Source organism: Natrialba sp. INN-245, from assembly GCF_009807105.1.
In the GTDB taxonomy this organism is placed as follows: Archaea; Halobacteriota; Halobacteria; order Halobacteriales; family Natrialbaceae; genus Natrarchaeobius; species Natrarchaeobius swarupiae.
The window spans coordinates 70,755-126,493 of sequence record NZ_WUBV01000020.1 but is presented as its reverse complement, the minus strand read 5'-3'; the positions used below and the strand labels follow the sequence as shown (position 1 = coordinate 126,493).

Here is a 55,739-nt window from a genome sequence, read left to right as displayed (position 1 = left end):
TCGTCGGCCGCGACCCGGTCGACTGCCTCCTCGACTGTCGAGAGATCCCTGGGGAACCGAACTTTCCCCTCGCCAGTCGAGGGGTCGTTGAGGACGGTCTCGAAGACGCTGATCCGGTGTTCCATCCAGCAATCGCCGAGGACGTCCGCCGCGGTCGCCGCCTCGTCGTAGAGATCCGGCGGGAAGAACGGCGAGTTGACACCCAGTGCGAGCAACGGCCCGGCGACCCGGAGGGCGTAGTTGAAATACAGCGGAAGGTCGATCGCGTGGGGGACCTGGTAGTGTGGCTGAATCGACGTGATGAGGCTCTCGGGCATGACGGTATCGCCCTGGAGAGAGACGTGTGGCGCTTCGACCCGCATCCCCGCCGCGCTCGCTCGCTCCGTGTTCGCCATCGCGTGATAGCGGGCGGAGTCGCTCATATTCGTGGCGATGCGAAACGATCGCTCGCGCCCGTCACGGGAGGGGACGGTTCGATCGACGCTGTCCGTCAGATAGGTCGCGGCGTCCTCGCCCTCGGGCGGAATCGTCCAGAGAGCGTCGCTGACCAGCCGCATCCGTTCGGAGCTGGTCACATCGAGTGCCGTCTGCAATCGCGCTTTCACCTCGGACTCCTGGGCCGCGAGCCCGTGGGCGTTCAGTGGTTGCGGACTGGTCGTCATCTCCGCGTTGTGCAATCCCAGCTCCTTTTCGAACCCGATCAACTCGAGGAGCCGTCGCGGCACTCGCCGGAGGTCACAGCCGTCGTCTTTGACCGCGTAGAACTCGTACTCGAGGCCGACGATCGCCTGCGGGTTGTCGAAGACGCCGTCCTCGAGGGCCTCTTTGATGACGGCGGTGTCTTCCTCGGCCCGTCCCCGGAAGTCCTCGGCGTCGACCGATAACACGTCGGCGACTCTCGCGGCGAGTTCCTCCTCTGGCATACCTCCGAGTGCGAGCCCGATCCCTTTAAAGCCGGCTCTCTCCGACGAAACACTTCCAGCGATCCCGATTCCGCCCAAAGAAATTTGGTTGTGCTGACACAACATTTTCCCATGGCCCCCATACCAACCCTCCAGTCCCTCGCGACCGCGTGTAAGCGATTCGGCCCCGGACGGCTGCCGCGCGCGGACCAGCGAGAGCTCGGCGCTGGCTACGCGGGTGCGGCGGCCGCCGTTTCGATCGCCGTCGTCTACGCGTTGGCCACGACCGTCGTCTACCACCTCGGTGTCACACACGACTTCATTCATCCGTTCTGGAGCGCGAGTGCGCTCGTCGCGGTCCCGTTCATCGTCCCGGCCGCCTTCCTCGTCGCCGCGGCAGTCTGGCGATACCTCCCCGATCGCACTCCGTTCTTCGGGGCCGTCGCCGGAGCGCTTGCGACCGTGTTGACGTACGCGCTCGCGCTCGTCCTCGTCTTTCTTACCCTCCTCGTCGTTATGGCCGTCGGCGGAACCGGAACGGGAATCGAGACGACGACGGAGCGGCTCGAGGTCGCATCGATGCTGACGGTCGTCATCGGCATCTTCGCCGTGATCCTGACCGGCTGGCTGACGATCCCGATCGGCTGTCTCAGCGGAACGATCTACGAACGCGCTCGAGCCGTCCCGGTTCGGTAATCACACCTCGAGGCGTCGGTCGCTTTTCAACCATCCAGGCCGAGCGGGTCTCAGAACCGTTTTACCCCCGCCGGGGATAGCAACGGCCGATGAAGTTCGCGACGTTCGCCGAGCGAGCCGCGGAGATCGACGCCGAATCCGCCGACCTCGAGATCGTCGAGTGCGTCACGGACCTTCTCGTCGACGCCGGCGACGAGATCGAGGTGATCGCCCGCTTCGTCCAGGGTCGCGTGTTCCCGGCCTGGGACTCGACGACGCTCGACGTCGGCCCGTCGGCGTGTTACGAGGCGATCGCTCGCGCCGCAGGAACGAACGTCGACGCCGACGACGTCGAGGATCGGCTCGCGGAGATCGGCGAGATCGGAGAGGTCACGGCCAGCTACGAGTTCGGCGGCCAGCAGGGGCTCAGTGCGTTCACCGGCGGTAGTGGCGGAGACGACCCCACCGTTCGGGAGGTCCACGAGACGCTCGTCTCGCTCGCGGCCGCGGAGGGCTCCGGAAGCCAGGACCGGAAGATCGACCTCCTGTTCGGCCTGTTCAACCGCTGTTCGAGCGAGGAAGCCCGCTATCTCGCACGACTCGTCCTCTCGGAGATGCGCATCGGCGTCGGCGAGGGGGCCGTCAGAGATGCTATCGCCGACGCGTTCGACGTCCCCGACGACCGGGTCGAACGCGCCTTGCAGGTGTCGAACGATTACGGCAGGATCGCTCGCGTCGCCCGCGAGGAGGGCCTCGAGGGGCTCGACGCCGTCGACCTCGAACTCGGCCGTCCCGTCCAGGCGATGCTCGCACAGGCCGGAACCGTGACCGACGCGCTCGAGGAGTGGGAAGAAGCCGCTGTAGAGTGGAAATACGATGGTGCGAGAATTCAATTGCACCACGATCCCGACGGCCTCGAGCACGATCCCGGTGCCATCGACGCGTCGTCCAGCGCCGGATCCGACGACTCGAGTGCCGCCACGCGCGTCTTCTCGCGAAACATGGAGGACGTCACCGCCGCGTTGCCGGAGGTCGTCGAGTTCGCCGAGGAGACTCTCGAGGAACCCGTCATCCTCGACGGGGAGGTCGTCGCCGCCGACGCCGACGGCGAGCCGCTGCCGTTCCAGGAGGTGCTCAAGCGATTCCGGCGCAAACACGACGTCGAGAAGGCCCGCGAGGACGTCGCCGTCCGGCCCGTCTTCTTCGACTGCTTACACACCGACGGCGAAGATCTCCTCAAGGAACCGGTAGTCGACCGCCACGACAGGCTCGAGAGCGTCCTGCGGGCTCGGGTTGGAGACGACGTCGAACCGACGGACGTCGACGGACTCTCCTTGCTCTGGATCACCGACGACGCCGACGAGATCGAGTCGATCGACGCCGACGCACTCGAGGCGGGCCACGAGGGGATCATGCTCAAAGACCCCAAATCGGCGTACACGCCCGGCCGTCGGGGGAAGAACTGGCGAAAGCGAAAGCCGGACGTGGAGACGCTCGACTGCGTCGTCACCGGTGCGGAGTGGGGCGAAGGCCGGCGTGCGACGTTTCTCGGAACGTTCGAACTCTCCGTTCGCGACGGCGACACGCTCGAGACGGTCGGCAAAGTCGCGACCGGCATCACGGACGAGAAACTCGCCGAGTTGACGGAGTTACTCGAGTCACACATCGCCGCCGAGGACGGCCAGGAGGTAACTCTCGAGCCAGCGGTGGTCTTCGAGGTCGGCTACGAGGAGATCCAGACCTCGCCGACGTACTCTTCGGGCTACGCGCTTCGGTTCCCCCGGTTCGTCGGGGTTCGCCACGACAAGAGCCCCGACGACGCCGAGACGCTCGAGCGCCTCGAGTCGCTTCGGTCGTCGTAGCACCTGCTCTCTCGGTGATCGTGATCGACCATCAGTCGCGTTTCTTTTAGTATCTGGCCCCGAGGTTCGGGTGTGGACGCGAATCAGCGAACTCGAGCGAACCCGTTCAACATGGACGAGGAGTGTCGGAACTGCCCCGCGCTCTGTGAGACGCGAACGCAGGTCGTCCACGGCTACGGCGACGTCGGGGCAGACTTCCTGTTCGTCGGTGAACGGCCCTCTGCCGCCGCAGACGACGTCGGCGTTCCGCTCGTGGCGAGTGCAAGCGACGCCACGGACGGTGACAGTGAGGGAAAATCGGACGGGCTTCGACGCATTCTCGAGCGCCTGGCACTCTGTGACGCCACGTCGCCGGCGGATCGACCGAAACTCGAGAACGTCTACCTGACGAATCTCACGCGATGTCGGGATCCCGAGCGGCCGCCGACCGACGAGGAGATCGACAACTGCGAGCCGTATCTGAACGCCGAGATCAGGATGATCAACCCCGAGGTCCTGATCCCCGTCGGCGAGCGTGCGCTCGCCGAAATCGCGACGGAGTACACGACGACGCCGGCCACGGAACTCGCGTTTCCGGACGCCCACGCGACGACGATCCGCGGTCGCGGGTTCGCACTCGTCCCGATGGTCGAGGCGCGAGCGCAGACCGACGAGCAGACCCAGGCGTGGGTCGAACACTTCGCGGCGCTGATGGCCTCGGACTACCGCCAGACGAAGGGACGTCGGGAACGATAGCGGGCGACCGAAAGCGCCTCGGAGTGTTACACTACCAGTACGGTGTGGCCAGTCGACGGGACCCGCCCGTTCCGAGGCCGACCAGGGCGGCGACGACAACGATCACGACCGCGAGCGTCGCGGCCGACGGTACGAGCAGGTCGCCAGCCGACTCGAGGAGGTACCCCGAGACGAGGCCGTAGACCCCCAGGACGACCGTACAGCCGACGACACTGACGCCGAACGCACCGGCGAGCGTTCGTTCGTTCATACGTTCTTCTCGACGCCGATCGGCATACCGATTGTCGTGTCACAAGCGCCGCGTTCAAGGGTCGCGACGCCGGAGTGACGGGCATGATCGTCGTCGTTCCCGTCGACCCACCGTGGGATGGGCTCGCCCTCCCGTCACTCGTCGAGACGACCCCGTTGACCGAATCCGAGGCGTCCCTGCTGTCCGAGGCCGCGACGGCGGACGTCCTGCGGGCCGCCGCGGCGAGCGGTGGGGACGTCCTCGTCAACTACCGAGACGAGGGGACGCTTCCCGACGACGTCGACGTGGGCGAGGAGCCCGAAGATGCGATTCGCGACCTCGCTGCAGACGCCCTCGAGGGACTCGAGGAGGTCCGGTTCGAACGGCAAGTCGGCTCCACGCGTTCGGCGCGGATCGGCAACACCGTCACCCACCTGCTCGAGCGCGAGGAGGTCGGAACGGTGGGCGTACTCGAGCCGACCGCGTCGCTGGTCGGCCGGTCGGACATAGATGGCGCGGCGATGGGGCTCAGACGCCACGACGTGGTCCTCGGGCCGTCGTCGGGCGGACGCGTCTCTTTTGCGGGCTTTACCGATACGATCGACTTCGCCGAGGCGTACGCGACGCCGGCGCTCTCGACGCTGGCACGCCGGACCCGGGCGGCCGGACTGGACCTCGGGTTCGCGCCCGTGATCCCCTCCGTGGCGACGGAGTCCGGGCTGTGTGCGACCGTCGCGACGCTCGAGGCGCACGAGATCGCCGGCAGACCGGGCGGGGAGGCGACGGCGGCCGCGATCGAGGAACTCGGGCTGGCGGTCGGAGAAGACGGTCGACTCGAGCGGCGGTAGACCGATAACCATTTTTGAACGCGTGGGGAAGGTGTGGGTGAGGTGGGGTGGCAGAGCGGCCCAACGCGCCTGCCTTGAGAGCAGGTGGCTGTCAAGCCTCATGGGTTCAAATCCCATCCCCACCGTTGCTGTCGCGAACAATCACGTGAGCGACAGCGAGGCCGATGGGATTTGAACTAGAGAAGTCGCAGCACGCGAACGAAGTGAGCGTGATCGTCTTCACGTCGTTCAAATCCCATCCCCACCGCTTGCAGGACTGAGTAGGGAGTGTGAACAAACGGTCTGGGTGGATCGTAACGCTCACTCGAGTTCCAGATATTCCTCGAGCCACGGTGGTTCGTCGGTGTAACGCCACTCGGCCCACTCCGCCTTCTCGCCGGCGTAGTAGGCGCGGTAGGCTGCCACGGTGTCGTCGGGGTTCCGGTACTCTTCGGGCATCGCCTGCGGTCGGGGCGTCGGCCCCTCGCTCGGAAACGCGATCTCGTCGGGATCGATCCGGTCGATCACGGTCCAACTGGCGTGGTCCTCGGTCTTCTCGTAGCGTTCGACGAACTCCGCGTTGAGCGCCTCGGCGTGGTCGCACAGTTGGAGCCAGTTCGCGCGTGACTCGGTCGCCCAGCGCGTAACTGGATGGTCGACGTGGGTCGACTGGTAGAGAAAGTCGGCCCCGGAGCCGTTCTCACGGGCGGCAGTACAGAGGACTTGCGCGGCCTCGAGCAACAGTTTGTTCACGTGTTGATCGCAGTGATAATGGGCGGCGAGTCGGGGGTCCTCGTCGAGCCAGAAGACGTTCACGGCGAAAGGAAGGGCCGACGAACCGAGAGTCTATCGCTCGAGGCGGGAGTCGTTCGGTATCGGGCGGTTCGGAGGGTTATCGCTCGGCGGCGGTGCCCCGGTAGCCGGCAGTGAACTCGTACGCGACGACCGCGACCAGCAACGCGGCGACGAGGCCCGCGATGATCAGCCGCTCGGTCGCGTCCGCGCCGGAGAATCCGAGCATCGCGATGACGAGTGCGAGGACGGCGGCGATCCGAACGCGTTTACGTCCGGGAACGTCGTCGTCCGTAGCGGCCAGGTACAGTTGCGGGAGGACGATCCCGATTCCGGCCAGGACGACGAACGCCAGCACCGAACTCTCTGCGCCGATGCCCGTCAGGCCGACGATCGTCACGGCGAGCCAGACCAGGAAGAGCGATCCGAGGAGGACGCGGTTTTCGCGGGAAACCATGGACGATCGGGAGTAGGATCCCGTGTTAGGTAATTGTTACGTCTACGAAACCCGTACGCAGTCGAGACGAGTGCCCGAACTCGAATCGGTCCTCGGCGCACGGAAACGGACTCCCACACGCTTAACGCGACGGCAAGCGAACGGCCGATCATGATAACAGGCGAGCGAATGGCCGCCGTCGACGAGAACGCCGCGGCCCTCGGCGTGGCGAGAAAACAGCTGATGGAGTCGAGCGGACACGCGGTCGCCCGGGCAGTCCGGGACGTCGCGGACACGGGTTCGAGCGTGGCGATCGTCGCCGGGCGCGGAAACAACGGCGGGGACGCGTTCGTCGCCGTCAGGTTTCTCGAGGGGTACGAGACGACGACGCTCTTGCTGGGACGGGCCGAAACGATCGGCACCGAGATCGCCCGTGAAAACTGGGACGCCCTCGAGTGCGCCGACTACGACGTCCGCGAGGTGACCGACTCCCAAGCGTTCGACCTCCCCGATGCCGACGTGATCGTCGACGCGATGCTCGGGACGGGTATCAGCGGCGACCTTCGGGAGCCGGCGGCGACGGCGGCGCGGGCGATCAACGACGCCGACGCGACCGTCGTCGCGGTCGACGTTCCCTCCGGGTTCGACGCCGACGGTGGGGACCACGCCGACAACAGGGTCGAAGCCGACCACGTCGTCACTTTTCACGACGTGAAACCCGGACTCGAGGCACTCGATGCCGAGATCACCGTCGCGGACATCGGTATCCCGGACGCCGCCGAACGGTTCGTCGGCCCCGGCGACGTCGACCTCGCCCGCCCGACCGACCGCGAGGGACGACCGTACGTCATCGGAGGCGGCCCCTACACCGGCGCGCCAGCACTCGCCGCCCAGTCCGCGTTACGCGCGGGTGCAGAACTGTCGTTCGTCGCCGCCCCCGACTCTGTCACGGGCGAGATCCAGGGCTACAGCGAGGACCTCATCGTCCAGCCGTACGAGGGCGACGTGCTCACGCCCGATCAGGTCGACGGGCTGGTCGAGACCGCAGAGCGCTACGAGAACGTCGTCGTGCTCGGCCCCGGCCTCGGCACCGCCGACGAAACCCTCGAGGCCGTTTGCCAGTTCCTCGAGTCCTACACCGGCCGCGCGGTCGTCGACGCCGACGCCCTGGCGGTCGTGCCCGACGTCGACACCGACGCGACGCTCGTCTGTACGCCCAACCGGGGCGAACTCGAGCGTATGGGTGGTCCCGACGCCGACTCGCTCGCCGACATCGCTGACGAGATCGAATCCTTTGCGGCCGATCTGGGCCACGTCGTCCTCGTGAAGGGGGCCGACGACGTCATCACGGACGGCAGCCGAACGCGGATCAGTCGCTCCGGAACGCCGGGGATGAAAGTCGGTGGAACCGGCGATACGTTGGCGGGGATCGTCGCCGCGTTGATGGAGCACGCGGAACCGCTCGATGCCGCTGGGGCGGGCGCACACGTCAACGGACTCGCCGGCGAACGGCTCGCAGAAGACGGAGGGTACGGCTATCTCGCCACCGACCTGCTCGAGGAGATTCCCGCCGTGTTGTGGGGTGAGACCGATGTCTGAGGAGCCGTCCTCCGCCGAGGGGTCGAACCCGGACCCGAGAACCGACGCCGCCGAGGGACTTACGCACACGACCGACGAGGGTGACGTCCAGATGGTCGACGTCGGCGACAAGCCGGACAGCGAACGCCGGGCAGTCGCTGTCGGCGAGATTCGACTCCAGCCCGCGACGATCGAGGCGATCCGAGCGGACGAAGTCGGCAAGGGCGACGTGCTCGCAACCGCCCGGATCGGCGCGATTCAGGCTGTCAAACACACCTGGGAGACGATCCCGATGTGCCACCAGATCCCGATCACCAACGTCGACACCGACTTCGACCTCGGCGAGGATCGGATCGAACTCACAGTCGCCGTCGAGACCACCGGAAAGACGGGCTGTGAGATGGAGGCGCTCGAGGGCGTTACCACCGGACTCAACGTGGTCTGGGATATGGTCAAAGCGGTCGAGAAAGACGACGACGGCCAGTATCCCGACACCGGGATCGAGAACGTCCGGGTACGAAGGAAGGAAAAACACCGGAGCTCGGACTGACGGGACGGGATGGAATCACCGGAAGTGATATACCGATGATGCGAACCGACGTGTCGTGAAATGACGATTCACACGGCACTCTGTGAAACCGTCGGTATCGAGCACCCGATCGTCCAGGCACCGATCGGGAGCGCGACGACTCCCGAACTCGCCGCGGCCGTCTCGAACGCCGGGGGACTCGGTCATCTGGCCGTCACGTGGCGCGACATAGCGGAGACGAGTCGACTGATCCGAGAGACTCGCGAGCGGACAGACGAACCGTTCGCGGTGAACCTCGCACTCGACGACCGGACCACGATCGTGGACACCGACGATCACCTCGAGGCGATCCTCGATGCCAGCCCGGACGTCGTTACCTTCTCCTTCGGCGACGCCGCACCCTACGTGGACTGGGTTCACGATGCGGGCGCGCTCGCGTTCCAGACGGTCGGCAGCGCCGCGGCCGCCCGCAAAGCGGTCGACGCCGGCATCGACGTCGTCGTCACGCAGGGACTCGAGGCCGGAGGACACGTCCAGAGCGAGGTGGCGACGACCGCACTCGTCCCTCCCGTCGCGGACGCGGTCGGCGACGACGTGCCGATCGTCGCCGCGGGCGGGATCGCCGATGGACGGGGGATTGCGGCCGCACTCGCGCTCGGCGCGGACGGCGCATGGCTCGGAACCCGGTTCGTCGCGACGACGCAAGCGTCCGTCCACGAGACGTATCGGGAGCGAGTCATCGAAAGCGACGAGACGGACACACGATACACGACGCTGTACGACAAGGGCTGGCCCGGCATGCCTCACCGGATGCTCGAGAACGGAACGCTCGAGCGCTGGGACGCGGCCGGGCAGCCGGAACCCGGCGAGCGCCCCGGCGAGGACGACGTCGTCGCGACGACCGAGTCGGGGAAACCGATCGAACGCTACGACGAGGCGCTGGCCACGCCGGACGTCGACGGAGCCATCGAGGAGATGGCACTGTACGCTGGCCAAAGCGGTGGGGTAGTGGAGGAAACACTCCCAGCCGAGGAGGTACTCGAGGTGCTCGTCACCGAACTCCGTGAGACAGTTTCGGATCTCGAGAGCCGAGTCGTGTCGGACCCGGATGCGTAACGGGCAGGGACGGCGGAGTCATCGACGGGTTACAGGTCCATCCCGCCGTTGACGTCGATCACTTCGCCCGTCACGTATGACGACTCCTCGCTGGCGAGAAATCGGACGACTGCGGCGATATCTTCGACTTCGGCGAGTCGCTCGAGCGGGATGCCGGCGACGATCCGATCGAGGACTTTCTCCGGGACGTTCTCGACCATGTCGGTGCGGGTGAACCCTGGCGCGACGCAGTTCGCGGTCGAACCGCCCTGAGCGAACTCGAGGGCGATGGTTCGCGTGAAGCCGAACATCCCGCTTTTCGCGGCAGCGTAGTTTGCCTGGCCGAAGTTGCCCTGTTTACCGACGACACTCGAGATGTTGATCAGTCGACCTTCGTCTGCGTTCCAGATGTCGTCGTAGAACTCCTGCGTGCAGTTGAACATCCCGCCCAGGTTAACGTCCATCACCCGATCCCACTCCTCGCGAGTCATCTCGGTAAACTGGTCGTCGGCCGTGATCCCGGCGTTGTTCACCAGAACGTCAGCGGAACCGAACGCCTCGTGGCAGATCTCCCGCATGTGCTCGACCTCCTCGCGGACCGCCACGTCAGCCTGTGCGGTGACCGCGTTCCCACCTGCCGTCTCGATCGCGTCGGCGGCCTCGAGTGCGGCCTCCTCCGAGGATCGGTAGTTGACGACGACGTTCGCTCCCTTCGCACCGAGATGCTCGGCGATACCTCGTCCGATACCGCGTGCCGACCCGGTGATGACGCACGTTCGTCCCTCCATAGACATGGATGTGTGAACGTTCACTCTCCGATCGTAAATAACGACCTGTGGAACGAATTACCATTCAGTCAGTCTCGTCGACGGCGACGAGATTCGTGCGTTCGCGGCGAGCAAAAACCGCTCGAGTCTGCCGGGGTAGTTACCGCTCACCAGCCTGATCGATCCAGTCTTCGATACGGCTCGGCGAGATTCCCGTCTCGGTTGCGAGTTCTGCGGGATCGGCGTCGGCGAGCTGGTCGAACGTCTCGATGCCGGCGCTGTGGAGATCCTCCGCGTACGCCTGTCCGACGCCGGTTAGTTCGGTCATGTCGTCGGTTTCGGCCTCGATCGCCGAATCGGATTCGGCGTCGTCGTCGGCCAGTTCCTCGACGACGTCCTCGTCGACGGCCATCTCTCCGGGCTCGGCGGGTTCTTTCTGAACCTCTCCTTCGCCGCGGGCGGCGATCTCCTCGTCCGATCGATCCTCGCCGTGGAGGTCGCTCGTCTCCGCGTCGAGATCGCCGCTCGACTCGAGGGTCGAAGCGTCGTTCTCGAGTTCGTTGGGACCGGTTTCGTCACCGGCGACGTCCGCGTCTTCCGGCTCCGCCGCCCGACTTCCCGAGGCAGGTTGCCCCTCGTTTTCTCCGTTCGAACGCTCCTCGAACCACTCACAGACGTCGGGCCACAGTTCCGCGTGGCTCCGCGAGGAGACCGACATTCCGATGTGGCCCGTCGCGAACTCCATGATCTCGGTGTCCGCCGACGGAATGCTGTCGTTGAACGGCTTCGAAGCCCCCGGCGGAATGAGGTGGTCGTACTCGGCGACGATCTGGAGAACGGGCATCTCGATGTTCGAGATGTCGACGTGCTCGCCGTTCAGGTGGAGTTCGTTCTCGTAGAGTTTGTTCTCCTGATAAATATCGTTGATGAACTGCTCGTATGCCCGTCCCGCGACGTCGATACCCTCGTCGAGCCACCGCTCCATGCGCGCGAAGTTCTCGACGAACTCCTCGTCCTCGACGTTGTCGTAGAAGCGGACGTACTTCGTCACGTTGTTCGCGACGGGGTCCATCAGCGCGAAGCCGACGTCCAGAAACTCGGCCGGGACGTTGTCGAACGTCTCGCTGACCGTCTCGGGGTCGTAGTACTCCTCGGCACCCCACAACTCGAGGACGCCGCCGTCGCCGGCAAAGCAGAGTCCAGCGGCCATCAGCGCGAGATTTTTGACCTTCTCGGGGAACAACGCGGCGTACATCGCGGACATCGTCCCGCCCATGCAGTAGCCGAGGACGTTGATCGCGTCCTGACTGGAGCGCTCGCGGACGACGTCGGCACAGTTGTCGATGTAGCGGGTGACGTAGTCTTCGAGGCCGAGGCTACGGTCGAGTTTCGAGGGCTCGCCCCAGTCGATCAGGTAGACGTCGAACCCCGCCTCGAGTAAGGTCTGGACGACCGACCGATCGGGCTGGAGATCGAGGATGTACGGCTTGTTGATCAGCGCGTAGACGACGAGGATCGGCACGTCGTGTTGCTGTTCGGTCTTCGGCTCGTAGTGGAGCAATCGGAGTTTGTTCTCCTCGTAGACGACCTCACTTGGGGTCGTACCGACCTCGACGTTCTCGATCGTTTCGGTTCGGTCGGGGGCGATTCGGGTCTTCTCGGCCAGGTCGGCCGTCTCCTCCCAGGCCTGCCGTTGGATGTCCAGAACGGTTGCGTAGGGGTTTTTCATTCTTCTAGGTGTTCGAGGACGCGGTCGAGTTTTCGCTCGACGGCGTGCTGGCGTCGCTCGAGTTCGACGAGTCGGTCGCCGACTTCGAGAACGCCGGATTCGGTCGCGAAGCCGAGCATTCGGAGGGTCTCTTCGGAGGCTTCGTCGGCCTGTTGTTGCAGTTCGAGGACGTCACCGACCGTCTCGCCGGTCATTCGGGCGAAGGCCGTCGTCGACATGACGTCCTTGAACGCCTCGTTGGCCGTGTTGAGCCAGACGTCGCGAAACTCCTCGAGTTCGACGTCCTCGCCCTCGAGCTGGTCGTTCATCCGGTCGACCATCTGTTTCGAGGCGCCCATCCACGTCTCGTAGGCTTTGGCGTAGCCCTCGACGCCGTCGGAGATTTCCTCCTCGTCGGACATCTCGCCGACGGTCTCCGACCAGCTCTCGACGAACTGCGCCTGTGCTTCCATGTTGTCCTCGAGTGCATCGAGGAACTGTTCGTTCCACTGTTCGACGAACGCGTTCCAGTTCTGGGCCTGGGGCTGCTCTGAGTCTGACATTGAATACCTGTAGGGGTGTGGGAGTGAAAAAGCTGGGCTGTCTCGACGGTCTACGCGGAGACGTCGAACTCGTCGGCGGCGTCCTCGACGTTCTCGGCGACGGCCGTCACGTTCGCTTCGGCCTGCTCGTGGGCCTCGAGAAAGGTGTCGAAGGAGGTGTCGACGACGTCGGCGTAGGTGGCTGCGAACTCGTCGTAGGCGACTTCGGACTCCTCGAGCGTGTCGATGGCAGCTTCGATCGACTGGGTCTGGGCCTCGGTCGTGGAGTCGACGCTTTCGTCGACGAACTCACGAAGGTCGTCGAAGTCGGCGGCCTCCTCGGGGAACGTCGACTCGAGGGCGTCGAAGTAGGCGTGGGCGGCCCCTTTGGCGAGTTCGGCGTTGGACTCGACGAGCGATCCCGACGTCTCGAGGGCGTCGGCGAACGCGTCGAACGAGGTCCGCTGTGCCTCGAGGGCGTCGTGGGTGAGCGTCTGGGACTGTTCGACGGCGCTGCGCTGTGCGTTGAAGACTGTGGTGAGTGGGTTCTGAGTCATGATTACTCCTCTCGGTTGCGTTTGACGGGAACGACGATCGTCTGAACGATATCGCCCTCTTCGATGTCGAGGGCCTCCCGTTCGGGACCGGGAATACTGATCCGACCGCCGCTCTGGACGCGAGCTTTGAACGTCGCCGTTCCCATGTTCATCGGGCCGAACGCGGAGACGTCGTCGAACGGGTTCGACGATCCGGCCTGCATCAACTGTTTCATCATCTCCGTCTGGGATTCGGCGACCTGCTCGCCCGTCTCCTGCATCTGCTCGGTGAACATCGCCGGCGGAAACCAGAGCGATCGGTCGGAATCGTCCGTCATCGAGTAGATCCACGCCCCCTATCGTAATAAGCCTTTCCACAAAATACCATCTAATACCATCTAATGCCATGTCGTGTCCCAGGAGGACGAGGTAACGGAACCGAATCCGCCAGGTTACCCGGTAAAATCCGCTTACGGCGGAACGATTCCGCCACTGTCGGATGGGAATGCTGGGAGATAGACCGGCCAAAGAGTGATATGTCTCGCTCCCGAAACACCGGGAGATGTCACACCAGGACACTGGGGGGAACAACTTTGCCGCCATGACGAACGCGTGGACGACGATGACCCAGAATTTTCTTCAGGGTGCAACCGCCGCCAACCGGGCAGCGGTCTCCGCGATGTTTCCCGTCGACTCCCGTACCGCGTCGAACGGCGATTCAGTCCCCGCCTCGATTCCGTCAATCGACCACTCGGAGCTCGAGTGGTCGTTCGATCGGACCGTCGACGACCCGGCCGACATCGACGTCGGCGACACCGTCACGTTCGAGAAGAGGCTCTCGGAAGAGGACGTTCGAGCGTTCGCCCGGATCAGCGGCGACACGAACCGTCTCCATCTAGACGACGAGTTCGCCAGTCAGACTCGGTTCGGCGAGCGCATCGCTCACGGCACGCTCGTTTCCGGGCTCATCAGCGCCGCCCTCGCCCGGCTTCCCGGCCTCACGATCTACCTCTCACAGGACCTCGAGTTCAGCGCCCCCGTCGGTATCGACGACCGCGTCTCCGCACGCGTCGAGATCGTCGAGTCCCTCGGGAACGCACAGTACCGTCTCGAGACCACGGTTCGAAACGAAGACGACGACGAACAGGTGATCGACGGCGAAGCCGTCGTCCTGATCGACGACCACCCGGAGTGACCGGGTCACGTCGAGCGTTTTTCCGTCCGGGTAGGGATCCAATGGATCGGCTGGAAACAACGAGAGGCCGGTCTGACCGCCGAACCGAGCTATCTCCGGCGACTCGAGCCGACAGTATCTAAACACCTCCTCTCGAAACGGGTCTACATGACGCTGTTCGGGACCGCAGGAATCCGTGGGCCGGTCGAGCAGATCACTCCGTCGCTCGCACTCGCCGTCGGACGGGCCGCCGGCGAACCCGGCGAAACATTTGTCCTCGGGCGCGACGGTCGCGAAACCGGTCCCGCGCTCGCCGCCGCAATGGAGGCTGGACTCGAGAGCGCTGGCGCGGACGTCGTCCGTCTCGGTCAACTTCCGACGCCCGCGCTGGCGTTTGCCTCCCGCGGCCGGCGCGGCGCGATGATCACCGCGAGTCACAACCCGCCGACGGACAACGGGATCAAACTGTTCGTCGACGGCGAGGAGTACGACCGCGAGGCCGAACGGGCGATCGAAACGGCAGTCGACGCGGACGACCTGGCGGCGTGGGACGAGTGGGGTCGTTCGACGGAGCTCGCGGTGCTCGGGAAGTATCGTGATGCAGTCGCCGCCTTCGTCCGCGATCAGTTCGACGCCGCGGAGAGGTCTGGACCGTTGCTCGCGGGTCTCTCCGTCGCCGTCGACTGCGGCAACGGGGTCGGCGCGCTCGCGACGCCACAGGTCCTCGAACGGCTGGGAGCCGACGTCGTCGCGGTGAACGCGACCGTCGACGGCCACTTCCCCGCCCGAGAGAGCAAACCCACGCCGGAGACGCTCGCGGAGTTCTCGACGTTCCTCGAGGCCGGATCGTTCGACCTCGGCCTCGCCCACGACGGCGACGCAGACCGGCTCGTCGTGCTCGGCCCCGATGGCGAGGTGATTCACGAAGACACCGTACTCGCCGTCGTCGCCGCCCACTACACGGGCGAACACGACGCGGTGGATCCCGTCGTCGTCACGACTCCGAACGCCTCCGCACGGATCGACGAACGGGTCCGCGTCGAGGGCGGGCGGGTCGAACGGGTCCGACTCGGCGCACTTCACGAGGGAATCGCACGCGAACGGGCCGCCAGCGGGGAAGAGACGGCGGTCGTCTTCGCCGCCGAGCCGTGGAAGCACGTCCACACGGCCTTCGGCGGCTGGATCGACGGCGTCGCGAGTGCCGCGACCGTCGCCGCGCTCGTCGTCGACGCCGGCAGCACCGACGCGCTCAGAGAACCGGTCACCGAGCGCCCCTACCGGAAGGTGAGCGTCGACTGCCCGGACGACCGCAAATCCGAGACGATGGACGTCCTCGAGACCGACCTTCCGGAGGCGTTCCCCGACGCGAGCGTCGACACGGAGTACGGCGTCCGCCTCGAGTTTTCGGACGCGTCGTGGATCCTCGTTCGACCGAGCGGCACGGAGCCGTACGTCCGTATGTACGCGGAAAGCGACGACGTCGACCGACTGATCGACGACGCGAGCGCGGTTGTCGAGTCGGCCGTCGACGCCGCCGATCCGTAACCCCCACTCGAGTCGCCGTCGTTTGCCGAATTTGAGTCGGCGTCCGGTCCCACTGGGCGGTGCTTTCTTGCACTTCCCCGTCGCATCAGAGATCATGACCGACCCGAACGACGATCTGCTCGAGGCCGCCCGCGAGATCCAGTCGGCCGCACACGTCCCCTACTCCGAGTACCGCGTGGGTGCCGCCATAGAGACCGAAAGCGGCGAGGTCTTCGTCGGCTGTAACATAGAGAACGCCAACTTCAGCAACAGCCTCCACGCCGAGGAGGTCGCGATCGCCGAGGCGGTCAAAAACGGCCACCGCGAGTTCGTCCGGATCGCCGTCAGCTCGGGCAGACGCGACGGCGTCACCCCCTGTGGCATGTGCCGCCAGACGCTCTCGGAGTTCTGCAAACCCGATCTCGAGGTGATCTGTGACGAAGGCGAAAGCGAGGAACCAAGCGTCTACACCCTCGGCGAACTGCTCCCCGATACGATTTCCCAGGAGACACTCGAGTAGACGGATACCCTCTCGCCTACGGGTGTCACAGAAGCCTTCCACCCGTATCGATCACACCGACTTCTCCGGTGAATCTCCCGACGAGCAGGTCTGTGTAGTGGTCGATATACTCGCAGGTGTTGATGAGACGAAGATGTGTTTCCTCGCAGGTGTTGATGAGACGAAGATGTGTTTCCTCGCAGGTGTTGATGAGACGAAGATGTGTTTCCTCGCAGGCGTTGATGAGACGAAGATGTGTTCTGCGATTGTGGCGACGGGGAGTGGCCACGTCCTCCCCAGCCGATTCACTCCCTCCGGTCGCTCATCCCTCGCGCAGTATCGTCGAGCGGTCTCGTCGTTACTCGACCGCTCGACAGCGCGCGCCACCGCAAGCCAGAGCGGTACAGTGGACTGGTGCTCTCTTCGCTGTACTGACCGTTCGTCGGCTAGTCGCGGAGAGGATGCGAGAATCGTTCTACGACGCCCTTTTTCGCCTCGCTACTGCCGAAATGGCGCGCTGGGGCGGGGTGAGCGGACAGCGAACCGCGCCGTAACTCGCGAGGGATGAGCGAGCGATCGTCGATCGCGAGCGAATCGGCTGGGGAGGACGTGGCTACTCAGCGTTGCCGGTTTCAAGGGGAAGAACCGTTCAACTTGCAGGGATTTCTCGCTGCGGCAGTTCAACTCGCACGGACTGCTGTCTATCGGTTCCGGACCAACCAGAAACACGCGTGCCGTCGCTCGGCGGCCGGTCCATGAGTACACCGGACGACATCCACGTCAGTCCCGAAAACGCCCCTCGAGCACTTCCCGAAGAATCGTCCGGTGACAGCGTTTCTTCTCCGTGTTCTCGTAGCAGACGAGCGCGATCGACTCGCCGTCTTCGAGTCGCTTCTGGATATCCGCAAGTGCCGCCTCGGCCTCACTCGAGCCCTCGAGGTGTACCCGATACGCTTCGCCGAACCCGACCTGGTCCCAGGCGGCGTTGTGTGCTTCCTCCTCGCAGATGCCGCGCATCTTCAACTCGTCTTCGGCCTCGCGAACCGACTCGAGGAGATCGGCGGGCGGGCCGAGTTCGGGCCGGTTCTCGTCGACGGCGGCGTGAAACCACGACGTCGGCTTCCGGACGACGCCCACGAGCGTCGCGTCCGGCGGAACGTCGGCCAGGTCGTACTGGAGGGCGGCAACGTACGTGTCGGTGAGGTCCCCCCGGTCGGCATCCGGTCCCCGGCCGGTCCGGTCCGAATCCGGACCCCCATCCTCCCGGTTCATACCCAACCCACAACCGCCCCGCATTTATATACGGCGTCGCTGCGAATCCCGTCTACCACATGCCAGCCGACAGTGAAGATCCCCACACGGACGTACAGTACCACCTCGAGGTCGGACCCGACGACGTCGCCGAGACCGTCCTCTTGCCCGGCAATCCGGAACGTCTCGAGAAGATCGTCCCCCACTGGGACGACCACGAGGTCGTCGCCCACCACCGCGAGTACCGCACGGCGACGGGTACGGTCGAGGGAACGCCCATCTCGGTCACCTCGACGGGGATCGGCAGCCCCTCCGCGGCGATCGCAGTGGAGGAACTCGCACGCGTGGGCTGTGAGACGTTCATCCGCGTCGGTTCCTGTGGGGCGCTCCAGCCCGAGATGTCGATCGGCGACCTCGTGATCACGACCGGCGCAGTGCGCCAGGAGGGGACGAGCGACGAGTACGTCCGCGAGGACTACCCCGCGGTCGCGGATTACGAGGTCGTCTCGGCGCTGGTCGCCGCCGCCGAACGCCTCGGCTACGACTACCACACCGGCATCACGATGAGCGCCGACTCCTTCTACGCCGGTCAGGGACGAGAGGGGTACGACGGCTACCGGGCCGCCGGCTCCGAGGATCTCGTCGACCAACTCGTCGAGGCCAACGTCAAAAACATCGAGATGGAAGCAAGCGCGATCTGTACGCTCGCGAACCTCTACGGCCTCCGGGCCGGAGCCGTCTGTACGGTCTACGCCGACCGCGACGGTGGCGAGTTCGCGACGAAAGGCGAGTCCCGCGCCGCCGAAACTGCCTCGCTCGCGACACACCTGCTCGCACGAATGGACAAGATCAAACGCGAGGCCGGCATCGACCGCTGGCACGCCGGACTCTCGCTCGAGGAGTGACTCGAATCCGACAGTTCTGTACCCTTGTCAGTCCCGAACCCGAACGATCTTGTCGTCGAGCACCCGCCGATTGAGCACGATGTACTCCTCGGAGTCGTCCTCGAATTTCGTCACGAACAGGTCGATCTCCTGGACGATCCCGGATCGGTCGTCGACCTCGATCCGATCGCCGATCCCGTAGGGCTGGTTGAGCAGGAGGTAGATCCCCGCCGCCCCCGAGATGAGAAAGTCCTTGAACGTGATCGCACCGACGACGACGATCCCCGCGACGTAGACGACGAGCAAGATCAGCAGCGGGAAGACGTAGACGCCGATCTGACCCAACGCGACGAGAAACGCCACGTACAGGACCGAGTACTTGACGAGCTTCGGAATCATCGACACCTCCGGAATCTTCACGCCCCGGAGGTACTCGCTGACCATCAACTCGGATTTGTCGGCGACGATGAAGCCGAGGATGAGCACGAGAATCGCGATGAACGCCTGCGGGATGAACCCGATGACCTGGTTCCAGAACGCGTCGGTATCGAGCAACTGGGCGATGTGGATCGCCGTCAACACCGCGATCCCGTAGATGAACCACGAACTCAACCGGGCGACGATCTCGACCGTCGACGTCCCGATCGACTGGGCAGTCCGCTCGAACGGCGTTCCCTCGACGGTTTCGGGAACCCCCGAGGCCGTCAACAGCTCCTTGTTGAGCCGCCCGACGAGGTAGCCGACGACGAGTCCAAGCGCCAGTACCGCCGCTGCGATCACCGCCGGTTCCTCGATCAGCGTCTGCCAGTCCATCTCAGTACGCCTCCGGATCGACCTCGAGGATGAGTTCGCCGGCTTTGAACGCCCGGACGAGCCCATCGCTCTCCGAGAGGACGACCGCGATGGAGTTCGTATCCCGCGTGATCGCGCCGCCGGCCATGTGACGCGCGCCGAGGCCTTTCGGGATGTCGACGCCCTCCGCGGATGGCTCGAGGTAGCGATAGGCCGAGACGAGTTTGCCCGCATCGGAGATGACGAACGCCCCATCGAGACGCGAGAACTCCTTTAACATCACGTTAACGATCGGATCGCCGACGTGAACGTGGGACTTTTCGAAGGGGTTGTACGACAGCGGCCGTGACTTGTTCATCACCTTCCCCGCGTCGCCGACGATAAACAGCGCGCCGACCGGTTTCCCCTTCTGTCCTTTCTTTCCGAGTTCGATCGCGAGTTCGACGACCGCCTTGATCACCTCCGGCTCCGCGCGGGATTTGGCGAACAGGTCGTAGATACCCGTCCGGTCGTCGGCACTCGCGCGGACGCGGGAGACGGTATCGATCTCGTCGTCGAAGACGCTCGTTGCACAGACGAGTTCGTCCCCGCCCTCGATGACGCCCTGCTCGAGGCCGCCCTCGACCCCGAAGCTGATCCGCTCACCGACTTCGTCGAACTCGAGCGGTAACTCGACGAAGACATCCGCGCCGAGGTCGTTTTCGGTTCCGACGACGATCACGTCGACGTCGTCGATCGTCGCGAACCGCTCGTAGTACGAGCCACTCGGCCCGAAGAGCATGACGGCATCGACATTCGAGAAGATATCCCCGAACACGTCGTCTAACCCGGCCATTGCTCATACAAGCCGTGCCCGCGCGAATAAGCGTTTTGGACCGTCAGACGTTCGTCTGCCGATTTACTCGCGCGCCGCGACAAATCAATTATCCAAGTGTTTGCGTCAGGACCCACCTGCGACCGTCTGGCCATAACACCCGGTTTCGCACGCCGTTGGTACCAAGCGGCCGGCACTCCACGAAAAGTGGAAAATGACGTGTACTCCCGGTCTGTTCAAAACCGAGCGAACGCCAACCCGGCCGAACCGTCGATCGTCTCCGTCCCAACGCACTCGCCACTTATTTGTTTCGCCCGCTTGGCCGGCGAACAACTCTCGAGCCGATTCTATGTCGATGGCACACCCCGTTTTGCGTGCCGATGTCGACGAACACATCCCCGGTTGACGCGAGATCCAACGCGGTTGACGCGAGATCAGACGCGAGCGGAGTGTACCGTTTCACGCCGGGAAACGATAGCGAACGAGCCGGCGGCATCTCGCGACGACAGTTCGCCGCGGGTGCCGCGGGGACGACCGCTGGCACGGCCCTCCTGCCCGGCGTCTCGACCTCGAGCCGTTCGTCTCGTACCACGGCGGGGGCGGCGTCGGTGCGTACCGGGCGCTCCAGGCGTTCGTCGACGCCTTTCTCGATCGCTTCGGTCCGGTCGAGGGGCCGGATCTGCCGGCAACCGGGGTCGCCGACCCCGATCACGCCGGCACGTATCTCACCCCAATTCTGCTCGAGACCGACCGGTACAACGCCATCCTCGGACTGGGGGATTCGCCACCGGAACGGCACGACGCGCTCGCGTTCCCCACGCTGGCGAACGAGACGATCGGCCGAACAGTTCGGAATAGTTATCTTTCCATAGCGGGCAGAACAGTCGATGCCCGACGCGAACGACTGGATCGAACGGCTCGGTCTCGAGGCACACCCCGAAGGTGGGTACTACGCCCGAACGTACGCCGCCGACGCGGTGATCGACGGGGCCCACCTGCCCGACCGGTACGACGACGACAGGCCGACCGCGACGGCGATCTACTACCTGCTCGAGGCCGATGACTTCTCCGCGTTCCACCGGCTCAGGTCCGACGAAATCTGGCACTTCTACCGCGGCGATCCGCTCACTCTGTACGTCCTCGACGACGGACTCGAGACGATCGAACTCGGTCGCGACCGCTTCCAGGCGGTCGTCCACCGCGACACCTGGTTCGCCGCCGAACTCACACGGGACGGCAGCGACCACGGCTACGCGCTCGTCGGCTGTACCGTCACGCCCGGATTTCACTACGACGACTTCGAACTCGCCGGTCCCGAGCTGGCCGACGAGTACCCACACTACGGCGACCTGATCGTGCGATTGACGCGGCGAGCGAACGCGGTCTCGGACGACTGACGTCCATCGGATCCGACCTCCATTTATCGGCGGTTTTCGATGTATTCAGGCGGTGCCGTATCACGTACCGTCGCCACGCTACTCGCTCGAGCCATGGCACTCGAGACGACCCGACAGCGAGCCGCCGGTCGACGAGACGGCTCCAGTACGACGTAGGCCGTCGCGATCCGTCCCCGGTCGGTACGGCATCGTCGCCTCCGGGCCGACCAGTCGCAAGCCCGCTTGACTGGCTTCGGCTCTGATCTGCAGGAGGTGTCGGCGGACAGTTCGTCGGTCGGTCTCGTCGACTCGAGGCGATCGAGTCGGGTGCTCGAGATCCGCGAGCAACGTTCTGGTGAGGACGTCCAGGTGCTCGAGGCGGGTCTCGATCGAAGGACGCGCGTTCGTCGTCGATTCGTTCCGTCGGTCGGGAGGTTTAGTATCCCGTGAATCGTCGGTGGTCATGCTTCCGTCGGCTGGTTACGGGAGCTATTGCGGGTCGGTGTCACTACCACCGATTCGCCGTTTTCGATTCTGGAGAGTCGCATCTCCGTCTGGCTCCCCTGTCGAGTACTGTGTGAAACACATATTTAGATTTTAGTATATATGATCCATATTTGAGACATATGTCTCAAGAAACATTCGATCCGGTGAAGTTAATCACTGAACCGACGATGGCCGGGGTATGCGGGCCCGTGTCTCGTGGATGAACGAGGCTGACGACGCAGTCCTCGAGTACCTACAGGAACTCGAAACCGAGGCGGGCCACCGAATCGCACTTCCACCGACTACCGTCTGGTTCAACCTCGTCGAAGAACTCGGGGTCCTCGATCGTAGTCAGAATACGATCTCTCGTCGAATGAACGTCCTTTCCGAGGCGGATTTACTCGAAAAGACCGACGAAAAGCGAGGATACTATCGGATCACTGATCGCGGAATTGCGTATCTCGCTGGCGAACTCGAGGCTAAGGAACTCGGCAACCCTGACGAATAGAATTCTGCTATGATCGTGGAAAACGGTCGATAGCTCGTAACCCTGCACACAGTATACCGCTGGTTAGTTTGTCGCGTAGTTGGCACCAGAACTGAGGGCACCTACAACAGGCAGTCCAACGACTGCACCCACTACGAAACCAAGAACTGGGTCAAATGGACCGGCCACAGAAACCAGAACACCAATAAGGAATACCCAGATCATCCCGCTGTTGATTCCCGCTCTAATCATATTGCCCGTGTTACCGGCCAACGATCCGATCACGTAGTTGGTAGTTGCTATGAGTTTTGGCATTACTGTAACAGTTGATTGAAAAGACTGTAAGTTTTCGGGTGCTATATCGATTCAATTCACAGGTGAGACGGACAAGTGCCTTGAGACGGCTTAACGGAATACCGGAGCGTCTACCTTTGGGCTCAAATGTGGTCCTGGACATCGCTCGAAAATGCCTGGGTACGCGGGACCGGATTCGAACCGCGAGGACTTCGCTACGCTCGTCCTCTGGGTCGCGAATCCTCATCGCGATGCTTCTCCTCGCGTAATTGCTCGCGACAGCAGTGCGCGGGACCGGATTCGAACCGAAGGAAGACGGTCACTCTCGCTTCGCTCGAGTGCTGCGACTTCCAGGGTTCGAATCCGCTCCTGCTCCTTCACTGCAACTGCTCGCTTCGCTCGCAGTTTTGTTCAGTGCGCGGGACCGGATTCGAACCGGCGGACCCCTACGGGACAGCGTCCTAAGCGCTGCGCCGTTGGCCTAGCTTGGCTACCCGCGCTCACCCCGAGGTTTTGCCGATTCGAGTAAGAACCTGTCGATCCGTTTTACTCGTGTTTGACCGGCTCCTCGGGCGACCAGTCCGGCGGAACGATAAACGTCACGTGCTCCGGATCCCGAAGCTGATGTAGCTCTGCCGCCTGTTCGGCCAGCGATCGATCTCGATACGGCATCTCGAGACCGCAACCGGTACAGACGAGTTTGCAGGTCGGCTCTTTCATGACGGGTGATCTCCCGACGAGCGCGGGTGGCGGGCGTCGACACCATCTTGGCTGGATCCGTGCTTAAGTAGTTATCTCCTAGTGAAATCCGGACAGAACGGCCATTCTCCCTAGCTATTCGTAGCCAGACGTTGGCTCGAGTAGCACGCTGTTGCCGTTTCCGACGGTAATCGATCTTGGAGGGGCGACGGACGACCGACACCGACGGGAGATTTATCACCGACGAAGGAAAACGATGACCCATGCACAGCGCACGTGACCGCGTCGAGTACGCGGCCTGGCTCGAAGAACTCGAGAGTGTGGCCGACCGACTACAACTCTCGGGGGAGGCGCGATCGTGTGCGATGGATCTCTTTCTCGTCGACGTTCCCGACGAAGACCGGTCCAAGCGGGCGGTTCTCGCCGCGAGCGTCTACGCGGGATCGTTGATCGCCGGCGACGGTCGAACGCAGGGCGAGGTTGCCGAGGCGGCCGACGTCTCTCGGCTCTCGATTCAATCCCGATGGAAAACGCTCCTCGAGGAAGCGGGACTCGAAGCGCCTCGCTGGTAACGTTACACCGTTTCGCGGATACAGCGGCCGGCTTATCCGACCGAACGGTCCAGTATGGGGAACGAAATACCGGTTAGGTGTCGCCGGTTCCGCCGTCGAGAACTCTCCCGTGTTCGTCGATTTCGCCACGGACGATCCTGGTACTCGAAATGATGTCACCGTCATCGGCACGGAGATGAGGGACGACGACGACCTCGAGCGGGTCGTGTCCCCGCTCGCGGCGGATCTCGTTGATCCGCTCGCCGCCGTCGCGGGTTTCGGGGGAGACGACGAGGTAGTCGAACTGGGGTTCGATTGCGATCCCCGTCGGTTCCTCGAGCGGTCTGATCTCGAACTCGCAGTCGTACTCGGCGGCGATCGGTTCGAGCGCCTTCTCGAGGGCGTTTGCGCGCTCGTCGTAGGAGTTGACGTGTCGTTCGACGTGTCGCGTTTTCGGGGCGAGTTCGTCGCTGGTCAACCCGATCGTCACGTCCCCGAGTTCGAACGCCCGTTCGAACAGCCGACGGTGGCCGTCGTGAACGGGGTCGAACGTCCCACCAAGCGCGACGTCCATACGCCACTCCACTAGGGCGGCCCGTATAAAACGGTCGAATGCAACCCTCCTGGGGTTCGACGATCGTCGATTTTCACCTTCGCATCGTTTTAGTGGTCCCCCGACGTGTCCCCCGTATGGGACTAGACGAGGACGCACTCGAGTATCACCGGATGGAACCGTCCGGCAAGATCGAAATTTCGACCACGAAACCGACGAACACGCAACGCGATCTCTCGCTTGCGTACTCGCCGGGTGTCGCAGCGCCGTGTACCGAGATCGCCGAGAGCGAGGCCGATGCATACACGTACACGGCGAAGGGGAATCTCGTCGGGGTCGTCTCGAACGGCTCCGCCGTGTTGGGACTCGGCGATATCGGCGCACAGGCCTCAAAACCCGTCATGGAAGGGAAAGGCGTGTTGTTCAAGCGCTTCGCTGATATCGACGTCTTCGACATCGAACTCGACGAAGCCGATCCCGACAAGGTCGTCGAGGCCATCAAAATGATGGAACCGACGTTCGGCGGGATCAACTTAGAGGACATCAAAGCGCCCGGCTGTTTCACTATCGAGGAACGTCTGCGAGAAGAGATCGACATCCCGGTCTTCCACGACGACCAACACGGCACGGCGATCATCTCCGGTGCCGCGCTTCTCAACGCCGCAGATATCGCCGGCAAGAGCCTAGAGGAACTCGAGATCGTCTTCTCCGGGGCGGGCGCGAGTGCGATCGCGACGGCTCGGTTCTACGTCTCGCTTGGCTGTCGGAAAGAGAATATCACGATGTGTGATTCCTCGGGGATCATCACGGAGGCCCGCGCCGAAGACGGCGGCGTCAACGAGTACAAGCGACAGTTCGCCCGCGACGTGCCGGAGGGTGGCCTCGCCGACGCGATGGAGGGTGCCGACGTCTTCGTTGGTCTCTCGATTGGTGGTATCGTCTCCCAGGAGATGATCGAGTCGATGAACGAGAACCCGATCGTGTTCGCGATGGCGAACCCGGATCCCGAAATCTCTTACGAGGATGCGAAGGAAGCCCGCAACGACACGGTGATCATGGCGACGGGCCGGTCGGATTACCCCAACCAGGTGAACAACGTCCTCGGTTTCCCCTTCATCTTCCGCGGCGCACTCGACGTCCGCGCGACCGAGATCAACGAGGCAATGAAAGTCGCCTGTGCGGAGGCGCTCGCCGATCTCGCACGCCAAGACGTTCCCGACGCCGTCGTCAAAGCCTACGGCGACGATCCGATCCAGTACGGGCCCGAGTACATCATCCCGAAGCCGGTCGACCCACGCGTACTGTTCCGCGTTGCGCCCGCGATCGCCGAGGCTGCGATGGAATCCGGCGCCGCACGAGCCGAGATCGACCTCGAGGAATACGAGGAAGAACTCGAGGCCCGACTCGGTAAGTCCCGCGAGCTGATGCGGGTGGTGCTCAACAAGGCGAAAAGCGACCCGAAGACCGTTGGGCTGGCCGAGGGTGAAAACGAGAAGATGATCCGGGCGGCCTACCAGATCCAGGAACAGGGGATCGCGGCGCCGATCTTGATCGGCGACGAGAGCGAGATCCGGCGAACGGCGGCGAATCTCGGTCTCGACTTCCAGCCCCAGGTCGCCGATCCGACCGTCGGCGACTACGAGGCCTACGCCGATCGACTACACGAACTTCGCCAGCGCAAGGGGATCACCCGGACGGAGGCGGGCGAACTCATCGAGCGCGACTCGAACTACTTCGGCAGTGTGATGGTCGAACAGGGCGACGCTGACGCCTTGCTGACCGGACTCTCCCATCACTACCCCTCCGCGCTGCGTCCGCCGCTGCAGGTTATCGGTACCGCCGACGACGTCGACTACGCCGCCGGCGTCTACATGCTCGCGTTCAAAAATCGCGTGGTCTTCGTCGCCGACGCCACGGTCAACCAGGATCCCGACGAAGACGTCCTCGCGGAGGTCACGAAACAGACCGGCAAACTCGCCCGGCGGTTCAACATCGAACCCCGCGCCGCGTTGTTGTCGTACTCGAACTTCGGCAGCGTCGACAACGAGGGCACCCGAAAGCCCCGCCGCGCCGCGAAGATGCTCCAGGACGACCCCGCGGTCGACTTCCCCGTCGACGGCGAGATGCAAGCCGACACCGCCGTCGTCGAGGACATCCTCGAGGGAACCTACGGCTTCTCCGACCTCGAGGAGCCGGCGAACGTGCTCGTCTTCCCCAACCTCGAGTCGGGCAACATCGGCTACAAGCTGCTCCAGCGACTGGGCGGCGCGGACGCCACCGGCCCGATGCTCGTCGGGATGGACGAACCGGTCCACGTCCTCCAGCGAGGCGACGAGGTCAAAGACATCGTGAACCTGGCGGGCGTCGCCGTCGTCGACGCACAACAGGAGTAGAGTCGTGAGCGAGCAGTCGTCCGATCGACCGAAGACGGCGGGGCCCGAGACGGCAACGGGAATGCCGACCAGACGGAAGCTCCTGGCGACGGTCGCGACCGCCGGGCTGGCCTCGATCTCGGGCTGTACGACGGCCTACGGGCGGATGAGGCCGAGCTGTTCGCAGGCAACGGCGGACGCCGGTCCGGCGACGACGCCACGTCCCGTCGACGACGTGTCGATGTTTCGCCGCGGACTGCGCCGGTGGGGGTACTACCCCGACGCGACCGTTCCCTCGGAGGTGCGAGTCGACTGGTCGTTTCCGGTCAACGGAATCGGCCACACGGCGGCGAAGTCGACGCCGCGGCCGACGCCGGACGGCGAGACGACCCTCGTCGCGAGCGACACCGGCGAGATCCACGCCGTCACGCCCGAGGGCGAGAACCGCTGGACCCTCGAGACGGGAGCCGGGGTCGGGCCGGGGAGTCTCGGATTTCACGGAACGCCGGCGGTCGTCGGCGACACCGCCTACGTCGGGGGTTACGACGGTGCGCTGTACGCCGTCGACGTCGAGGCGGGCGAGTTGACCTGGCGAACCGGTGCCCGCGAGTTCGGCGGCTCTATCGCGATCGGCTCGAGTCCTGCCTACATCGACGGGGTACTCTACATCCTTGCGGAGTACAGCAATCCCGCGAGCGGAGCGCTGTGGGAGATCGACGCCCGGACCGGGCGGCCGACCTGGAGCGACGACGACATCTGGGGGATGCCCCACCCCTCGCCGGCGATCGACTGCGACGCCGGCCGACTCGTCACCGGCTCGAACGACGGCGTCGTCTACTGCTGGGAGTTTCCATCACTCGAGCGCGCCTGGACGTTTCAGGCCGGCGGCGAGGACGGACCCGATGGTGAGGTGATGGCTGGCGGGCGATTTCATCTCGGCGCGGAGATCAAGGGAACGACCCCCGTCTACGACGGCGCGGCGTTCGTCGGCTCGTGGGACGGCCGGTTCTACCGGCTCGACCTCGAGGACGGCAGCGAGGAGTGGTCGTTCGACACCGGCCGCGTGATCATGTCGAACCCGGCGCTCGATCCGGAGGACGGCGTCGTCTACGTCGGGAGCGACGACAACCACGTCTACGCGCTCGATACCGATACCGGGGAGCAGCTGTGGTCTGCGAACGTCGGTGGTACCGTCATCGGCTCGCTGACAGCCACCGCGGAGACGATCCTCGTCGGCTCTTACGACACCCATCTCTACGCACTGGACCGCGAGACCGGCGAGCGTCGGTGGCGCGTCGAGAACCGTGGTCACGTCACCGGCGGCGCGATCCCGCGAGACGGGCGGATCTACTACAGCGAACGCGGCGTCTTCTCGAACTACTGGGACGACGACGAAGAGACCGTTCTCGAGGAGCGGGGCCACGCCTACTGCCTCGTGGCGGACGACTGACACGGATTGCTGTAACTATTTACCGGCACACCCGCCCCACGGGTCGCGGGTTCGCCGGGAGATCGGGACGGCATCCGTCTCAGATACTGCCAGTCGACGCCGTCGGCCCCGTGACTCGGCGTCACTCACACAAACATATATATCAAACATCGGCTATTGGTTGGGCATGCGTTCGAAACTGACTCCTCAACGGATTCTCCGCCACCCCGACGTGTTCGTCGCCTCGGTCAAACATCACAGCTACCGGGTACTGACTCGTCCAATTCACACGGGTGTCTCGATCGTCGTGACGTACGCTTTCGTACTCTTGCTCGTCGCGTTCGCGACAAATCCCGACGGCGTACGGGCGCTCTCCGAGTCGGGCGTGTCGATCGGTACGGTCGTTCCGTTGCTCCCACCGGTGACTGTGTTGGTCGTCCTCGCCGGTGCCACGATAGTTGGCGTTCCAGTCGGAACCGTCTCTCGCGGCGTCCGGCGTGATCTCAGCTCGAGTCGACGGCGGCGACAGCGCCGGCGTGAGTGATCGGGCTCGATACCGTTCGATCCGGGAACGGACGAAGAAGGTGTGGGTTCGTCCGAACCGCTGTTCGACTCGAGTCGGGCCATCGACGCCGACGGCTTCGACACGAAAGCGTGCATTCAAGTAGACGCCGGATCTTTTCTCGCGTATGCAAAATCAGGGACGCTCCACGCGAAAGCGTACCGGTGGCCGACTGAAAAACGTTCGAAAGCGCCGAAAGGACGAACTCGGCCGACTCCCGACGGAGACGCAGGTCGGTGAGCCACGATTCCGGACCGTCGACGTCCGCGGCAACGGCCAGAAAACCCGCGCACTCGCGACGAACGTCGCAAGCGTCAACGACGGCGGCGAAACGCTCTCGGCGGAAATCGAAGACGTCGTCGAGAACGACGCCAACCCCAACTACGTCCGCCGAAACATCGTCACGAAAGGCGCAGTTATCGCGACCTCCGAGGGCGAGGCTCGCGTCACGTCCCGACCCGGCCAGACCGGTCAGGTCAACGCCGTTCTCCTCGAATAACTCTCGTAGTCGGTGAAACGATTTTCCAGCGCCCACTCACGCACGTAGCCACGAGTCCGTTGTAAACACCCGTTTCGGACCGAGCGTTTCAGACACCCGTTTCGAGCCGGTCTCACGCGAATATCGACCCTCGAACAGCCGATCGAACCGGAACAGTGAACGGCCGTCGGCGATCGGTATGAACACGAACCGAGATGGCCGAAGCCAGACCGATTCGGGCGGACGAACTGGACGACCTTCTGGTGCTGTATCGGATGCTCAACCCGGACGATCCGGAACTCGAGCCAGCCCACGTATCCGATCGTCGTCGTCGAGCACGACGATCGTCTCGTCTCCTCGTGCGTTCTCTCGATCACGCCGAACCTGACGAGAGGTGCCAGACCGTTCGCGGTGATCGAGAACGTGGTGACTCATGAGGCGTACAGGGGAAGCGGGTTCGGAACGCAGTGTGTGCGAAACGCGACCACGGTCGCGGAGCGTCGCGACTGCTACAAGGTCATGCTCCTGACGGGGTCCGACGAGCAGTGGAAACACGAGTTCTACGAGAACTGTGGGTTCGATCGGGAAGCGAAGACCGGGTTCGTCCTCGACCTGCGCTAGCTGGATTTCGAGTCAGCGACGACAGCGTTAGAACCGGAGCTATGGTCGCGGGGCCGCCTTCTGTAACGCCGTCTCGGCGATGTTTCCGCCATAATCGGCGCTTCGGGAAAGCGAGTCGACGATCAGCCCGAGCGACTGGGCCTGGACCGGCTCGAGTTTCCGGAGCATATCGTCGATCGTTCGGGTGTGTTCGTCGATCTCGAGCACTGCTTCGTGGGCCGCGTGTCCCAGCTGGCTCGCCTCGTCGCTCTCGTCGGCGAACAGCGCGTCCATCGATTTCTCGAGGACGTCGGTAGCGTCGGCTTGCAGTTCGGAGAGTGCGGCGGCGACGTCCTCCGGAATCTCGTCGAGTTTGAGCGCCAGATTGCTGATCTTGGCGGCGTGGTCGGCGACCCGCTCGAGTTGGCGGGCGCTCGAGTGGAAGTCGAAACAGTCCTCACGGGGGACGCCGAGTTCCTCGGCGGCGCGAGGGGACCGAAGCGTCGCACGAAAGATCCGGGAGACGACCAGCCAGAGGCGGTCGACGTCGTCGTCGCGCTCGATGACGTCGCGGGCGATGTCGTCGTCGTTTTCGACGAGTGCGATGACGGCGTCTTCGAGCATCGAGGTGGCGATCAGACGCATCCGGGAGACAGCGTTGACGATCGACAGCTCCGAGGAGTCGAGTAAGTCCTGGATAACGACGCTGTCGGTCGTCTCCTCGAGAACTTCGACGCCGACGAGGCTCTGGGTCGCGTCCCTGATCGCCCGTCGCTGATCCGTCGTGATGCGGCCGGCCTCGAGGCGGATGATGTCGAATCCGCTGACGTACATCGTCATTACGGCACGAGTGAGTCGCTCGCCCTCGAGGTCTGAGACATCGAGGGTCCCCTCCTGGCGCTCGACATCGCTCTGTGGCGTCAACAACAGCGCGTCGTCTTCGGGATAGAACTCGACGGTCGTCCCGGCGCTGACACCGTTTTCCGTCGCCCACCCCTTCGGGAGCGAGACGGTGTACGTCGACCCTCCCGTCACCTGCACTTTTCGGGTCTCCATGTGGCGAGGTTGTGGCGGTAGGAATATAAATCTGGCCAGGTCTCCGTACTTCTAGTGAGGCCGTTATTCCAGGCCAATAATGGTTGATATGCGGATTATCGCTCGGCTATCCTCGTCACCGATCTCGGTACCCGTTGTCTAACATAGAAATATATAGCAAACATAGTAGGGTATTTAGAGACGATATCACCACTAACTGAGTGATGGCAAACGAGCCGATTACCGGTCGGGCCGACGCGGTTTCGCGTCGGCACGTTCTACTCGGCGCTGCCGGAACGGCACTTTCTGGGCTCGCGGGGTGTCTCGCACGGGGAGAGGATAGCGGGCTCGACGGCGAAATCCGAATGGACGGCAGTAACACGGTCCTTCCACACGGCGCCGTCGTCTCCGAGGAGTTCCAGTGGCGCAACAACCGGGTCGTGATCCCCGTTCGGGGATCCGGAACGGGTGCAGGGTTCCAGCGCTTTTGTGCCGGTGAAACCCACGTCCAGAACGCGAGCCGCCCGATCCTCGAGGACGAACGGGATCTCTGTGGCCAACACGGGATCGAGTATCTCGAACTCGAGACCGCACTCGACGGGCTGGCCGTCATCGCGAACCCCGACAACGACTGGTGTGAGTCACTCACCGTCGAGGAGCTCGCGGCAATCTGGGAGTCCGGATCGGACGTCGAGACCTGGAGTGACGTCCGTCCGGACGACCCGGACTTTCCGGACGAAGAGATCGAACTCTACGGTCGCGATCCCGCTTCCGGCACGTTCGATTACTTCACGGAGGAGATCACCGGCGAGATCGGAAACATTCGCTCGGATTACTCCGCGAGCGCGGATACGAACGTGATCGTCCGCGGCGTTCGCGGGAGCGAATACGCACTCGGGTTCGGCGGTGCGGGCTACTACTACGAGAACGAAGATGAACTCAAACTGCTCGGCGTCGACGACGGCGACGGCGTCGTGAAACCGAAACGAGAGACGATCGAAAGCGGCGAGTACCAGCCGTTGACGCGGCCACTGTACACCTACTTCCGAACCGACGCCTTCGAGCGCGAGGAGGTTCGTGCGTTCGCCCGATTTTACTTCGAGGCGATCGACGGGGAGGCGACCGACGCCGAGATCGTCGAACCCGGGGAGGAACTGACGTGGACGCAGTGGGCCGCCCGACGCGTCGGCTACTACGCGATTCCGGACGAACAGGTTCGGGCCAGCGCGGAGAAACTCGAGGATGCGATCGCGGAGGAGCGAGAATGAGCCAGGCCGAACGAACGACGGATATCACGACCGGTGGCTCGAGCGGGATCGACGACCGGAAGAACGCGACGATTCGGTACGTCTTCTTCTCGTGTGCACTCGTCACCGTTCTCACGACGCTCGGAATTATTCTGGTCCTGGTTCAGGGATCGATCGAATTCTTCCAGCAGGTCTCGATCGTCGAGTACTTCACCGGGACCGAGTGGTCGCCGGTGATCCGGCCGCGAAGCTACGGCGTCTTGCCACTGATCTGGGGGACGCTTCTGATTACGGCCGGTTCGGCGCTCATCGCGATCCCCGTCGGAACGGCGACGGCGATCTATCTCTCGGAGTACGCCGACCCGCAGGTCCGTAAGGTGATCAAGCCGACGCTCGAGATCCTCGCCGGGATTCCGACGATCGTCTACGGCTTCTTCGCGCTCTCGTTTATCACACCGATCATCCAGCACGTATTCCCCGATACCGGAACGTTCAACGCGGCCGCGGGTGCGATCGTCGTCGGCATCATGATCATCCCGATGGTCTCGAGTCTGAGCGAGGACGCGATGTCCGCGGTGCCCGACGACCTGCGCAACGCGGCCTACGGCCTCGGCGCGACGAAGTTCGAGGTGTCGACCCGTGTCGTCTTCCCCGCGTCGCTGTCGGGAGTCATCGCCTCCTACATTCTCGCGCTCTCGCGGGCGATCGGCGAGACGATGGCCGTCACGCTCGCGGCGGGGATGCACCCCCAGATCACGATGGATCCGCTCGAGCCGATCCAGACGATGACCGCCTACATGGTCCAGATCGGGATCAGCGACGTCTCGGTCGGTTCGATCGGGTATCAAAGCCTGTTCGCGGTCGGACTGACGCTGTTTGCCATGACGCTCTTGATGAATCTGTTCAGCCTGTGGATCAAATCGCGCTACAGGGAGGAGTACCAATGAGCACGAGCAATCCGTTCGCCGAAGGCACCGAGGACATCGCCCGCAAGCGATTGCTCGGCCGCGTATTCGTCGCGATCTGTTTCGCGTCGACGCTCGTCGGCATCGTCGCACTCGTCGCGCTGATCGCGGACGTCCTCTACGAGTCGTGGGGGTGGGTCACCTGGGAGTTTCTGACGTACCCGCCCTCGCAGGTGATCGAGAACTTCCTGCCGGGGGGGCGGGGTGCGGGTATCTATCCCGCGATCGTGGGATCGATCTTCCTCATCGCGTTAACCGCCATCTTCACCGTCTTCCTCGGGGTCGGCGCGGCGGTCTATCTGGAAGAGTACGCCGGCGACAACTGGTTGACGTCGTTCATCGAAGCGAACATCGCCAATCTCGCGGGCGTCCCGTCGATCGTCTACGGGCTGCTCGGACTGGCCATCTTCGTCCGTGGGATGCAACTGGGCTCGAGTCTCATCGCCGGTGCGTTGACGCTGACGCTTCTGATCTTGCCGATCGTCATCGTCTCGACACAGGAAGCGCTCCGTGCGGTGCCGGACTCACAACGCCAGGCGGCCTACGGTGTCGGTGCGACGCAGTGGCAGGTAATCCGTGACGTCGTCTTGCCGCGAGCGCTTCCCGGGATCATGACCGGGACGATCCTTTCGCTGTCGCGGGCGATCGGCGAGACGGCACCGATCCTGATGGTCGGTGCAGCGACGTCGCTGTTCGTCGCGCCCGACGGCCTCACGAGTCCGTTCAGTGCGATGCCGATGATGATCTTCGAGTGGGCAACCCTTCCCGAACCCGAGTTCCAGCACGTCGCCGCCGCCGGAATCGTCGTCTTGCTCACGATTCTGTTGTTGATGAACGCAATCGCGATCTTCATCAGGAACAGGTACGATCCGCGGAGCTAACCGGAAATCGATCCGCGGTGTCGGGGTTGCGTCGACAGCGATGCGACGATTGGAAATGTCCTTTAGCAAACAGTAACGACTATTCCGCCTTCGTTTCGCCTCGCCAATGGCTGAACGTGACACGAGATAGCCACAATTATAATAATCCCTTGATATGTAATGGCAATGGTCGCCGGCGAATGAGGCTAACGTATCGGTTCTGTGTCGCGTTCGTCATCGTCGTGATCGTCTCGGGGGGCGTCCTCGTGGTCACGTTCGATACACACCGAACCGATGTGCTCAACAGTGCCGAGGACTCGGTTGCCGAACGGGCCGAGCTCTCGGCGACCATGCTCGACGATCGGATACGCGAACAGCAACGAACACTGGCCATCGCAGCGAACAACCCGGACGTCAGAGCACACGGAACCGAACGACAGGGGGACACACTCGAGCAGCTCGTCGACGTTTCCGCGTTCGGCGGCGTCACCGTAGTCGACGAAACTGGAGCGGTGCGGGCGATCGAAACCAGACAGGCAAGCACCTCGGTGACGATCGTCGGAACGGATCTCAGCGACCGACGATACGTCGACCGATCGCTTCGTGGGGAAGAGTACGTCAGTGATCCGCTCGAAGCCGAAACCGGTAACGACGTCATCGTCGTCAGCACACCGATCCGCGAGGACGGCGAGATTGTCGGCTCGCTCAACGGTGCCTACCACATCGATGACGAACGGTTGTTCGAGCCCATAGCCGAGGACGACCAGGGTGCGATAACCGTCGAAGCCGACGGGGAGACGGTGTTTACGAACGCCGATCACCTCGACGAGACGATCGAGGACGAGGCGATGGTCGGAACCGTCGGCTGGACGGTTACCGCCCACCGGGAACGGGGAGAGGTTACCGGATCGATCGACCGGTTGGTGCTCTTTCAGACGGCCTCGGCCGTCGCGTTGCTCGGTTCGGTCACCGGGTTCGCCGTGTGGATCTATCGGTCGAAGGTTCGACGGATCGGGCGGATCCTCGAGCGGCTTCGAGCACTCGAGCGACGTGAGTACGGTGACGAACCAGCGATCGGCGGTGCCGCCGAGTGGCGACGGATCGACCGCGCACTCGATGGGTTGGCGGGATCGCTCGCCCGGCGCGAACAGATGCTCCTCGTCCTCAACCGAATTCTACGACACAACCTTCGGAACACGCTGAATCTCGTCGTCGGTCACGCCGACGATCTCGAATCCAGACTCGACGGGGAAAATCGGGAGTCGGCCGCCGAGATCGCAGCGGCGACGCGTGAACTGCTCGAACTGGCCGACCGTGCCCGAACGACGGAGTCGTTGCTCGATCCGATCGACGACGAGACGCTTCGAACTGACGTCGCGACGATCACTCGCGAACGCGTCGACGCGTTCGACGCGGCGAGCCGTTCGCGCGATCTCGAGACCGTCATCGTCGACGGACCTGAGCAGGCAATCGCGGCCTGTGGAGAGGGAATCGGCATCGCGATCGACGAACTGCTGGCGAATGCGGCCGATCACGCCGGGCCGAACCCATCCGTGACGATCGAGATCGAACCGACGCCGGAGTGGATTCGTCTGGCCGTCGAGGACGACGGTCCCGGCATTCCGCCGGAAGACATCTCGGTGATTACGGGCGAGCAGGAACTTTCCCAGGTCAATCACGCCGGCGGTATCGGCCTCTGGCTCGTCGACTGGATCGTCAGCCGGTACGGCGGCCGGCTCTCGATTTCGTCGTCCGAATCGGCCACAGCCGGGGACGTAACCGAGAGAGACGACGCCGGGAGTACGGTCGTCCTCGAACTCCCCCGACCGGCCGAGCCGACGCCACCAACCGAGAACGAAGCCGGGACCGAAGACGCTCGCTCCGATCGAATCCCCACTCAATAGAGATATATAGTCAACGGTCCCGGACCGGAGAGATCATAGTATCCTATTTAGGTAGGCGTTCTCTCGTTGTATGTACGTAGAACGAACCCGGACGGGTCGGTCGTCTCGATCGATACGTCCGGCGAACGATCCGGACGAGGAGCGTTTCGGACCAGGCAACCGCCTACTCTCGAAGAATGAACTATCGTCCATGACTGCAAACGCCGGTGGACCACGAACGGTATCGAAAGCCGAGACCGACGATCACCGGTCCGAACCGATCGAAGACGACGCACCGCTTGGCTCACCTCGAGTCGCCGACCCCGTCATCAAATCCCGGGATCTCGACGTCTACTACGGCGACGAGCAGGCACTACACGGTATCCAGATGGAGATTCCCGAACGGAAGGTGACCGCGCTGATCGGCCCCTCCGGCTGTGGGAAGTCGACGTTCCTCCGGTCGATCAACCGAATGAACGACCTCATCGACATCGCTCGCGTCGAGGGCGACCTTCGGTTCCACGGAAAGAACGTCTACGACGAGGACGTCGATCCGGTCGCGCTTCGCCGGAAGATCGGCATGGTGTTCCAGAAACCGAACCCGTTTCCGAAGTCGATCTACGACAACGTCGCCTACGGCCTGCGCGTCCAGGGCAAAGACGACGACGTCGACGAACAGGTCCACACGGCACTCGAGCGGGCGGCGCTTCTAGACGAGGTCGAGGACCAACTCGACTCCTCCGGGCTCGATCTGTCGGGCGGACAACAACAGCGACTGTGTATCGCTCGAGCGATCGCCCCCGATCCGGAGGTCATTCTGATGGACGAACCTGCATCCGCGCTGGACCCGGTCGCCACCTCGAAAATCGAGGATTTGGTCGAGGAGTTAGCCGAAGAGTACACGGTCGTGATCGTCACACACAACATGCAACAGGCGGCGCGTATCTCCGATAAAACCGCGGTCTTTCTCACCGGCGGCCATCTCGTCGAGTTCGACGACACCAACAAGATCTTCGAGAACCCCGAAAGCGAGCGCGTCGAGGATTACATCACCGGCAAATTCGGCTGATCCTGTCGATCGATTTCGATCCGTAACCGACAGTTTGATGCTTTTGTTCGATCATGCTCAGGGAAGAATGTATATCACGATCAAGCAAAAGTTCGTGGCGATCGTCACTGGGTCCTTGCTCTGGGTCGTCTTCCTCCTGTTTTCCCCCTGGTGGCTCGCCTTCATCGCACTGTTCGCGATGGTGCCGTTCTTTTGGAAGATACTCCGGTCGTGAGACGGGGGATTCGGGGGTAAGCGGGTTCTCTAATCCGACTATCGGTCCGCAGAGGTGCTGTCGTTCCGATTTTCCGATGGCATTCCAGATTGGTCGTAGCAACATCGAAAACGATTCACAACGGCCCAATTGTGGACAGCGATCGACAAGCGAACCAGAACGACGACAGTGGTATCGTCTCGCGCATCAAGAGCGTGTTCAGCCGACGCTGAACTGGTCGATAGCGGCCGTTCGACTCCGTCTTTCGCGGTTTTCGTTGTGGCACTGCGTCTCGAGTGAACGCTGTCCCAGCCGAATCGTTCTCACAGCGAGTCGTGATCGACTCGAGCGAGAACGACCCGGACCGCGCCGAACGCGACCGCGGCGAGCAGACAGTACAGTGCAAGCGAAAGCCACGTGACCGTCGTTGCGCTCCCGATGGCGAACTTCGCGACGGTGTTCGCCGGATGTTCGGGCAACACCGTCGAGACGACGAGTGCACCGACGATACCGGTCGAGTACAGCAGTTGCGCCTGGCGCCGATCCGGAGCCGTGAGTGCAACGGCGCCACCGACGCCGACGACGAGCACGGCGAGCGCCGAGACGAGCACGAGTAGCGCGAACGGGTTCGCGATACCCGTTCCGTTGAACGCGAGCAACGCGAGCCAGGCGATCGCCTGTATCGGCGCGAGCGCGGCGGTCGCGGCCAGCTTCGCGTCGACGACGTCGACGAACGAGACGGGGGCCACCCGAAGCAACTCGAGGGTGCCACGCTGGCGCTCCTCGACGAGCGAGTCGACGACGATCGAGCCGCTGATGAACGCCGGCAGGAACAACAACAGCGGGAGCAACACGGTGTAGGTGAACTCGGCGTACGGGCTGGCGTCCGTCTCCCCGGGGACCGCCAGCGGCGGCTCCTCGAAGCTGTCTTCGTTCTCGATCCGCTCGACGTGCTCGATCGTCTCGAGGGTCTCGCGAATCTGAACGACGAGCAGCGTCGTCTCGAGTCCGCCGTCGGGTGCCGTTACGCTGACGACGAGTCTGCCGTCGTCGTCTCGGTTCGCGTCGAGGACGGCGTCGACCCATCCTTCGTCGAACGCGTGGTGGGCCGCCGCCCGGTCGTCGTAGAACCGTGGATCGATTCCGCCCTGCTGGTCGGCGACGGCGATCAGTTCGTCGGTGTCGCTTCCCGTGACGGCGACGTCGGCCTCGTATCCGTCCACGGAGTCGGGTTCGTACATCGAGACGAGGCCGACGACGAGAAACGAGGAGAACGCCGCGATGAACAGCTGGATCGCGATCGCGAGCAGGATCGTCTTCTCCGAGCGAAGCGAGCGAAGCTGTCGGCGGACGATCGCCCGGCGTGCCCGCCAGAGGCCGCTCGAGCGTCGGTCGTCGCCGTCGTCTCTCGAGGGTGGATTCGGCCCGCGGGGTACCGAGGCGTCGTCGTCGGATCGCCACTCGTCACGATCAGCTGACAAGGATGATCACCCCGAGATTGTAGAGGGCGTGGACGAGGGTCGCGACGACGAACGCCACGGCGTACGTCCCTCGGCCGTGTCTCGCACCCGTGGCGGAGATGATCGCCGTCACCACGTGGAGGGCGAGCGGAGCGAGAAAGAGAGCGAGCAAAACGACGAGCGGCAGGTCGGCACCGAGTTCCGGGCCAAACGCGGCGACGCTGATCGGAAGATCCGACAGTCCCACGAACTGACCGACGTGGGTGATCTTTTCGCCGACGAAAAAGCCCAGTCCGGAGAGTGCACCGAGGATCGCGGCCACTCGGATCGTCGGTTCGAATCGTGAGCGGGCGAATCCCGCGTAGACGTGGATGCTCTTCGCGAACTCCTCGATCGCCGCGGCGAGGACGAACATGACGATCAGTGCGATCGACTCGGGGACGACGAACAACAGCGCAACGGCGAGCAGTTGGGCCGCGAAGACGAACGGCATGAACACGACCGACAGCACGAACGGGCTCCAGTAACTGGAGACGCGCCTCGAGACGGCGTCGATCTGGCTCGTGATCGCGTCGACGATCTTCGCGGGGACCGGCTTCTGGGCGAACATGTCTTCCTCGCGGTAGATGCCGATCCCGAGCAAGAAGAGAACGGCTGCGCTGAGGTAAAACGGGGCGGTCGAGAAGAGGTACTCGACGAGACGGACCGACTCGCCCTGAAGATCCATTACGACGAGGGTCAGCGGCGAGATCAACGCGATCGGCGTCACTTCGGTGAAGATCGCCGGCACGAACGTGTACGTCGTCAGGAGGACGCTGATGGTGACGGTGACGAATGTCATCTCCTTGAACGAACGGGCGAGCATCGCGCCGGCGAACGTCGACGCGAGAAACACCAGCGCGATCGGAATCGCTGCGGCGACCGAGAGCGTCCGCCCGCCGATCACCGCGGCGGTCGCGACGACGATACCGACGAGGCCGAGCAGATACGGGAGCGTCTTTCCGGCGACGATCTCGTAGCGCGAGGACGGCGACACCAGGAGCAACTCGCCGCGGCGCTTGATCCGTTCGTCCATGATCGTACTCCCGTAGGTCTGGATAACGAAGTTCATCGGCACGATAAACAGAAAGGCGAGCACGAGCGACTGAAACGGAAACGGCGGCGACAGCGTATCGGGCGTCGCGGGACTCGTATCTTCTGTGGCCGTGGCACCGATGTCGGGAACCTGAAACTCTCCGTCCGCCGTCGGACTCGTGACGTCGGTCGTCGTCTCCGGTGACCCGCCGGCGTCGTCTGATCCCGACCCGTCGGAACCGATCACGTCCTCGGTAGTGTCGGTCGTATCGTCGTCAGAAGCGCCCCTATCTCCGCCGGAATCGGCCGGGTCGCCGTCTAACCTGGTCGTATCGCTGTCAGCAGTGACTGAGTCGCTGTCCGTACCGACTATCTCGGTGTCATCGTCGGCTGCGCTCTCGTCGACATCAGTCGTCTCTTCGTCGGCATCGGCACCGTCTGTCCCGATCACGTCCCCGCCTGTGTCGGATCCACGGTCACCACTCTGGGCTGTCATACCGGTCTCACGCTCCTGATACTCGACGGTCACGAGTACCGGATAGGCGGCGACGTCGTCGTCCTCGGCGGCCATTCGATCGGCGTTTTCCGCTTCGATCGCTTCGCGGAACGCGTGGAACGCCTGTTCGCCGTTGTCACCGACGTACCCCAACTCACCGTCACGGGTCACGACGACGTCGACGTTCGAGCCCCCTCCGTCGTCGATCCGGACGTCCTCGAGCGCGATCGTCCGGAACCGATCGCTCTCAGTGGCGACATCGGCGTAGGGATCGTCCGAATCGACGCCGACGACGTACAGTTCGTCCTCGAGGCCGATGCCGTCGTCGGCGACCGAGAGTCCGACACCGCCGACGACGACGAGTATCGCGGCCACCGCGACGATCGTCCGCCGATCGACGGTTCCGGCGCTTCGGGAGATTTCCCAGCGGGCGATCCGTGCAGTCCGTCGGAACGAACCGACCGCCCCACGTCGGAGCGAGGTAAGGTGCCGTCGGATCGACTCGGACGGTGACCGGTCGTCGCTCACGCCTCGAGTTCCTCCTCGGGATCAGTCGTGTCGGCGTCCGCGTCCGTTTCGGTATCCGAACGGGCTGTTCCCTCGGCGTCAGAGCCGCTGGCGATCTCGAGAAAGATTTCCTCTAAGCTCGGCGTCGTCGTCTGGATGTCGGTGATGCGTCCGCCTTCCGCGTCGACGGCTTCGCGGATCGACTCGACGTCGTCCATCCCACCGACGACGTGTCGAACCTGGTCGTTCTCGCGGCTGGTCGATATCTCGCCGAGTGCGTGGCTCGCGTCAACGGTCGCGTACACGTAGTACTCGGTACCGCCGTGGGTCTCGCGGATCTCGTCGACGGTTCCGCGAGCGACGATCCGACCGTTGTTCATCACTGCGACCCGATCGCAGATACTCTCGACGTGAAAGAGATTGTGTGCGCTGAAGATGATCGTCTTTCCCGCCTCGCTGAGTTCGCGGGTGAACTCGATGATGTAGTTCGTCGTCAGCGGGTCGAGTCCCGACGCCGGCTCGTCGAAGATGAGCACCTCGGGATCGTTCACGAGCGCCCGGGCGATGGCGACTTTCCGTTTCATCCCCTTCGACATGTTGCCGATTCGCCGGGTCCGGTGTTCGAGATCGAGCCGATCGAGCGTCCGGTCGATCCGCTCGCGGGCGACGTCCGAGGGGACGTCGTAGAGGTCCGCGAAGAAGATGAGATACTCGAGAGCGGTCATCTCCTCGTACAGCGGCGACTCCTCGGGGAGGAAGCCGAGTCGGCGTTGCATCGCCGGCTCGCCGGGGGTGTGGCCGGCCACCGTCGCCGTCCCGTCGGTCGGCTCGATCAGACCGGCGATCATCTTCAACGTGGTCGTCTTCCCGGCCCCGTTCGGGCCGACGATGCCGAACACCTCGCCACGTTCGATCGAGAACGTACTCCCTTCGACGGCGGCGAACCCCCCGTACTCCTTGCGGAGGTTTTCGACTTCGACTATCGCCATCACTCGATTCGAGGCAGGGAGTCCCGCAAGTAAAGTCTAGCGGCTACGGACAGTTCGGGTTGCGAACTCGAGCGACCGAAACGCCATATTCGCGGCGGACGTACGTTCGTATACGAATGACTCGCGTCCAGCGACGGCGGACACCCGACGGCGACAGAGTCGAGATCTCTCAGGTCCTCGCAGTGGCCCCGGAACGAGCCTGGGAACTGCTGGCCGATACGATGCGGTGGCCCGACTGGTCGCCGGTCGTCCGCGAGGTGGAGTCGACCGATCGTCGCGTTCGGGAGGGGACCACCGGTCGAATCCGGGTACCCGGTGTCTGGCTCCCGTTTACCGTCACCTCGCGGACGGACCGCCGCTGGACGTGGCGTGTGCCGTGCGTACCGTCGGCTGGCCACCGCGTCGACGACCTGGGTGATCGGCGCTGTCGCGTCGTTTTCGAGGTTCCGTTCCACGCCGCGGGATCGGTTCCGATCTGTCTCGAGGCGCTCGAGAATATCGAATCCACCCTCGCGGAGGACCGAACGGCAGCCGGAGAACCCGAGGCGGACCAGTGACCTGCAACGCCAGTAGATAACACTGTGTTATCTCGTTCGATTCCGAACTGCTATGGGGCTCCCGACCGAACGTCGACGGGAGACCTGATGTCATCGCAACGACCGCAATCGAACGACCAGCATCCGGAGGCCTGCCCCGTCATCGAATCGCTCGAACAGATCGGGTCGCAGTGGCGTCTGGCCGTCTTACACGAACTCCTCGCCGGCGAGCAACGGTTCAACGAACTCAAGCGTTCGACCGGTGCGAACGCGCGGACGCTCTCGCGGGTGCTGGACGATCTGGGAGAGACGGGGTTCGTCGAACGCCGCATCGAAGAAGACGCGCCGATCGCGACCTACTACAGCCTCACGGACAAGGGTCGGTCGCTCGAGCCGGTGTTCGACGAAATCGAGTGTTGGGCCGGAAGTTGGCTCGAGGCAGCCGACGAATCGAACCGAAACTGAGGCGGCCGAATCAACCATCGGGCTCGAGTTCGACTAGCTGAAGACCTCTGTCGAGGTGACAGACGTCGTGGGGTGGATCGCCCACGATCTCGCTGATTCTGTACTCCTCGTCGAACGCGAGGCCGTCGGGGTCACAGTACTCGTGGCTCGGACACTCGACGTACGGACACGGGCCTGGAAGACTCGATTTGCTTCCGGCGAACGCACCTTTCGAAACGATGTTCGCTCGCACCGAGACGGGTTCGACTTCGACCGCGCGGACGCCGCCGTCGTGCATCGCACACTCGAGTGTCTGTGCGTTTTCCCGAACGGAGGTGATTCGATAGCGGGTATCAGTCGAGAGGTTGAGACACTGGCTTCGGTACGGACAGCCGGCACAGGCATCCGCTTCGCCGTGATAGACGAATTCGGTCCCCGGTTCTGCCAGGCGAGAACCGACGAGGGTGACGGTGGACATACAGTCCACTACTCGCCACCGCCGGTTAAGCCTCACTCTCGAGTGTGTCGGTTCGTCGGCCGACGTATCGGTTCCCACTCGACCCCGTGAGTTCACCCCGTCAGTTCGTCCAATCGATCGAAGTACCGCTCTCGAGGCACCTGATACAGGCCTCGGTAATCGATCTCGCCGTCGTCGAAGCGGTGTGCGAGTTCGACGACGGACTCGAGGGCGTCGGCTCGCGTCGAGAATCGTTCGCCGCCCTCGAGCGAGACGTCCGGCTCGAGATAGAGCGTGACGAACCAGTCGTCGTCGCCGGTCGAATCGGTTGGATTCTGACCCGGACGTCTCGACCGACGACCGTGTGTCAGATACAGGGTCGGGAGACAGGCCGCGGGAAACTCGTCACCGTCGAAGACGTCCGGCCGGTAGGCGAGGACGAGGCGTCCGTCCTCGCCGTCGGACCAGATCTCCCAGGCCGGCGGGAGGGTCGCCAGATCGGTCATGGTCTCGCCTACGGTCGCCCGTCCTAAATCGTCGTCGTCACGGGTACGCGGTCACCGGTTTGTGTCCCCCAGCCGCTGTCGATGTCGGCTGGTCCCGATCGCGTCTCTGGTCTCGCTCCGTTCTCATCGCGTGCAATCCGACGGGAGATATAGGGACGATACCGTGCTATCACCACCCACACCGCGCGCGACCGAACCGCGGCAATGCAGGCGAGTGACTTATGATGAGAGATCCCCGACGGCCGGTGTGGTATCTATTGGCATACAAACATACCTGCATATATTGCCTGGAATTTATTCTTGGTAAATACCTTTTGGGGCCAAGGTTAAGTAGCTGGATTACTCACTCATTAAATACTATCGATATCCGTACGGCGGGTCGATCCACGTCGCGCCCGTCCCCGGCGCACGTCGTTCGAGACCGACACACCGTCTCGAGCGCCGACACGTGGCACGCGAGTACCCATGAAACAACGGACCGCCCGAAGGGGGTCGCACCCTCCGCGCGAGCTCGTCTCGACAGCGAACGCACGAGGAGTTCTGGGTCGACGACGTCGCGCGGATGCAGCCTCTCAGCCGGCGAGAAGCGACAACTGGCAATGATACCATGAACGGAGACATCGAGACGCTCGAGAAGCTAAGTTCGGACTACAAGGAATCGATGCCCGCAGACCTGCGGGAGACGAAATCGTTCGACTGGTACTTAGCGGAGACCTACGAGGACCCGAAGATCACCCGCAACGCCCACCAGCGCGTCGCAGATATGTTCGATTACTACGGCACGACCTACGACGAGACCGAGGGTGTCGTCGAGTACCAGCTCGCGAGCGAGGATCCGTTACACGACGGTGAGAACACCTTCTACGGCAAGGTGATCCACCAGTCGATCCACGAGTTCGTCAACAAGGTGAAATCGGGTGCTCGACGGCTCGGACCCGAACGACGGATCAAGCTCCTGCTCGGCCCGGTCGGATCGGGGAAGTCTCACTTCGACAAGCAGGTCCGCCAGTACTTCGAGGATTACACGCTCCGCGAGGAGGGTCGGATGTACACGTTCCGCTGGACGAACCTCTGTGACGTCATCAACGACCAGGACCCCGCCGACGACACGGTCCGGTCGCCGATGAACCAGGATCCGCTCGTGCTCCTCCCACGCGAGCAACGCCAGCGAGTGATCGACGACCTAAACGAGCGCCTCGAGGCACCGTACACCATCCAGAACGAGCAGGCACTCGATCCAGAAAGCGAGTTCTACATGGACAAACTGCTGGCGTACTACGACGACGACCTCCAGCAGGTACTCGAGAACCACATCGAGATCATCCGCTTCATCGCCGACGAGAACAAACGCCAGGGCTTAGAGACGTTCGAGCCCAAGGACAAGAAAAACCAGGACGAGACCGAGTTGACGGGCGACGTCAACTACTCGAAGATCGCCATCTACGGCGAGAGCGACCCGCGTGCGTTCGACTACTCGGGGGCGTTCTGTAACGCCAACCGGGGGATTTTCTCCGGCGAAGAGTTGCTCAAACTCCAGCGGGAGTTCCTCTATGACTTCCTGCACGCGACCCAAGAGCAGACGATCAAGCCCAAAAACAACCCCCGGATCGACATCGACCAGGTGATCGTCGGCCGGACGAACATGCCCGAGTACAAGGACAAGAAAGGCGACGAGAAGATGGAGGCCTTCAACGACCGCACCAAGCGGATCGACTTCCCGTACGTCCTCTCTTATGAGGACGAGGCCAGCATCTACCAGAAGATGTTGAACAACGCCGACGTCCCCGACATCAACGTCGAGCCCCACACCCTCGAGATGGCGGGACTGTTCGGCGTGCTCACGCGGATCGAAGACCCCGACACGGAGACCGTCGGACTGCTGACAAAGGCCAAAGCGTACAACGGCGAGATCGACGAGGGTGACGACATCGACGTCAAGAAGCTTCGCGAGGAGGCCGCAGCGAAAGCCGAGATCGGCGAGGGAATGGTCGGCATCTCGCCGCGCTTTATCGGCGACGAGATCGCCGAGGCGATCATGGACTCGAAACACCGCCAGCGCGGCTTCCTCTCGCCACTGACGGTGTTTAACTTCTTCGAGGAGAACTTAGAGCACCACGGCTCGGTCCCCGAGGAGAACTTCGAGACCTACTACCGCTATCTCGAGACGGTTCGCGAGGAGTACCGCGAGCGCGCGATCGAGGATGTCCGTCACGCGCTGGCCTACGACCTGGATGAGATCCAGCGCCAGGGCGAGAAGTACATGGACCACGTGATGGCCTACATCGACGACGACACGATCGAAGACGAGTTGACCGGGCGAGAGCAGGAGCCCGACGAAACCTTCCTGCGCTCGGTCGAGGAGAAACTCGACATTCCCGAAGATCGCAAGGAGGACTTCCGTCAGGAAGTGAGCAACTGGGTCTCTCGGCGCGCTCGAGAGGGCGAGGCGTTCAACCCACAGGACAACGAGCGCCTGCGCCGCGCACTCGAGCGCAAACTCTGGGAGGACAAGAAACACAACATCAACTTCTCCGCGCTCGTGTCGGCCAACGAGTTCGACGACGACGAGCGGTCCTCGTGGATCGACGCCCTGATCGAACAGGGCTACTCCGAGGAAGGGGCAAAAGAGGTACTCGAGTTCGCCGGCGCGGAGGTCGCCAAAGCAGAGATCGAAGACTAACATGACCGGCACCGACTACGTTACCGAGGCTGACCGCGCGCTGGAGGAGACCTACGAGGAGCCGATGAGCCTTCCAGCGTACGTCGATCGGATCTTCGAGAATCCGACGATCGCCTCCCACGCCTCGAAGTACCTCCTCGAGGCGACCGAAGCCGCCGGAACGCGAACGGTCGTCGAGGAAGGCGAAGAGAAAGAGCGCTACCGATTCTTCGACGACCCGTACAACGACGGCGAACACGCCATTCTCGGCAACACCGAGGTGCTAAACGGCTTCGTCGACGACCTCAGATCGATCGCGGCGGGCCGGGCGAAAGACGAGAAGATCGTCTGGTTCGAGGGACCGACGGCGACCGGGAAATCAGAGCTCAAACGCTGTCTGGTCAACGGCCTTCGGGAGTACTCGAAGACGCCGGAGGGGCGTCGGTACACGGTCGAGTGGAACGTCACGACGGCCGACGCCGAGGAGCGGGGCTTGAGCTACGGCGGGGACCCCACCGCCTCGGACGACCAACACTGGTACGAGAGTCCGGTTCAGGCACATCCGCTCTCGGTGTTCCCCAAGGATGTCCGCGATCGGATTTTGGCCGATCTCAACGGCGAACTCGAGGACCACGTCCCCGTTCGGGTCGACACTGCGCTCGATCCGTTCTCCAGGGAAGCGTACGAGTTCTTAGAGGAGCGGTACCGCCGAGCGGGCAAGGACGAGTTGTTCTCGGCGATCACCGACGAGACCCACCTGCGGGTGAAAAACTACGTCGTCGACGTCGGCCAGGGCGTCGGCGTGCTCCACAGCGAGGACGACGGTCGACCCAAGGAGCGACTCGTCGGCTCCTGGATGCACGGCATGCTCCAGGAACTCGACTCGCGAGGACGCAAGAACCCGCAGGCCTTTTCCTACGACGGTGTCCTCTCGCAGGGCAACGGCGTCCTCACGATCGTCGAGGACGCCGCCCAGCACGCAGACCTGCTTCAGAAGCTGTTGAACGTCCCCGACGAGCAGTCCGTGAAACTGGACAAGGCGATCGGGATGGACGTCGACACCCAGATGCTGATCATCTCGAACCCCGATCTCGAGGCCCAGCTCAACCAGCACGCCGACCGAAACGGCATGGATCCGCTGAAGGCACTCAAACGACGCCTCGACAAGCACCGCTTTGGCTACCTGACGAATCTGAGCCTCGAGTGTGAACTCATCAGGCGGGAGCTGACGAACGAAAAGAGCGTCTGGGAGGCCGATGGCTACGACGAGTTGGCCGATCGGATCCGCGAGCCGGTGACGGTGACGGTCAAAGGTAGCGACGGCGAGACACGGACGGAGGAGTTCGCGCCCCACGCCATCGAGGCGGCCGCGCTGTACGCGGTCGTCACCCGGCTTGACGAGGAAGACCTTCCGAACGGACTCGATCTGGTCGACAAAGCGTTGATCTACGATAAGGGGTACCTACAGGAGGGAGATACGCGACGCGAGAAAGACGAGTTCGATTTCGCCGACGGCGCCCACGACGGCGAACACGGGATCCCGGTGACCTACACTCGCGACACGCTCGCCGAGTTGCTCCAGACCGACCGGGAGCGCCACCACGCAGAGTTGCCGGTCGAGGACGTCGTGATGCCCCGTGACGTGTTAAACGGGATGGCCGAACAGATGGCTGACGCGCCGGTGTTCTCGACGGGCGAGCGCTCCGAGTTCGAGAACCGCGTTGTTCCGGTGAAAAACTACATCTTCGACCAACAGGAGTCGGACGTCATCGAGGCCATTATGCACGAGAAACGCGTCGACGAGGAGACCGTCGCCGAGTACGTCGAACACGTCTATGCGTGGGAGACCGACGAGCCGCTGTACAACGACCGCGGCGAACGCGTCGAACCCGATCCGCTCAAGATGAAACTCTTCGAGGTCGAACACCTCGGACGGTTCTCCGAGGAGGAGTACCAGGGCAACCTTCCCAGAGAGAGCGTCCAGAACTTCCGCCGTGAGAAGGTCATCACGTCGCTGAATCGCCACGCCTGGGAACACCGCGACGAGGACTTCGCCGTCCAGAACGTCGACCTCACCGCGATTCCGGTTATCAAGTCGGTCCTCGAGAGCCACGACTGGGAGGACGTCAGGCGGACGTTCGAGGACTTCGATCCGCGCCAGTGGGACGACCCGCCGAGCGGGACGGAGACGGAGACCGTCAAGGAGGATACGATCGAAACTTTGGTCACCGAGTTCGACTACTCCGAGGCGTCGGCCGAACTGACCAGCAGACACGTCATGGGACAGGTGAGCTACCGATGGGACTGAGAGACGACCTGGAGCGATTTCGCGAGGTCGGCGAACAGCGCCGCGAGGATCTGGCCGACTTCATCCAGTACGGCGACCTCGGCCAGAGCCGACCGGGTGAGATCAAGATCCCCGTCAAGATCGTTTCGCTTCCGGAGTTCGAGTACGACCAGCGTGACAAAGGCGGCGTCGGCCAGGGCGACGGCGGAACGCCCGACGTCGGCCAGCCGGTCGGCCAGCCCCAGCCACAGCCGGGTGACGAGGACGGTGACGAGGGCGAACCCGGCGAGGAAGGCGGCGAGCACGAGTATTACGAGATGGACCCCGAGGAGTTCGCCCAGGAACTCGACGAGGAACTCGGCCTCGACCTGGAGCCGAAAGGGAAGAAGGTAATCGAGGAGAAAGAGGGGCCGTTTACGGATCTCACGCGGACGGGGCCCGACAGCACGCTCGACTTCGAGCGGATGTTCAAGGAGGGACTCAAACGAAAGCTCGCGATGGACTTCGACGAGGACTTCGTGCGGGAAGTCTGTAAGGTCGAGGAGATCACGCCTCGCGAGGTCTTCGAGTGGGCCCGCGGCGAGAACCTCCCGGTCTCGATGGCCTGGATCGAGGAAGCTTACGCCGACATTCCCGAAGAGGAACGGGGGACGTGGTCCTCGATCGAGGCGGTCGAGGAGAACGTCGACCGCCAGTCGGTCCACCAGCAGATCCGCCGCGAAGGGATCAAACACGTCCCCTTCCGGCGCGAGGACGAACGCTACCGCTACCCGGAGATCATCGAGGAAAAAGAGAAGAACGTCGTCGTCGTCAACATCCGTGACGTCTCCGGATCGATGCGCGAGAAAAAGCGCGAACTCGTCGAGCGGACGTTCACGCCGCTGGACTGGTATCTGACCGGGAAGTACGACAACGCCGAGTTCGTCTACATCGCACACGACGCCGACGCCTGGCAGGTCGAACGCGAGGACTTCTTCGGCATCCGCTCCGGCGGCGGGACGAAGATTTCGAGCGCGTACGAACTCGCCGCCGAGTTGTTAGAGGAGTACCCCTGGAGCGACTGGAACCGGTACGTCTTCGCGGCCGGCGACTCCGAAAACTCTTCCAATGACACCGAAGAGCGCGTCATCCCGCTGATGGAGGAGATCGACGCCAACCTCCACGCCTACGTCGAGACCCAGCCAAGCGGCAACGCGATCAACGCGACCCACGCCGAGGAACTCGAGCGCCACTTCGGCACCGATTCCGACGATGTCGCGGTCGCGTACGTCAACGGTGAGAGCGACGTAACCGACGCGATCTACCGCATTCTCAGCACGGAAGATGACGACGATGAGTAACGAAGCAAACGTCGTTCGCTTCGAACTCACGAAAATCGGTGATTTCCATGAGTAACTCAAACTCCAACGCGGAACGGTTCCGCAAACAGGCGATCGCAAGCGAACTCGAGGAACCGGTGCGGGAAGCCCGGAATCTCGCGGAGAAACTCGGCCTCGAACCGTATCCGGTCAACTACTGGATCATCGACTACGACGAGATGAACGAACTCATCGCCTACGGCGGATTCCAGTCGCGGTATCCCCACTGGCGGTGGGGAATGCAGTACGACCGCCAGCAGAAACAGGGCCAGTACACCGGCGGGAAGGCCTTCGAGATCGTCAACAACGACAACCCGGCCCACGCCTTCTTACAGGAGTCGAACACGCTGGCCGACCAGAAGGCCGTCATCACCCACGTCGAGGCCCACTCCGATTTCTTCGCGAACAACGAGTGGTTCGGCATGTTCACGAGCGGCCGCTCGGAGGACGATCAGGTCAACGCTGCCGCGATGTTAGAGCGCCACGCTCGAGCGATCGACGAGTACATGTCCGATCCTGAGATCGACCGCGCCGAGGTCGAGAAGTGGGTCGACCACTGCCTCTCCCTCGAGGACAACATCGATCAACACCGGGTGTTCGAGCGCCGACTCGACGTCGACGGCCCGGCCGCAGAGATCGACGAGGATCTCGCCGAAAAGCTCGACGAACTCGAGCTCTCCGAGGAGATCAAAGGCGAAGTGTTCGACGAGGAGTGGCTCGAGAAACTCGAGGCCGAGGACGGTCAGGTGACGTTCCCAGAAGAGACCCAGAAGGACCTGCTCGCGTTCGTCCGCGAACACGGCAAGCAGTACGACGGAGAGTCCGAACGCGCCGTCGAGATGGAGGGGTGGCAACGTGACGTCCTCGATATGATGCGTGCGGAGGCGTACTACTTCGCCGCCCAGAAGATGACGAAGGTGATGAATGAGGGCTGGGCGGCCTACTGGGAGTCGACGATGATGACCGACGAGGTCTTCGCTGGCGACGACGAGTTCCTGAACTACGCCGATCACATGGCGAAGGTGCTGGCCTCGGGCGGGCTGAATCCCTACAGTCTCGGCATGGAGCTATGGGAGTACGTCGAAAACACCACCAACCGTCGCGAGGTCTTAGAGCGGCTCCTTCGCGTCGAGGGCATATCTTGGCGAAACCTCACCGACGTCGTCGACGTCGACGACGTCCTCGAGACGCTCGAGCCACCCGAATCGATCGACACCATCACCCGGGAGACGCTCGACCAGCTCGAGGACGCGCCCGACGAGTGGGTCGACCGCGAAGCACTCGAGCGGGCGCGCGAGGGAGAGATCGACATCGCGAAGTACCCCTGGAAAGTGCTCACCGACGAGGGGCTGGCACGCCGCCACTACTCCCTGGTCAAACGACAGAACCGCGGGTTCCTCTCGCGGGTCACTCAGAACGAACTCGAGCGGATCGGCCGCTACCTGTTCGACGACGCCCGCTACTCGTCGCTCGAGGAGGCGCTCGCGGAGGTCGACTTCACTGCAGGGTGGGATCGGATGTTCGACGTCCGGGAGAGCCACAACGACGTGACCTTCCTGGACGAGTTTCTCACCCAGGAGTTCATCACGGAAAACGACTACTTCACCTACGAACACTCCCAGGCGACCGGGCAGTTTCACGTGGCAAGCGACGCCGCGGAGGACGTCAAAAAGAAGCTCCTGTTGCAGTTCACCAACTTCGGCAAACCGACGATCGCGGTCTACGACGGCAACTACAACAACGCCAACGAGCTCCTGTTGGGCCACCAGTACAACGGCGTCATGCTCGACATCGGCCAGGCTCGAGAGACGCTCAAACGGATCTTCGAGCTGTGGGGCCGACCTGTGAATCTGCTGACGATCGTCAAGGAAGTCGACGAACACGACATCGAAGTGGCGAAGCGTCGGAATCGCGAACCGGAAGCCGAGGAACGCGGCAAGCTGATTCGCTACGACGGCAAGCAGGTCACGATGGAGGATGTGCCGTGGAACGACGTCGAACACCTCGCGGCCGACGACGTCGATTACGACACGAAGCCCGACGAGTGGCTCGCGTGACTCTCCTTTCTTCCTAGACGTTTCGAATTAAACTGCCGGAAGGCTTTTACCTTCTATCAATCATGCTCCCACCGGGATCATGGATAGGGATGGGGGAGAGTCCGTCGAGCAGCGACCGAACTCCTGTTCGTTCGATCTGCCGTCGGTTCTCGTACAGCTCGATGACCGGACGGCAACTGCACAGCGAGAGGCCGTCCGGACGATCCGGGAGAACGTCGAGGAACAGCCGAGAGTGTGCCTTCCAGCCGTTCCGAAGCTTCGGGCGCTTCTCGCACAGCCGTCTCTGGAGTGTCACGATACGGTCGCCTACTGTCTCGCCGAACTGGCAGCAGAGTCGCCGGTCGACGTGGCACCCTCGGCCGACGAAATCGTCACGTTCGTCGACGACGACCCGCCAGCGGCGGTGACCGCGGATCTGCTCCGGTGTCTCGAGTCGATCGCCACCGCTCGACCGGCAGCCCTCGTCGACCACACCGAGGTGATCGCCACGAACCTCGAGAGCGACGATCCGGGCGTACGCGGCGTTGCCGCGACGACACTCGGCCGTGTTGGCCTCGAGACCGACGCGACGCTCGAGGGCGTCTACGAACGACTCGCGGAACTCGCGGCGGACGACCCAAACCGGGAGGTCCGTGTCCGTGCACGACGGGCATGTGAACTGATCTCGCGGTGACAGGCCGAGACAGTACTCGAAACCACGGCTCCATCCGGTGGTCCGTTACCGCCTACTGCTTTGGCACGCCAGCACTGCAGGGTCGAATTCGGTGGTGTGGTTCGAGTCGACCCTGCAGTCGACGCTTGTCGGAGTACTATAGTAGCCACTGCAAGTCATTGCACACCTGATCGCCAGACGGATCGGCGATCAGTGTGTACATCGTTGCAGTTGTTACTATAACCCTGAACCAGAAAACGCACGTTTCATACGGTCTGCTGTACGCCATTGCCGGTGCGATTGCAGACGTGTCACAGTTACACCGGTAAATCGGTACAGCAATCCGTATGACGGCTCGACGGAAAGTACCATAACGATCGAATCCGTTCGTACTGATATGAGTTCTCCCGATAGGGTTACCGTCGAAGACGTGATGTCGACACCGCTCGAGACGATTTCGCCGGACGCTACGGTGATGGAAGCTACCCAGCAGATGCGCGGGAAGGATATCAACGCACTGGTCGTACAGACGACGCCTCGAGCGATAATCAGCAGTACGGACGTTCTCGACGCCGTTGCCGACGGACGAAACGTCTCGGAGCTCGAGGTCGCCGACGTGATGACGACCGACGTGGAGACCGCCACGCCGGATCTCTACATGGAGGAAGTCGCTGCGATGATGACCACCTACGGAATCAAACACCTGCCGGTCGTCGACGACGACTACGTTGGGATGGTCTCCTCGACCGACGTCACCACACACCTCTCTTAACGGTCGGAAGCGATACTGATCACCCTCGATTCGCTACTTGCCAGTTCACCGTTGCCGGACTCGAGAAGCCGACACCGATGCAGTTCGGCCGACATCGACGCGGTCCGTCCGATATCGACTTGGCTTCTCCGAGGCCGAAGCGAGGGCGCTACTCGAAGGCGGCCGTATCCCCGCGACGGTAGCGATCGAGCCGTCGGTAGCCGTGGACTGTGACGTCGTCGTCGAGTTCGACCTCGTACCGGCCGATGATGTCCTGGGTGTCGGGAACCGCTCGTCGCTCGACGACCTCGACGATCGCGAGCCAGCCGTCGTCGGTCGGTACGATCTCGCTGACCCCGTCGAACTCGCGGCCGATGAGATCGCCGGCGCTCGACTGGACGGTCTGTCGAACGGCGAGGACGCCTTCGATCGTCTCGTCGGCGTCGACGTCCTCGGCGTCGATCGAGTCGGGATCGGTTTTCTCCTCGGCGATCATATCGGGGCCGAGTTCCCTGCTTCGGCTCTCGCGTTCGGTCTCTGCGTCTTGTTGTTTCTGTTCGCCTTCGTCGGCTGTTTGACTGTCACTCACGGTTGGATCACTCTCGTCGTGTTGGTAGCAAAAGCCGTCCTCGGCGGCCGGTCGCGAACAGCGCTCACCGTCGGCTGTGAGCGCCTTACACTGGTCGGTCGATCCCTGGGTGTCGGCTTCGGCCATAGCTGAACGTCAGATTGTCTCACCGATGCTCGCTCGTAGCTCCTCGATACTGCCGTTCTCGCCGGCGATCTTCGGTGCGAGGACGTCCGTGAAGAGCTCCGTCAGCAACCCCTCGTCGATCACCTCCTCGTCGCCGTCGAACACCGTCATCCCCGTGGCTGCGGTGATCGCCGCCCGCGTTCCGACGACGACGTCGAGTTCGTCGCGAAGCGCTCGTGTCGCTCGGACGATCGTCTCGACGTCCTCCTCCGGGAGGTCGACGTGCGAGCTGACGATATCCCGTTCGGTCTCCTCGTCGTAGTAGTCGACGTGGACGCCGACGAACCGGTCGAGCAACGCGTCTTGCTGATCGTGGACGCCCGCGTACTCGACGTCGTTCGAGGTGACGATCGCCCGGAACTCGGGGTGGACGTCGATCGTTCGATCCTCGCCGCGCTTTCCCGGACGCTCGAGGACGCCCTCCTCGAACACCGAGAGCAAGACGTTGTGGGCCGACGGATCGCTTCGCGAGAACTCGTTGTAGACGAGCGTCGCGCCCTCCCGAACTGCCACGGAGAGGGGGTTGTCGATCCAGCGCTCGCGGACGATTTCGGTCTGTTTGCTGACGCCGCCGACGAAGCGGTCGTCTTCTTTGTACCGTTCCCCGCCCGCGTGTGCGCCGACGAGCGCCGCGGTGTCGACGGCCTCGTCGCCGTTGAGCCAGACGACCGGCCGTCCACGGTCGGCGGCCGCCGACAGCGCGAGTGCCGTCTTGCCACAGCCGGTGGGGCCGATCAGGTGTACCGGTTGATCGGCCTCGAGCCAGCCCGTGATTCGGTCGCGAAGCGAGGCAACAGCGTCGGTCTCGACGAACGGTTCGGGGACGACTTCGTCGGGTTCGGACAACGGGCTGTCGCCGTCGCGCTCTCGGGCGTTCGCCGCCGCCGTCCGCGCGAGTTCTTTCTTCGCCCGGCGCCCCTCTTTGCTCGAGCGGTCGCTCCTGATCTTCCGGCCGCGGACTTTGCGCGTTCGCGAGGAGTCGTCCGCCATCGGGGTTACTCTGAGGCTGACTGGGGTGACGATTCGGGTCGACGCTCGACCTCGAGTTCTTCCAGTTCCTCGAGTTCGCCCTCGGCGGTGGCTTGCTCAATTTTTGCGATCTCCTCCGCGTAGTGTAAGAAGGTGTCGACGCTGGCGACGACGACGCGGGCTTCGACCGTCAGGAGTTCGATCCCGACGACCGATACCCGCGCCCAGATGTCGATGACGACGCCTTTGTCGAGGATTCGGTCGAGGACTTCCGCGAGACTCGAGGAATCCGGTCTGCGCTGTGGTTGTGCCATGAGACGTCCGATCGTTCACGACCTGCTCGTAACACGGTGTGCACTGCGACTGCAAGCCGGTTCGACTGCTGTCTCGTCCCCGGGTTTCGTCGACTGCTGGTTCGACGTCGGGTTCCGCTGACTGCTGGTCGACTTCGGGTTCCAGACACAGGCACACCGGAACGGGACTCGACCGAAAT

The 55,739-nt window shown here is 63.4% G+C and carries 58 protein-coding genes and 2 tRNA genes (1 of these 60 only partly in view); 34 read left to right on the top strand and 26 right to left on the bottom strand.

Annotated features, from left to right (window positions below):
- A protein-coding gene (locus GRS80_RS08250; RefSeq protein ID WP_160047122.1) for a hypothetical protein crosses the window boundary here: on the bottom strand, nt 1–923 show its 5' portion. The gene continues 631 nt to the left of window position 1, outside the view; only the first 923 of its 1,554 coding nucleotides appear in the window; the start codon lies at nt 921–923; its stop codon lies beyond the left edge, outside the window.
- 111 nt (nt 924–1,034) lie between these two features.
- Between GRS80_RS08250 and GRS80_RS08245 the strand changes: the two genes are divergently transcribed.
- The 3 genes from GRS80_RS08245 (at nt 1,035) to GRS80_RS08235 (ending at nt 4,174) form a co-directional block, all read left to right on the top strand.
- Nucleotides 1,035–1,598, top strand: a complete 564-nt coding sequence (locus GRS80_RS08245) for a hypothetical protein (RefSeq protein WP_160047121.1) — start codon at nt 1,035–1,037, stop codon at nt 1,596–1,598.
- Between the two features lie 89 nt (nt 1,599–1,687).
- Complete coding sequence (gene ligA, locus GRS80_RS08240) at nt 1,688–3,439, top strand: ATP-dependent DNA ligase LigA (protein ID WP_160047120.1); 1,752 nt, start codon at nt 1,688–1,690, stop codon at nt 3,437–3,439.
- 111 nt (nt 3,440–3,550) lie between these two features.
- Complete coding sequence (locus tag GRS80_RS08235; protein WP_160047146.1) at nt 3,551–4,174, top strand: uracil-DNA glycosylase; 624 nt, start codon at nt 3,551–3,553, stop codon at nt 4,172–4,174.
- A gap of 31 nt (nt 4,175–4,205) precedes the next feature.
- Here GRS80_RS08235 and GRS80_RS08230 read toward each other — a convergent pair whose 3' ends face one another.
- Nucleotides 4,206–4,424 carry a hypothetical protein gene (locus tag GRS80_RS08230; protein WP_160047119.1) on the bottom strand — a complete coding sequence of 73 codons (219 nt, stop codon included), beginning with the start codon at nt 4,422–4,424 and terminating at the stop codon, nt 4,206–4,208.
- An 83-nt stretch (nt 4,425–4,507) separates the two neighbouring features.
- On the opposite strand from GRS80_RS08230, the gene GRS80_RS08225 reads away from it, so the two are divergent.
- Nucleotides 4,508–5,251 carry a hypothetical protein gene (locus tag GRS80_RS08225; protein WP_160047118.1) on the top strand — a complete coding sequence of 248 codons (744 nt, stop codon included), beginning with the start codon at nt 4,508–4,510 and terminating at the stop codon, nt 5,249–5,251.
- A gap of 41 nt (nt 5,252–5,292) precedes the next feature.
- A tRNA-Ser gene (locus tag GRS80_RS08220) sits at nt 5,293–5,376 on the top strand.
- Between the two features lie 175 nt (nt 5,377–5,551).
- Here the strand turns inward: GRS80_RS08220 and GRS80_RS08215 are convergent.
- The gene (locus GRS80_RS08215) at nt 5,552–6,046 is read right to left on the bottom strand and encodes a hypothetical protein (RefSeq protein ID WP_343161498.1); all 495 of its coding nucleotides are present in this window, start codon (nt 6,044–6,046) and stop codon (nt 5,552–5,554) included.
- A 76-nt stretch (nt 6,047–6,122) separates the two neighbouring features.
- Nucleotides 6,123–6,479, bottom strand: a complete 357-nt coding sequence (locus tag GRS80_RS08210; protein WP_160047117.1) for a hypothetical protein — start codon at nt 6,477–6,479, stop codon at nt 6,123–6,125.
- Nucleotides 6,480–6,629: 150 nt separating this feature from the next.
- Between GRS80_RS08210 and GRS80_RS08205 the strand changes: the two genes are divergently transcribed.
- The 3 genes from GRS80_RS08205 to GRS80_RS08195 are packed head-to-tail and all read left to right on the top strand — an operon-like array spanning nt 6,630 to nt 9,681.
- Nucleotides 6,630–8,057 carry an NAD(P)H-hydrate dehydratase gene (locus GRS80_RS08205; RefSeq protein ID WP_160047116.1) on the top strand — a complete coding sequence of 476 codons (1,428 nt, stop codon included), beginning with the start codon at nt 6,630–6,632 and terminating at the stop codon, nt 8,055–8,057.
- On the top strand, nt 8,050–8,586 hold the full coding sequence (gene moaC, locus GRS80_RS08200; protein WP_160047115.1) for a cyclic pyranopterin monophosphate synthase MoaC: 537 nt from the start codon (nt 8,050–8,052) through the stop codon (nt 8,584–8,586). The genes GRS80_RS08205 and moaC overlap by 8 nt, the downstream gene beginning before the upstream one ends.
- 60 nt (nt 8,587–8,646) lie before the next feature.
- Nucleotides 8,647–9,681, top strand: a complete 1,035-nt coding sequence (locus tag GRS80_RS08195; RefSeq protein WP_160047114.1) for a nitronate monooxygenase — start codon at nt 8,647–8,649, stop codon at nt 9,679–9,681.
- A gap of 29 nt (nt 9,682–9,710) precedes the next feature.
- Here GRS80_RS08195 and fabG read toward each other — a convergent pair whose 3' ends face one another.
- From fabG to GRS80_RS08170, 5 genes are all read right to left on the bottom strand, one after another.
- Nucleotides 9,711–10,454, bottom strand: coding sequence for a 3-oxoacyl-ACP reductase FabG (fabG, locus tag GRS80_RS08190; protein ID WP_149081247.1), 744 nt, complete (start codon nt 10,452–10,454; stop codon nt 9,711–9,713).
- Nucleotides 10,455–10,587: 133 nt separating this feature from the next.
- Entirely contained in the window at nt 10,588–12,156 is a 1,569-nt protein-coding gene (gene phaC, locus GRS80_RS08185; RefSeq protein WP_160047113.1) for a class III poly(R)-hydroxyalkanoic acid synthase subunit PhaC, read from the bottom strand.
- Entirely contained in the window at nt 12,153–12,698 is a 546-nt protein-coding gene (locus GRS80_RS08180) for a poly(R)-hydroxyalkanoic acid synthase subunit PhaE (protein ID WP_160047112.1), read from the bottom strand. The genes phaC and GRS80_RS08180 overlap by 4 nt, the downstream gene beginning before the upstream one ends.
- A 50-nt stretch (nt 12,699–12,748) precedes the next feature.
- Nucleotides 12,749–13,234, bottom strand: coding sequence for a hypothetical protein (locus GRS80_RS08175; RefSeq protein ID WP_160047111.1), 486 nt, complete (start codon nt 13,232–13,234; stop codon nt 12,749–12,751).
- A gap of 2 nt (nt 13,235–13,236) precedes the next feature.
- Nucleotides 13,237–13,551 carry an AbrB/MazE/SpoVT family DNA-binding domain-containing protein gene (locus tag GRS80_RS08170; protein ID WP_149081251.1) on the bottom strand — a complete coding sequence of 105 codons (315 nt, stop codon included), beginning with the start codon at nt 13,549–13,551 and terminating at the stop codon, nt 13,237–13,239.
- 224 nt (nt 13,552–13,775) lie between these two features.
- On the opposite strand from GRS80_RS08170, the gene GRS80_RS08165 reads away from it, so the two are divergent.
- The 3 genes from GRS80_RS08165 to cdd all read left to right on the top strand — a co-directional run bounded on the left by GRS80_RS08165 (nt 13,776) and on the right by cdd (nt 16,431).
- A complete protein-coding gene (locus GRS80_RS08165; RefSeq protein ID WP_160047110.1) occupies nt 13,776–14,408 on the top strand; it encodes a MaoC family dehydratase in 633 nt (210 codons plus the stop codon).
- A gap of 147 nt (nt 14,409–14,555) precedes the next feature.
- Nucleotides 14,556–15,932 carry a phosphomannomutase gene (locus GRS80_RS08160; protein ID WP_160047109.1) on the top strand — a complete coding sequence of 459 codons (1,377 nt, stop codon included), beginning with the start codon at nt 14,556–14,558 and terminating at the stop codon, nt 15,930–15,932.
- Nucleotides 15,933–16,026: 94 nt separating this feature from the next.
- Nucleotides 16,027–16,431 (top strand): cytidine deaminase, encoded by a 405-nt coding sequence (gene cdd / locus GRS80_RS08155; protein ID WP_160047108.1) that lies wholly within the window; start codon nt 16,027–16,029, stop codon nt 16,429–16,431.
- Between the two features lie 759 nt (nt 16,432–17,190).
- Here the strand turns inward: cdd and GRS80_RS08150 are convergent.
- The gene (locus GRS80_RS08150) at nt 17,191–17,682 is read right to left on the bottom strand and encodes a DUF488 family protein (protein ID WP_160047107.1); all 492 of its coding nucleotides are present in this window, start codon (nt 17,680–17,682) and stop codon (nt 17,191–17,193) included.
- 59 nt (nt 17,683–17,741) lie between these two features.
- On the opposite strand from GRS80_RS08150, the gene GRS80_RS08145 reads away from it, so the two are divergent.
- Entirely contained in the window at nt 17,742–18,566 is an 825-nt protein-coding gene (locus GRS80_RS08145) for a nucleoside phosphorylase (RefSeq protein WP_160047106.1), read from the top strand.
- Nucleotides 18,567–18,593: 27 nt separating this feature from the next.
- On the opposite strand, the gene GRS80_RS08140 is transcribed toward GRS80_RS08145, so the two are convergent.
- Complete coding sequence (locus tag GRS80_RS08140) at nt 18,594–19,358, bottom strand: mechanosensitive ion channel domain-containing protein (RefSeq protein ID WP_160047105.1); 765 nt, start codon at nt 19,356–19,358, stop codon at nt 18,594–18,596.
- A 1-nt stretch (nt 19,359) separates the two neighbouring features.
- Nucleotides 19,360–20,172 carry a diadenylate cyclase DacZ gene (gene dacZ, locus GRS80_RS08135; protein ID WP_160047104.1) on the bottom strand — a complete coding sequence of 271 codons (813 nt, stop codon included), beginning with the start codon at nt 20,170–20,172 and terminating at the stop codon, nt 19,360–19,362.
- An 866-nt stretch (nt 20,173–21,038) separates the two neighbouring features.
- On the opposite strand from dacZ, the gene GRS80_RS08130 reads away from it, so the two are divergent.
- The gene (locus GRS80_RS08130; protein ID WP_160047103.1) at nt 21,039–21,548 is read left to right on the top strand and encodes a cupin domain-containing protein; all 510 of its coding nucleotides are present in this window, start codon (nt 21,039–21,041) and stop codon (nt 21,546–21,548) included.
- Between the two features lie 78 nt (nt 21,549–21,626).
- On the opposite strand, the gene GRS80_RS08125 is transcribed toward GRS80_RS08130, so the two are convergent.
- Entirely contained in the window at nt 21,627–21,992 is a 366-nt protein-coding gene (locus GRS80_RS08125; RefSeq protein WP_200840346.1) for a hypothetical protein, read from the bottom strand.
- Nucleotides 21,993–22,233: 241 nt separating this feature from the next.
- Between GRS80_RS08125 and GRS80_RS08120 the strand changes: the two genes are divergently transcribed.
- Entirely contained in the window at nt 22,234–22,521 is a 288-nt protein-coding gene (locus GRS80_RS08120) for a transcriptional regulator (protein WP_235019681.1), read from the top strand.
- Between the two features lie 63 nt (nt 22,522–22,584).
- Here the strand turns inward: GRS80_RS08120 and GRS80_RS08115 are convergent, their stop codons facing one another.
- From GRS80_RS08115 to GRS80_RS20370, 3 genes are all read right to left on the bottom strand, one after another.
- Nucleotides 22,585–22,815 (bottom strand): hypothetical protein, encoded by a 231-nt coding sequence (locus GRS80_RS08115; RefSeq protein ID WP_160047101.1) that lies wholly within the window; start codon nt 22,813–22,815, stop codon nt 22,585–22,587.
- Between the two features lie 394 nt (nt 22,816–23,209).
- Nucleotides 23,210–23,294: transfer RNA gene (locus GRS80_RS08110), tRNA-Leu, on the bottom strand.
- A 46-nt stretch (nt 23,295–23,340) separates the two neighbouring features.
- Entirely contained in the window at nt 23,341–23,514 is a 174-nt protein-coding gene (locus tag GRS80_RS20370; protein ID WP_165874869.1) for a hypothetical protein, read from the bottom strand.
- A 242-nt stretch (nt 23,515–23,756) separates the two neighbouring features.
- Here GRS80_RS20370 and GRS80_RS08105 point away from each other — a divergent pair, with 242 nt between their 5' ends.
- Complete coding sequence (locus GRS80_RS08105) at nt 23,757–24,065, top strand: transcription initiation factor IIB family protein (RefSeq protein ID WP_149081260.1); 309 nt, start codon at nt 23,757–23,759, stop codon at nt 24,063–24,065.
- A gap of 73 nt (nt 24,066–24,138) precedes the next feature.
- Here the strand turns inward: GRS80_RS08105 and GRS80_RS08100 are convergent, their stop codons facing one another.
- Nucleotides 24,139–24,618: a phosphopantetheine adenylyltransferase gene (locus GRS80_RS08100; protein ID WP_149081261.1), complete on the bottom strand. Its 480-nt coding sequence runs from the start codon at nt 24,616–24,618 to the stop codon at nt 24,139–24,141.
- Between the two features lie 116 nt (nt 24,619–24,734).
- Between GRS80_RS08100 and GRS80_RS08095 the strand changes: the two genes are divergently transcribed.
- From GRS80_RS08095 to GRS80_RS08075, 5 genes are all read left to right on the top strand, one after another.
- Nucleotides 24,735–26,990: an NADP-dependent malic enzyme gene (locus GRS80_RS08095; RefSeq protein ID WP_160047100.1), complete on the top strand. Its 2,256-nt coding sequence runs from the start codon at nt 24,735–24,737 to the stop codon at nt 26,988–26,990.
- A 61-nt stretch (nt 26,991–27,051) separates the two neighbouring features.
- Nucleotides 27,052–28,419 carry a PQQ-binding-like beta-propeller repeat protein gene (locus GRS80_RS08090; RefSeq protein ID WP_160047145.1) on the top strand — a complete coding sequence of 456 codons (1,368 nt, stop codon included), beginning with the start codon at nt 27,052–27,054 and terminating at the stop codon, nt 28,417–28,419.
- 166 nt (nt 28,420–28,585) lie between these two features.
- Complete coding sequence (locus tag GRS80_RS08085; RefSeq protein ID WP_160047099.1) at nt 28,586–28,942, top strand: hypothetical protein; 357 nt, start codon at nt 28,586–28,588, stop codon at nt 28,940–28,942.
- A 145-nt stretch (nt 28,943–29,087) separates the two neighbouring features.
- Complete coding sequence (locus GRS80_RS08080) at nt 29,088–29,459, top strand: 30S ribosomal protein S8e (protein ID WP_160047098.1); 372 nt, start codon at nt 29,088–29,090, stop codon at nt 29,457–29,459.
- A gap of 249 nt (nt 29,460–29,708) precedes the next feature.
- Nucleotides 29,709–30,059 (top strand): GNAT family N-acetyltransferase, encoded by a 351-nt coding sequence (locus tag GRS80_RS08075; RefSeq protein ID WP_343161503.1) that lies wholly within the window; start codon nt 29,709–29,711, stop codon nt 30,057–30,059.
- A gap of 39 nt (nt 30,060–30,098) precedes the next feature.
- Here the strand turns inward: GRS80_RS08075 and GRS80_RS08070 are convergent, their stop codons facing one another.
- Nucleotides 30,099–31,094 (bottom strand): phosphate uptake regulator PhoU, encoded by a 996-nt coding sequence (locus GRS80_RS08070; RefSeq protein ID WP_160047097.1) that lies wholly within the window; start codon nt 31,092–31,094, stop codon nt 30,099–30,101.
- Between the two features lie 203 nt (nt 31,095–31,297).
- Here GRS80_RS08070 and GRS80_RS08065 point away from each other — a divergent pair, with 203 nt between their 5' ends.
- The 6 genes from GRS80_RS08065 (at nt 31,298) to GRS80_RS08040 (ending at nt 37,311) form a co-directional block, all read left to right on the top strand.
- On the top strand, nt 31,298–32,341 hold the full coding sequence (locus GRS80_RS08065) for a PstS family phosphate ABC transporter substrate-binding protein (RefSeq protein WP_149081266.1): 1,044 nt from the start codon (nt 31,298–31,300) through the stop codon (nt 32,339–32,341).
- Entirely contained in the window at nt 32,338–33,267 is a 930-nt protein-coding gene (gene pstC / locus GRS80_RS08060; RefSeq protein WP_160047096.1) for a phosphate ABC transporter permease subunit PstC, read from the top strand. The genes GRS80_RS08065 and pstC overlap by 4 nt, the downstream gene beginning before the upstream one ends.
- Nucleotides 33,264–34,166, top strand: a complete 903-nt coding sequence (gene pstA, locus GRS80_RS08055) for a phosphate ABC transporter permease PstA (protein ID WP_160047095.1) — start codon at nt 33,264–33,266, stop codon at nt 34,164–34,166. Before pstC ends, pstA begins: the two co-directional genes overlap by 4 nt.
- 179 nt (nt 34,167–34,345) lie before the next feature.
- Entirely contained in the window at nt 34,346–36,049 is a 1,704-nt protein-coding gene (locus tag GRS80_RS08050) for an ATP-binding protein (RefSeq protein WP_160047094.1), read from the top strand.
- Nucleotides 36,050–36,239: 190 nt separating this feature from the next.
- A complete protein-coding gene (gene pstB, locus GRS80_RS08045) occupies nt 36,240–37,097 on the top strand; it encodes a phosphate ABC transporter ATP-binding protein PstB (RefSeq protein ID WP_160047093.1) in 858 nt (285 codons plus the stop codon).
- A 67-nt stretch (nt 37,098–37,164) separates the two neighbouring features.
- Nucleotides 37,165–37,311: a hypothetical protein gene (locus GRS80_RS08040; protein WP_160047092.1), complete on the top strand. Its 147-nt coding sequence runs from the start codon at nt 37,165–37,167 to the stop codon at nt 37,309–37,311.
- A 302-nt stretch (nt 37,312–37,613) separates the two neighbouring features.
- On the opposite strand, the gene GRS80_RS08035 is transcribed toward GRS80_RS08040, so the two are convergent.
- The 3 genes from GRS80_RS08035 to GRS80_RS08025 are packed head-to-tail and all read right to left on the bottom strand — an operon-like array spanning nt 37,614 to nt 41,816.
- Entirely contained in the window at nt 37,614–38,771 is a 1,158-nt protein-coding gene (locus tag GRS80_RS08035) for an ABC transporter permease (RefSeq protein ID WP_160047091.1), read from the bottom strand.
- A complete protein-coding gene (locus GRS80_RS08030) occupies nt 38,761–40,818 on the bottom strand; it encodes a PrsW family glutamic-type intramembrane protease (protein WP_343161502.1) in 2,058 nt (685 codons plus the stop codon). The genes GRS80_RS08035 and GRS80_RS08030 overlap by 11 nt, the downstream gene beginning before the upstream one ends.
- Nucleotides 40,819–40,844: 26 nt before the next feature.
- Nucleotides 40,845–41,816 (bottom strand): ABC transporter ATP-binding protein, encoded by a 972-nt coding sequence (locus tag GRS80_RS08025; RefSeq protein WP_160047090.1) that lies wholly within the window; start codon nt 41,814–41,816, stop codon nt 40,845–40,847.
- Between the two features lie 116 nt (nt 41,817–41,932).
- Between GRS80_RS08025 and GRS80_RS08020 the strand changes: the two genes are divergently transcribed.
- Nucleotides 41,933–42,373 (top strand): SRPBCC family protein, encoded by a 441-nt coding sequence (locus GRS80_RS08020; RefSeq protein ID WP_160047089.1) that lies wholly within the window; start codon nt 41,933–41,935, stop codon nt 42,371–42,373.
- An 87-nt stretch (nt 42,374–42,460) separates the two neighbouring features.
- Entirely contained in the window at nt 42,461–42,817 is a 357-nt protein-coding gene (locus tag GRS80_RS08015; RefSeq protein WP_160047088.1) for a helix-turn-helix domain-containing protein, read from the top strand.
- A gap of 10 nt (nt 42,818–42,827) precedes the next feature.
- Here GRS80_RS08015 and GRS80_RS08010 read toward each other — a convergent pair whose 3' ends face one another.
- Both GRS80_RS08010 and GRS80_RS08005 read right to left on the bottom strand, forming a co-directional pair.
- Entirely contained in the window at nt 42,828–43,274 is a 447-nt protein-coding gene (locus GRS80_RS08010) for a UPF0179 family protein (RefSeq protein WP_160047087.1), read from the bottom strand.
- A gap of 92 nt (nt 43,275–43,366) precedes the next feature.
- Nucleotides 43,367–43,759: a DUF5820 family protein gene (locus tag GRS80_RS08005; RefSeq protein WP_160047086.1), complete on the bottom strand. Its 393-nt coding sequence runs from the start codon at nt 43,757–43,759 to the stop codon at nt 43,367–43,369.
- A gap of 607 nt (nt 43,760–44,366) precedes the next feature.
- On the opposite strand from GRS80_RS08005, the gene GRS80_RS08000 reads away from it, so the two are divergent.
- The 6 genes from GRS80_RS08000 to GRS80_RS07975 all read left to right on the top strand — a co-directional run bounded on the left by GRS80_RS08000 (nt 44,367) and on the right by GRS80_RS07975 (nt 53,544).
- Nucleotides 44,367–46,439 (top strand): serine protein kinase PrkA, encoded by a 2,073-nt coding sequence (locus GRS80_RS08000; RefSeq protein ID WP_160047085.1) that lies wholly within the window; start codon nt 44,367–44,369, stop codon nt 46,437–46,439.
- A 1-nt stretch (nt 46,440) separates the two neighbouring features.
- Nucleotides 46,441–48,726 carry a kinase anchor protein gene (locus GRS80_RS07995; protein ID WP_160047084.1) on the top strand — a complete coding sequence of 762 codons (2,286 nt, stop codon included), beginning with the start codon at nt 46,441–46,443 and terminating at the stop codon, nt 48,724–48,726.
- Entirely contained in the window at nt 48,717–50,045 is a 1,329-nt protein-coding gene (locus GRS80_RS07990; protein WP_160047083.1) for a YeaH/YhbH family protein, read from the top strand. Before GRS80_RS07995 ends, GRS80_RS07990 begins: the two co-directional genes overlap by 10 nt.
- A 47-nt stretch (nt 50,046–50,092) precedes the next feature.
- Entirely contained in the window at nt 50,093–52,120 is a 2,028-nt protein-coding gene (locus GRS80_RS07985) for a SpoVR family protein (protein WP_160047082.1), read from the top strand.
- A gap of 79 nt (nt 52,121–52,199) precedes the next feature.
- Complete coding sequence (locus tag GRS80_RS07980; RefSeq protein WP_160047081.1) at nt 52,200–52,793, top strand: HEAT repeat domain-containing protein; 594 nt, start codon at nt 52,200–52,202, stop codon at nt 52,791–52,793.
- A gap of 376 nt (nt 52,794–53,169) precedes the next feature.
- Complete coding sequence (locus GRS80_RS07975) at nt 53,170–53,544, top strand: CBS domain-containing protein (protein ID WP_235019680.1); 375 nt, start codon at nt 53,170–53,172, stop codon at nt 53,542–53,544.
- Between the two features lie 148 nt (nt 53,545–53,692).
- Here GRS80_RS07975 and gvpO read toward each other — a convergent pair whose 3' ends face one another.
- From gvpO to gvpA, 3 genes are read right to left on the bottom strand one after another with little or no spacing between them, the layout of a single operon-like run.
- Complete coding sequence (gene gvpO, locus GRS80_RS21010) at nt 53,693–54,238, bottom strand: gas vesicle protein GvpO, halophile-type (RefSeq protein WP_160047080.1); 546 nt, start codon at nt 54,236–54,238, stop codon at nt 53,693–53,695.
- Between the two features lie 9 nt (nt 54,239–54,247).
- Complete coding sequence (gvpN, locus tag GRS80_RS07965; RefSeq protein WP_160047079.1) at nt 54,248–55,267, bottom strand: gas vesicle protein GvpN; 1,020 nt, start codon at nt 55,265–55,267, stop codon at nt 54,248–54,250.
- A gap of 5 nt (nt 55,268–55,272) precedes the next feature.
- Nucleotides 55,273–55,560 (bottom strand): gas vesicle structural protein GvpA, encoded by a 288-nt coding sequence (gene gvpA, locus GRS80_RS07960; protein ID WP_149081285.1) that lies wholly within the window; start codon nt 55,558–55,560, stop codon nt 55,273–55,275.
- Nucleotides 55,561–55,739 lie beyond the last annotated feature (179 nt).

Coding starts and splice junctions, on each gene's coding strand:
- GRS80_RS08145 (WP_160047106.1), top strand. CDS start 17,742: ATGCCAGCCGACAGTGAAGATCCCCACACGGACGTACAGTACCACCTC.
- GRS80_RS08010 (WP_160047087.1), bottom strand. CDS start 43,274: ATGTCCACCGTCACCCTCGTCGGTTCTCGCCTGGCAGAACCGGGGACC.
- gvpN (WP_160047079.1), bottom strand. CDS start 55,267: ATGGCGGACGACTCCTCGCGAACGCGCAAAGTCCGCGGCCGGAAGATC.
- GRS80_RS08170 (WP_149081251.1), bottom strand. CDS start 13,551: ATGACGGACGATTCCGACCGATCGCTCTGGTTTCCGCCGGCGATGTTC.
- GRS80_RS08105 (WP_149081260.1), top strand. CDS start 23,757: ATGCACAGCGCACGTGACCGCGTCGAGTACGCGGCCTGGCTCGAAGAA.
- GRS80_RS08000 (WP_160047085.1), top strand. CDS start 44,367: ATGAACGGAGACATCGAGACGCTCGAGAAGCTAAGTTCGGACTACAAG.
- GRS80_RS08095 (WP_160047100.1), top strand. CDS start 24,735: ATGGGACTAGACGAGGACGCACTCGAGTATCACCGGATGGAACCGTCC.
- GRS80_RS08090 (WP_160047145.1), top strand. CDS start 27,052: ATGCCGACCAGACGGAAGCTCCTGGCGACGGTCGCGACCGCCGGGCTG.
- ligA (WP_160047120.1), top strand. CDS start 1,688: ATGAAGTTCGCGACGTTCGCCGAGCGAGCCGCGGAGATCGACGCCGAA.
- GRS80_RS08085 (WP_160047099.1), top strand. CDS start 28,586: ATGCGTTCGAAACTGACTCCTCAACGGATTCTCCGCCACCCCGACGTG.
- GRS80_RS08125 (WP_200840346.1), bottom strand. CDS start 21,992: ATGACCACCGACGATTCACGGGATACTAAACCTCCCGACCGACGGAAC.
- GRS80_RS08150 (WP_160047107.1), bottom strand. CDS start 17,682: ATGAACCGGGAGGATGGGGGTCCGGATTCGGACCGGACCGGCCGGGGA.
- GRS80_RS08080 (WP_160047098.1), top strand. CDS start 29,088: ATGCAAAATCAGGGACGCTCCACGCGAAAGCGTACCGGTGGCCGACTG.
- GRS80_RS07980 (WP_160047081.1), top strand. CDS start 52,200: ATGGATAGGGATGGGGGAGAGTCCGTCGAGCAGCGACCGAACTCCTGT.
- GRS80_RS08015 (WP_160047088.1), top strand. CDS start 42,461: ATGTCATCGCAACGACCGCAATCGAACGACCAGCATCCGGAGGCCTGC.
- GRS80_RS08025 (WP_160047090.1), bottom strand. CDS start 41,816: ATGGCGATAGTCGAAGTCGAAAACCTCCGCAAGGAGTACGGGGGGTTC.
- GRS80_RS08070 (WP_160047097.1), bottom strand. CDS start 31,094: ATGGAGACCCGAAAAGTGCAGGTGACGGGAGGGTCGACGTACACCGTC.
- GRS80_RS07975 (WP_235019680.1), top strand. CDS start 53,170: ATGAGTTCTCCCGATAGGGTTACCGTCGAAGACGTGATGTCGACACCG.
- GRS80_RS07985 (WP_160047082.1), top strand. CDS start 50,093: ATGAGTAACTCAAACTCCAACGCGGAACGGTTCCGCAAACAGGCGATC.
- dacZ (WP_160047104.1), bottom strand. CDS start 20,172: ATGGCCGGGTTAGACGACGTGTTCGGGGATATCTTCTCGAATGTCGAT.
- GRS80_RS08120 (WP_235019681.1), top strand. CDS start 22,234: ATGAACGAGGCTGACGACGCAGTCCTCGAGTACCTACAGGAACTCGAA.
- GRS80_RS08195 (WP_160047114.1), top strand. CDS start 8,647: ATGACGATTCACACGGCACTCTGTGAAACCGTCGGTATCGAGCACCCG.
- GRS80_RS08050 (WP_160047094.1), top strand. CDS start 34,346: ATGAGGCTAACGTATCGGTTCTGTGTCGCGTTCGTCATCGTCGTGATC.
- GRS80_RS08235 (WP_160047146.1), top strand. CDS start 3,551: ATGGACGAGGAGTGTCGGAACTGCCCCGCGCTCTGTGAGACGCGAACG.
- GRS80_RS08040 (WP_160047092.1), top strand. CDS start 37,165: ATGTATATCACGATCAAGCAAAAGTTCGTGGCGATCGTCACTGGGTCC.
- GRS80_RS07990 (WP_160047083.1), top strand. CDS start 48,717: ATGGGACTGAGAGACGACCTGGAGCGATTTCGCGAGGTCGGCGAACAG.
- GRS80_RS08115 (WP_160047101.1), bottom strand. CDS start 22,815: ATGCCAAAACTCATAGCAACTACCAACTACGTGATCGGATCGTTGGCC.
- GRS80_RS08065 (WP_149081266.1), top strand. CDS start 31,298: ATGGCAAACGAGCCGATTACCGGTCGGGCCGACGCGGTTTCGCGTCGG.
- GRS80_RS08180 (WP_160047112.1), bottom strand. CDS start 12,698: ATGTCAGACTCAGAGCAGCCCCAGGCCCAGAACTGGAACGCGTTCGTC.
- GRS80_RS08175 (WP_160047111.1), bottom strand. CDS start 13,234: ATGACTCAGAACCCACTCACCACAGTCTTCAACGCACAGCGCAGCGCC.
- GRS80_RS08225 (WP_160047118.1), top strand. CDS start 4,508: ATGATCGTCGTCGTTCCCGTCGACCCACCGTGGGATGGGCTCGCCCTC.
- GRS80_RS08230 (WP_160047119.1), bottom strand. CDS start 4,424: ATGAACGAACGAACGCTCGCCGGTGCGTTCGGCGTCAGTGTCGTCGGC.
- GRS80_RS08005 (WP_160047086.1), bottom strand. CDS start 43,759: ATGACCGATCTGGCGACCCTCCCGCCGGCCTGGGAGATCTGGTCCGAC.
- GRS80_RS08165 (WP_160047110.1), top strand. CDS start 13,776: ATGTCACACCAGGACACTGGGGGGAACAACTTTGCCGCCATGACGAAC.
- gvpA (WP_149081285.1), bottom strand. CDS start 55,560: ATGGCACAACCACAGCGCAGACCGGATTCCTCGAGTCTCGCGGAAGTC.
- pstA (WP_160047095.1), top strand. CDS start 33,264: ATGAGCACGAGCAATCCGTTCGCCGAAGGCACCGAGGACATCGCCCGC.
- GRS80_RS08160 (WP_160047109.1), top strand. CDS start 14,556: ATGACGCTGTTCGGGACCGCAGGAATCCGTGGGCCGGTCGAGCAGATC.
- GRS80_RS08100 (WP_149081261.1), bottom strand. CDS start 24,618: ATGGACGTCGCGCTTGGTGGGACGTTCGACCCCGTTCACGACGGCCAC.
- GRS80_RS07995 (WP_160047084.1), top strand. CDS start 46,441: ATGACCGGCACCGACTACGTTACCGAGGCTGACCGCGCGCTGGAGGAG.
- GRS80_RS08130 (WP_160047103.1), top strand. CDS start 21,039: ATGCCCGACGCGAACGACTGGATCGAACGGCTCGGTCTCGAGGCACAC.
- GRS80_RS08210 (WP_160047117.1), bottom strand. CDS start 6,479: ATGGTTTCCCGCGAAAACCGCGTCCTCCTCGGATCGCTCTTCCTGGTC.
- pstC (WP_160047096.1), top strand. CDS start 32,338: ATGAGCCAGGCCGAACGAACGACGGATATCACGACCGGTGGCTCGAGC.
- gvpO (WP_160047080.1), bottom strand. CDS start 54,238: ATGGCCGAAGCCGACACCCAGGGATCGACCGACCAGTGTAAGGCGCTC.
- GRS80_RS08140 (WP_160047105.1), bottom strand. CDS start 19,358: ATGGACTGGCAGACGCTGATCGAGGAACCGGCGGTGATCGCAGCGGCG.
- GRS80_RS20370 (WP_165874869.1), bottom strand. CDS start 23,514: ATGAAAGAGCCGACCTGCAAACTCGTCTGTACCGGTTGCGGTCTCGAG.
- fabG (WP_149081247.1), bottom strand. CDS start 10,454: ATGTCTATGGAGGGACGAACGTGCGTCATCACCGGGTCGGCACGCGGT.
- moaC (WP_160047115.1), top strand. CDS start 8,050: ATGTCTGAGGAGCCGTCCTCCGCCGAGGGGTCGAACCCGGACCCGAGA.
- GRS80_RS08205 (WP_160047116.1), top strand. CDS start 6,630: ATGATAACAGGCGAGCGAATGGCCGCCGTCGACGAGAACGCCGCGGCC.
- phaC (WP_160047113.1), bottom strand. CDS start 12,156: ATGAAAAACCCCTACGCAACCGTTCTGGACATCCAACGGCAGGCCTGG.
- cdd (WP_160047108.1), top strand. CDS start 16,027: ATGACCGACCCGAACGACGATCTGCTCGAGGCCGCCCGCGAGATCCAG.
- pstB (WP_160047093.1), top strand. CDS start 36,240: ATGACTGCAAACGCCGGTGGACCACGAACGGTATCGAAAGCCGAGACC.
- GRS80_RS08245 (WP_160047121.1), top strand. CDS start 1,035: ATGGCCCCCATACCAACCCTCCAGTCCCTCGCGACCGCGTGTAAGCGA.
- GRS80_RS08020 (WP_160047089.1), top strand. CDS start 41,933: ATGACTCGCGTCCAGCGACGGCGGACACCCGACGGCGACAGAGTCGAG.